The sequence below is a fragment of the Kitasatospora sp. NPDC001309 genome (assembly GCF_042896295.1).
GTDB lineage: Bacteria > Actinomycetota > Actinomycetes > Streptomycetales > Streptomycetaceae > Kitasatospora.
The window spans coordinates 1-57,671 of the sequence record NZ_JBIAXC010000058.1 but is presented as its reverse complement, the minus strand read 5'-3'; the positions used below and the strand labels follow the sequence as shown (position 1 = coordinate 57,671).

Below are 57,671 nucleotides of genomic sequence, written 5' to 3'. Positions count from 1 at the left end.
CTCCTCCGTCGAAGCCACGGGGAGTCGACGGTAGGGGCGCTACTGGCCGGTTGGCTAGTGGCGTGCATGCCATTTCGCCCGCGATGTGCCGGAGTTGGGGGTGTCGGGCGTCGGGGGTCGGGGGCCGGGCGAGGGGGCGGACGGCCTCCGGCGGGCCGGGGTGTCGGCGGGGTCGGTTAGGGTCGCTCGCGGTAGTGGGTGATCTTCCGGCGCGGGGCGGCGGGGCAAGGGGTGCGTGGTGGGGCGGGAGCTGCTGGCTGCTGGTGGGTCGTGCTGGGGGCGGGCGTACCTGGACCTCGGGGCCGCGGGGGAGGAGCCGCCGCGGGTGGTCGAGGGGTTCGCCCTGCTCGGGGAGGCGCGGTACGAGGGCTGGGAGGGGCCCGCGGCGGTGCTGCTGGACGGGGCGAGCGGGGAGGTGTTCCTCGGGCGGCCGGGGGACGACGGGGCGCTGCGGCGGGACCTGCTGGCCAGCAGCACGGCGTGTCTGCTGGCGCTGGCGCGGGTGGTCGAAGGGCTCGGCGGGGCAGCGGAGTACGGGCCCGCCGGAGTGGCCGAGGTCGTGGAGACCGGACGGCGGTTGCTGCGGGAGGCCGATCCGGAGCTGTACCGGCGGACGGGTGGCCGGCCCGCGCACTGGGAGGCGGCGGTGACGGTCCGTGCCCTGGCGTGGGGCGCCGGGCCGGGCGGGCCGGGGGGGTCGGCGTACGCCGTCACTCCGGCCCTGGTGGCGGACCTGGCGACGGCGGAGGGGGAGGGCGGCGTCCGTCGCTTCGGGGAGGACGAGCTGCCCGCGAACGTGACGCACGGTCCGACCCGGCGGCTGCTGACCGAGGTCGGCCTGCCGGTGTCCGGGCGGTGCGTGCTGGAGGTCGATGCCGAAGGGCCGCTGGAGGGTTACGAGCCCGAGGACGACGAGGAGGAGCCCTCGGAGCGGGCGTACCAGCGCGGGTTCCCGGTGCTCGGTGGGTGGATGTACGACTTCGACGTGCTGCTCGACGGCGCGACCGGGCGGGTCGAGCTCACCGATGTGTGGGGCGACGGCGGGACGGCCGCCTACCTGCACCGCGACCTCTCCGCGCTGCTGTACACGCTCTGGACGTTCCACCGGCTGCGCGCCGCGCGGGAGGAGGCGTACCGGGAGCGGAAGGAAGCCCCCTGGTCGGTCTTCGACCCGTGCGAGCTGTTCGACGGCGCGGCCGAGGAGGCGCTGCGGGCGATCGATCCGGAGGCGTTCGCGAGCGAGGAGCACTTCTGGCCGATCCGGATCGACGACGGGCACATGGGCAGTCTGCTGGAGTAGCCGAATTGGCAGGTGGGAACGTGAGTGAGGGTGGGTCGGTGCGGACGCTGGTGGGGGTGGTGTGGCGGCAGAAGAAGCTGCTGCTCCTGTCGGGGGTCACGGTGGCGGTGACGGTCGGGGCGGCCGCGCTGCTGGTGTGGGCGGAGGTGCTGCTCGGGGGGAGCGTGGTGGTCGGGGCGGCCGGGCTGGTGGTGCTGTTGTTCCTGGTGACCTTCGGCAATGCGGCGATGCTGATCGCGGTCGATGACGCTCTGCGGGGGCGGGCGGTCGGGGTGTGGTCCAGTTGTGCGCGGGCGGCGGGGCGGTTGCCGGTCATCGCGGGCTGGGCGGTCGGCGGGGCCCTGACCATCCTGGTGGGAGCGGTGCTGCTGGTCGGGGCCAGCTGGGTGATGGTGGGCTACCTGGTGCTGCCGGCGATGGTGCTCGACGGTGTCGGGATCCGCGAGGCGCTGCGGAGGTCCCGGGAGGTGCACCGGCGTGAGGGCTGGACGAGTGTGTGGGGTTCGAGCTGGGTGGCCCTGCCGGTGGTGCTGACCTTGCTCCCGTCGCTGGTGGCCCTGGTTCTGGGCTTCACCGTGAAGGACCGGGTGCTCGGTGCGCTGTTGGTCGCGGGCGCGGCGGTGTGTCTGGGCGGTGGGTTGGCGGTGACGGCGAGTCTGTCCGGGGTGTTCCGGGTCCGCTACTACCGGGAGGCCATGGGGGGACCGGTCGAGGCCGTGCCGGTGCAGCCGGTGTTGCACGTGTCGCCCGTGGAGTAGGACGCGTGCGGGCCGGCAGCCGCAGGGGCGGCTGCCGGCCCGGTGCCGTGCCCGGCTCAGTCGGGCAGGTGCGGGGGCGCCGGTCAGGGCTTGAGGACGAGGCGGATGGGGTTGCCTTCCTTGCGCTCCAGGGCCTGGACGGCGCGGGCGGCGTCGGCGAGCGAGAAGGTGCCGCTGACCGAGCGGGCGAAGTCGAGGCGGCCGCCGCGGACCAGGTCGACCAGGTCGATGACGTCCTGGCCGTCGGAGCCGTAGTGGCCGAGGATCTGCTGGCGCAGGTAGCTGACCATGGTGCCCTTGGTGATGGTCAGCGGCTTGTCGGTGAGGCCGACCAGGACCAGGCGGCCGCGTTCGCCGAGGGCGGCCACGGCCTGTTCGCGGACGGCGGCGACACCGGCGAAGTCGAAGGCGGCGGCGAGGGGACGGCCGGCGGTGGCCGTGCGCAGGCGGTCGGCGAACCGGGGGTCGGTGGGGTCGAGGGCGGCGTCGGCGCCGAAGGCGAGGGCGCGCTCGCGGGCGGCGGGGAGCGGGTCGACGGCGACGATCGGGAAGGCGCCGATGGCGCGCAGCAGTTGGACGCCGTGGGCGCCGAGTCCGCCGACGCCCCAGACGCCGACCGGCTCGGCGGGTCGGACGGCGCCGGTGCCGGTGATGGCGGCCCAGGGGGTGGAGACCGCGTCGGGGATGAAGCAGGCCTGCTCGAAGGGGAGTTCGTCGGGTATCGGGACGAGCGTGGTGGCGGTGGCGAGGGCGTACTCGGCCCAGCCGCCGTCGTAGTCCACGCCGCGGGTGTGCACCCGGCCGTTGCGGGTCTCGCCGGCCTGGAGCAGCACCCGGTCGCCGACGGCGGCGGTGGTGACGCCCTCGCCGAGGGTGTGCACGGTGCCCGCGACCTCGTGGCCGAGGGTGACCTTGTCCCCGTCGAGGAGGAAGGGCTTGAGGGTGCCGTCGATGAGGTGGACGTCGGAGAGGCAGACGCCCGCGGCCTCGACCTTGATCAGCACCTCGCCCGGGCCGGGGGTCGGGACGGGCACCTCCTCGACGGCGAACGCGCCCTTGGTGACGTCGAGGCGGCCGGCGAGCATCGTGGCGGTCATCGGGACTTCCCTTCTGCCGGGGGTAGCGGGGCCGGGGAGTGCTCCGTCATCCCAAACTTGCTTGTTAGCCAACAAGCAAGTTCAACCCTAGCATGGTGCCATGCCCACGCACGATGACCCGGCCACCCGCGCGACCGCTCCGCAGGGGCCCCCGCCCCGCCGCACCCAGGCCGAACGGCGCGCCCACGCCGAGGCGGCGCTGATCGCCGCCGCCGCCCGGCTGATCGCCGAGCACGGCAGCACCGGGGTCACCCTGGCCAGGGTGGGGGAGGAGGCGGGTTTCAGCCGGGGGCTGGCCACCCACTACTTCGGCTCCAAGGCCGCGCTGCTCGCCCGGCTGCAGGAGGAGGCGCTGGCCGAGGCGATGGCGGCGGCCGCGCCCGAGCGCAGTGGCGCCGGGGCGGCGGAGGAGCTGTGCCGCTTCGCCCGGGGCGTGCTGGAGGGCGTGCGGCACCCGACCGACCTGGGCCGGGCCTTCGTGGTGCTGGGGGCCGAGGCGCTGGCGGGCACCTCCGAACTGACGCCGGCGGTGGCGGAGCTGGACGCCCGGACGCGCGGCTGGGTGGCGGACGTGGTCGGCCAGGGCCTGGCGGACGGGGAGCTGCGGGCCGGGGCGGGCGCAGGGGTGGAGGTCGGAGCCGGGGTCGGTCCCGGCGCAGGGGTGGATGCCGGGGCCTTCGCGTTCGCCTTCGTGGGACTGCTCAAGGGGCTGGTGGTGCAGGCGGCGGCCGCGCCGGAGGCCTTCGACGTGGCGACGGCGACGGTGGAGGCGGAGCGCTGGATCCGCTTGGCGCTCGGCGCGGCCTGAGGGCCGGCGGGGCTTCCGACGGAACTGCCGGCGGAACGGACTACCGCCCGGAGCGGCTGCGGGCCGGGGGCGTCGCGATGCGGACCCGGGTGGTGGCAGGCGCCTGCTCCAGGTCGTCCAGCTGGGCGAGGATGGTGGCGCGCAGCTCGTCGTCGTCCTCGAACCGGTGGTCCTGGAAGAGGGTGTAGCCCGTCCACATCAGGTTGGCGCACACCCGGGCCGGCACCCGGCCGGTCTGCGCGCCCATGCCGACCAGGGCCACCGACCGGATGCTGTCCGGCACGAGCAGGTTCTGCCGGTGGACGGCCTGGAAGGCGGCGGCGCAGGCGAGGGCGACGTTCAAGGTCTCGCTCACGTTCTGCGAGGAGGTCTGCATCGTGGGCGCCGAGATCAGGAACTTCGGGTTGACCGCACCGGAGGGCACGCAGACCGCGCTGCCCACCGGCAGCGTGCCCGCGTGGGCGCTGCGTATCCTCCGCTGCACCTTCAGCTGGATGCCCGCCCCCAGGTGGCGCTTGATCGCGGCGTCCGCCCCGCCGTCCATCCGGCCCTTGGAATTGGTCGGGCTGACCCAGGCGTCGACCTGCTCGGTGAGGATCGAGCCCTGCCGGATCTCGATGCCGGGGGTGTCGGCGAAGGCGGCCCGCCAGGACTCGACCACCGAGGCGTTGAGGTCCGTCAGTACCACCCTGAGCGGGGACTGCGCGCGGTCCGTCGTCATGCGGCAACTCCTTTCGTACGGGGAGAGGTTCTCCCTGTCGTTCTCCGTGTCGTTCTCCCGGTCGAATCCGACGCTAGCGGGTGCCACTGACAATCCGTCCGGGGCCGTTCGGACTGGTGGAGCGCCGGGTGGACCGTCGGGTGGAGCGACGGGTCGGAATGTCGGTGCGGGCTGTTAGGAAGGTGTCGTCCGCCGGAGAGCTGACGGACCGTCATTCGACGCCTTTCCGTGACCCGACCAGCCCGGAGTACCACCATGAGCGCTGCCGACACCTCCGCCACCGACCAGCCCGGAACGAACGACCCGAACGACCCGTTGGCCCTCGCGGAGCTGTTCCGGGGCGGCGGCGAGCCGTGGCTCCCGGTGCTCAAGCCGGTGATCGAGGCGCAGCCCGGTGCGGCCTCGTTCATCGGCCCGGAGCGCGGGTCGGAGGTCGTGCCGGTCCGCGAACTGACCTTCCAGGCGCTCAAGCCGCACGCCCCGCACCGGTGGAAGGTGGTGGTCTTCGGGCAGAACCCGTACCCGCGCCCGGAGAGCGCCACCGGCATCGCGATGTTCGACAACGCCTTCCACGACTGGAAGGACAGCCAGTTCGGCCGGGTGATCAGCATTCGCTGCATCATCAAGGCCGCGGCGATGTGGAAGTACGGCATACCCAAGAAGACGCCGATCGCGGACATCCGCGCGCTGTTGAAGAAGGAGGAGACGGTCCAGCCGCCGGAGTGGTTCCAGGCGATGCTGACCCAGGGCGTGCTGCTGCTGAACGCGGCGCTGACCGCCAGCGCGGACGGCGCGATGGGCCCGGAGCAGCACACCGGGTTCTGGCGGCCGGTGGCCGAGCGGATCGTGGAGGAGATCCTGCGGGCCAAGCAGCAGGCGGGGGAGGAGGACCGGGGGGTGGTCTTCGCCTGGTGGGGTGCGCACGCGCGCAGCTTGAAGAGCGTGGTGCAGCGGTTGGAGAAGAAGTACCCGGGGGTCGAGGTCCGGCACATCGACCACGCCAACCCGGCGGCCCAGGGCGACATCTTCTGCGACAACGAGCACTTCGCCGCGGTGAACGCCGCGCTCGCCTCGCTCGGCGCGGACGGGATCGACTGGCTGCCGAGCAAGGGCTGGGACGCCGCCGCGGCCGCGGCCGGGGGCGCCGACGGCGGTGTCGCCGAGCGGATGGGCGCGTTCATCGCGTCCACCATGGAGCTGCACCAGCTGTACCTGGACCGGCTCGCCGGGGTGAAGGACGAGGGTCTCGATCTCCCGGCCATCAGCGGGGTGTTCGACACGCCGCTGATGGACTTCCGGGAGGCGGTGGCCCCGGTGGCCGAACTGCTGCGCGGGCTGGACCGGCACGTCACGTCGTCGCACGAGTTCGGCAGGCGGCGGGCGGACGAATGGGCGGCGGAGCGCGCGGCCGGGCAGGTGGCCGGTCGGGCGGACGGGCGCGGGGGCCCGGGGGTGCCCGACGGGCTGTCCGCGGACGCGATCGCCGCGCTGTACCTGTACACCTGCGAGTCGGCGTTCTACCGGGAGATCAACGCGGTGCTGCGCTCCCCGGACCGGGCCCGGCTGGTGCCGTACCTGCCGTACCTGCGGCTGCTGTTCGGGGCGGTGTCGCAGCTGCCGGTGCGGACGGAGCCGCTCTGGCGCGGGGTGGCCCTGGACCTGCGCAAGCAGTACCCGCTGGGGCGGACGGTGACGTGGTGGGGGGTGTCCTCCTGCACCTCCGAGCCGGGCGTGGCGAAGTCCTTCCTGGGCAGCCGGGGCAAGCGGACGCTGTTCGAGGTGCGGCCGCTGCGCGCCACGGGCATCCAGCGGTTCTCGGCGTTCACGGGGGAGGAGGAGTACATCCTGCTGCCCGGCACCCAGTTGGAGGTCACGGACGTGCAGGTTCAGCGCGGCGGGCTGTGCACCGTGACGCTGACCGAGGTCGCGGGGGCGCCGCTGGTGTCCTGAGCCCGTGGCCCGGACGCCCCGGACAACCCGGACGGCCCCGACACCCCGGCGCGCCAACGCCCCTTCGCCGGGCGGCCGTCCGGGCGGTCGGGTTCGTGGACCGACCGCCCGGGCGGCGGGGGCCCTCGCCCGGTCCGGTCCGGCCCCCGCCCGGTCGGCGCCCGCCTGCCGCCGGGCCGTGCCGTACGGGGCGCCGCCGGATAAGCCAATGGGAGTTCCCCGCGAGTTGCGCCCCGATTCCCGGGCGCGGTGGGCGGGTTGTCGAATCGACCCATTCGGGAGGGGGCGCTGCCGCCCGCTGGCCGGTTATCGCCAACTATTGAGCGTGCTCACTCAGCTGAGGTACAGTCATCAGCGGTTGATCGGCACACTATTCATCATCCTCGATGGCAGAACCGACCAGGCGGCACGACCGGCCTCCGCAGAGCGGCGATCCAGTGACGGATCGAATGAGTTCTGACATCTTTTCCAGAAAGGCCGCTTCGGAGACCATGGACTTTCCGGACGACCTCGGGCCAAAAGCCGGACTTCCTGGATGGCGCCCGTGAACGGCCAGATACTCCCCGACAAATGGTTCGTTTCCCGAGAATTGCGTCCGGAGGCGCCGGTCAGGCTCGTCTGCTTCCCCTATGCGGGCGGCGCCACGTCCATCTACGCCCGCTGGCCGGCCGCGCTCGGCCCCGAGGTCGAGGTCGCCGCGCTGGCCCTGCCGGGCCGGGAGCGCCGCCTCGGTGAGCCCGCGGCCGTCGACGTGGAGCGGATCGCCGAGGCCGTCGCGGCCACCGCCGACCGCCCGTACGCGCTGTTCGGCCACTCGATGGGCGGCCTGCTGGCCTTCGAGGTGGTCCGGTGGCTGCGCCGGTCAGGGGCCGAACTGCCCGTCCACCTCTTCGTGTCGGGCTGCCCGCGGCCCGACCTGCCGCGGGGCGACGACATCTTCGACGGCCTGTCGGCGCTGCCGGACGACGCCATGCTCCAGCGGCTGGTGCGCGGCGGTGGCCTGCCCGCCTTCGTGCTGGACGAGCCGGAACTGCTGGAACTCGTCCTGCCCGTCTGCCGGGCCGACTTCGGCTGGTTGGACGCCTACGACTGCGGTGACGAACCGCCGGTTCCGGTACCGATCACCGCCTTCGTCGGCAACGAGGACGCCTCGGCCCGGCCCGAGGACGCGGCCGGCTGGGCCGCGCACACCACCGGACCGTTCGCCCAACACGTCCTGCCGGGCGGTCACTTCTTCCTCGACGACAACCTGGACGCGATCAGCCGGGCCGTTCGTGCCGGGATCGGGAGCCCCGTGGCGTGATGCCGCGGGCCCCGGCAGGGGGCCCCGAGACAGGCAGGCCCCAGTCCGCGACGGTTGGAACGACGAGGTCAGGAACTGCGATGGCGGATGGAACCACCGGGTCGGCCGGGCCCGGGGCGGAGGGGGCGCGGATCGCCCGGGCGGCCCACGGCCAGGAACTGGTCTGGCGGACCGGCCGGCGCTCCGGGGGCCTGCTGCTCCAGCACGTGGCCGACACCTTCCGGTTGGACGCCGCGGTCGACGAGGAGCAGGTCCGTTCGGCGCTGGCCGCGCTGACCGCCCGGCACACCGCGCTGCGGACCTCGGTACGGGTGCTGGACGGCGAGCTGCGGCAGGTGGTCCACCCGGGGATCGACCTGCCGGTGGAGTTCACCGACCTCAGCGGTCCGGACGACGGCAAGCGCGCCGAGCGGCTCGCCGAGATCGCCGACCAGGCTGCCGTGCTGCCCTTCGACCCGGCCCGGGCGCCGCTGTGGCGGGCCGTCGCCGTCCGGCTCGGTGAGGCGGACTGGGCGGTGGTCCTGGTCGCCCACCAACTGGTCTGCGACCCGGCCTCGTTGTTCCTGCTGAACGCCGAACTCGCCGAACTGTGCGCCGCCGAGGAGCAGGGCCGGGCCCCGGTGCTGCCGGACCGGCTGCTGGACTTCGCCGACCACGCGGACCGGCAGCACGGGCGGGACCGGTACGAGCGGGCGCGCCGGCGCGGGCGGGACCGGCGGTACGAGCAGGACCGGCAGTACGAACGGGACCGGCTGGAACCCCACGCGGACACGGCCGAGTTCTGGCGCTCCCGGCTGGCCGGACGGCCGTCCGGGCACGGCCTCCCGCTGGACCGGCCCCGCCCGGCCGTCCGCGCCTTCGCGGGCGCCGAGGTCCGCGCCGAGTTCCCGTCCGGTCTGGCGGCCGCGCTGCGGGCGGGCGCCCGCCGGCTCGGCGGGTCGCCGGCCCCGGTGCTGCTGGCCGGTTACGCGGCGCTGCTGCACCACCGCTCCGGCCGGACCGACCATCTGATCGGCGTGCCCGTCTCGGGCCGGCGCGGCCCCGAGACGCTGTCGCTGGTCGGGGCGCTGGCCGGCCAGGTGGTGCTGCGGCTGGACACCTCCGGCGACCCGTCCTTCGCCGCGCTGGTGGAGCGCGTCCGGGACGTCGCCTCGGCCGCCTGGCAGCACCAGGAGCTGCCCGTCGCGGAGTTGGCGGATCTGGCGGACCTGGCGGACCTGCAGGACGTCGCGGACCAGGCGGAGCCGTCCGCCGGGCAGCCGCCGGGCGCGCCCGTCCACCAGCTGGCGTTCACCCTCGCCGAGGGCGAGCTCGGCGCCCCCTGCGGGTACGCCGAGGACGACCTGCTGCTCGAAGTGGCCGACCGCGCCGCCCGGTTGGTGTACGACACCGAGCTGTTCGCCCCCGCCACCGCGCGCGCCCTGCTCGACGACTACCTGGCGCTGCTCGCCGCCGGTCTCGCCGAGCCGGCCGCCCCGCTGTCCGGCCTGCCCGCGGCCGCCGCCGACCGGACACCTGCTGCCCGCCCGGCACCCGCCACCGGCCCGGCACCCGCCACCGGCCCGGCACCTGCCACCGGTCGGACCCCCGCCGCCCGCCCGGCACCCGGCGCGGGCGGGGACGGCCGGGCCGAGAGTTTCCCCACCGGCAGCCCCGGACCGGCCGGGCCGGAGGGTCCGGGCGAGGGCCGGTCCGCCCCATCGGTTCTTCTGAGGAGCACGCAATGACGGTGACCGGTCGGATCGTCGGCATCCCGAGCGAGGTGTGGCACGAGGAGGTGCTGGCACCCCAGTTCGCCTACGAGGCCGAGCACCTGCTGCGGCACTACGTGGCGATCGAGAAGGTGCTGCTGCTGGAGTACCGGCGGATGGAGCTGGTCGACGGCCCCGGCACCGCCGCGATCGCCGCCCGCCTGGACACCGTCGACCAGGACGGCATCCGGGCGAACCCGAGCGAGAACATGTCGGACATCTCCTTCGCCCTGGAACGGCACGTCGCGGCCGGCCCGGTCCCGCCGTTCGCCGCCTGGCACGCCGACCGCAGCCGCAACGACCTCCAGGTCTGCGCCCAGCTGCTCTCCGCCCGCGAGCAGGTCCGGGCGCTGGCCGCCGACCTGCTGGCCTTCGACGCGGCCGTCCGGGCGCTCGCCGCAGGCGCCGTCGAGGTGCCGATGCCCGGCTACACCCACGCCCAGGCCGCCCAGGTGATCAGCCCCGGCTTCTACCTGGCCGCGCTGTCCAGCGAGACGCTGACCGCCGTGCGCCGACTGCTGGCCGCGTACGACGAGATCGACGCCTGCCCGCTGGGCGCGGGCAGCATGGCCGGGCAGGAACTCGACTGGGACCGCTCCCGGATGGCCGGGCTGCTCGGCTTCGCCCGGCCCCAGCCGCACGCCCTGGTCGCCGTCGCCTCGCGCGGCTGGGCGCTGGCGATCGCGGCCGAGGCGGCGAACTTCGCCGTCGCGCTGAGCCGCTTCACCACCGACCTGATGGCCTGGGGCGGCAGCGCCCACGGCTTCCTCGACCTCCCGGACGAGCTGTCCGGGATCTCCGCCGCGATGCCGCAGAAGAAGAACTTCCCCGTGCTGGAGCGGATCCGCGGCCGCTGCGCGCTGGTCGCGGGCAGCGCGGCCGAACTGGCGGCGGCCCAGCGCAACACCCCGTACACCAACACCGTCGAGGTGTCCAAGGAGGCCGGCGCCCACCTGCGGGTGCAGACCGAGGCGCTGCGCTCGACCCTGCGGCTGGCGCATGCCGTGGTCACCGGGCTGGTGTTCCGCACCGACCGGATGCGGGCGGCCTGCGAGGGCGAGTTCCTCGGCGGCTTCACCCTGGCCAACCGGCTGACCCTGGACGAGGGCGTGCCCTGGCGGACGGCGCAGATCATCGCCGGGCGCTACATCAAGGCCGCGCTGGACAAGGGCCTGGCCCCGGCCGACGGGGACGCGGCGCTGCTGGCGGCGGTCGCGGAGGAGGCCGGGCACCGGCTGGCCGGGCCGCAGGCGCTGCTGGCGGCCTCGCTGAGCGTCGAGGCGGGCCTGCGCGCCAAGACCTCGGTCGGCTCGACCCACCCCGACCAGGTCCGCGCCACCCTCGCCGAACTCGATGCCGAGCAGGAGCGGTTGACCGAGTGCTGGGCGGAGCGGGCCGCGGTCGCGGGGGCGGCCGCGGACGAGGTCACGGCGCTGCTCGCGGCCCCGGCGGACTCCCCGGCGCAGCGGTGACCCCGCCCTCCGCCGCGCGCCCGGCCCCGGCGGCGGCCCCGTCCGCCGGCGCCGTCCCGCCGCCGCGCCGGCCGTCCTTCGCCTCCCCCCGCCCCGGCGTCGACCTGCGCACCGGCTCGGCCCGCGCCTTCGGCACCTTCGGCGAGCTGCTCCAGGGCGCCCTGCCCGGCGGCCAGGAGTTCCTGGTGACGCTGCCGGTGGACCGCTGGGCGCGGGCCCGCTTCCGGCTCGACCCGGGCGGCCCGCTGCGGGTGTTCCCCTCGCACAAGACCAAGACCCGGCGGGTGGCCGAGGCGATGCTCGCGGCCTGCGGGCGCCCGGCCGGCGGGGTGCTGCTGCTGGACGGCGACCTGCCGGTCGGCAAGGGCATGGCCAGCTCCTCGGCCGACCTGGTGGCCACCGTGCGGGCGGTCGGCGCCGCGGTGGGCCTGGACACCTCGCCCGCCGAGGTGGAGCGCTGGCTGCGCCCGATCGAGCCGACCGACGGGGTGATGCACCCCGAGGTGGTGGCCTTCGAGCACCGCGAGGTGCGGCTGCGCGAGCGCCTGGGCGGCCTGCCGGAGGCGACCGTGGTCGCGGTGGACGAGGGCGGGCTGCTGGACACGGTGGCGTTCAACCGGGTGCCGAAGGTGTTCTCCCCGGCGCAGCGCGCCGAGTACGCGGAGCTGCTGGCGGAGCTGGGTGCGGCGCTGCGGGCCGGGGACCTCGCGCGGGTGGGGGCGGTGACCACCCGCAGCGCGGTGCTGAACCAGCGCCTGGCGCCCAAGCGCAACCTGGACGCGGTGCTGGCGATCGCCGAACGGGTCGGCGCCGCCGGGGTGGTGTGCGCGCACAGCGGCACCCTGCTGGGCGTCCTGCTGGACGAGAACGACGCCGACCACGGGCCCCGGCTCGCCGCCGCCCTGGCGGCCTGTTCGACCCTGCCCGGCACCACCACCACGGTCCGGGCCCTCACCCTTCAGGACATGGAGCTTGCTGATGCGGCATGAATCGATCGTCGACGCCATCGGCCACACGCCACTGGTCCGGCTGCGGGTGCCCGCGCCGGAGGGCGTCGAGGTGTACGCGAAGCTGGAGCTGGCGAACACCTTCGCGATGAAGGACCGGGTGGCCCGGCAGGTCGTCACCGAGGCCCGCCGCTCCGGGGCCCTGCGGCCCGGGGCGCCGATCGTGGAGAGCTCCTCGGGGACGATGGCGCTCGGCCTGGCGCTGGTGGGCACCCACCTCGGGCACCCGGTGCACATCGTCACCGACCCGCGGATCGACCCGATCACCCTGGCCAAGCTGCGCACCCTGGGCTGCGAGGTGCACGTGGTGTCGGCGATGGGCGACCAGGGCTGGCAGTCGGCCCGGCTGGACCTGCTGGCCGAGCTGATGACCGGTCTGCCGGGCGCGTTCTGGCCGCAGCAGTACTCCAACCCGCAGAACCCGGCGGCCTACCGGGGCCTGGCCGAGGAGCTGGTGGCCGACCTCGGCACGGTGGACGTGGTGGTGGGCTCGGTGGGCAGCGGCGGTTCGCTGTGCGGGACGTCCCGGGCCCTGCTGGAACGTTTCCCCGAGCTGACGGTGGTCGGCGTGGACGCCGTCGGCAGCGTGCTGTTCGGCCAGCCCGACGTACCGACCCGGCGCCAGTCCGGCCTCGGCAACAGCCTCTACCCGGACAACATCGACTACCGGCTGATCGACGAGGTGCACTGGCTCTCCGACGACGAGGCCTTCGACGCGACCCGGGCGCTGGCCCGGGAGCAGAAGATCTTCGCCGGGAACACCTCCGGCTCGGTCTACCGGGTGCTGACCCACCTGGCGGCGCACGCCGCGCCCGGCACCAAGCTGGTCGGCATCATGCCGGACCGCGGCGACCGCTACGTGGAGACGGTGTACGCCGCCGATGCCGCGGTGTCCGGCACCGCCGCGGAGGCCGGCGCCGACCGGACCCCCGTGATCGCCACCGAGCCCACCCCCGTCCGCTACGGCGAGCTGGTCAGCACCTGGTCGTACGCGCGGATCTCCCGCCGGGAGCGCCCGCTGCTGTTCTTCGTGGAGTCCAACACCACCGGCACCGGCATGCTCGCGCTGACCACGGCCGTGCGGCTCGGCCTGGAGCCGGTGCTGTTCGTGGTGGACCCGGCCCGCTACCAGGGCCTGGCCGAGACCGGCGCCCGGGTGGTGGTCTGCGACACCGACGACCCGGAGGCGCTGCGCAAGGCCGCCGAGGTGGCCGCCGGCGACCGCGAGGTGGCGGGCGTGACCACGACCAGCGAGTACTACCTGGTCCAGTCGGCCGCACTGGCCGAGGGGCTGGGCGTGGCGGCCAACCCGGCGGCGGCGCTGGCCGCCTGCCGGGACAAGTCGGCGACCCGGCGCACCCTGCTGGCGCACGGGGTGCGCCAGCCCCGGTTCGCCGAGGTGCGCGACCCGGCCGAGGTCGAGGCGGCGGTCGCGGCGGTGGGCCTGCCCTGCGTGGTGAAGCCGGTGGACGAGTCCGGCTCGCACGAGGTGCTCTGGTGCGAGGACGTCGCCACCGTCGCCGAGCAGGCCCGCAAGCTGCTGGCCGTCACCCGCAACGTGCGCGGCCAGGCCAGCGCCGGGACGGTCCTGGTGGAGGAGTACCTGACCGGGCCGGAGTTCAGCGCCGAGATGTTCCGGGCGGACGGCGGGACCTCCTGCGTCGGCATCACCCAGCGCACCGTCAGCGAGCTGCCGTACTTCGTGGAGACCGGGCACCTGTTCCCGGCGGTGCTGCCCGAGGAGACGGCGGCGGCGATGGCCGACACCGCCCGGCGCGCCCTGGAGGCGGTCGGTCTGGAGCGCGGCCCGGCGCACGTCGAACTGCGGCTGACCGCCGACGGGCCGGCCGTGATCGAGATCAACGCCCGGCTGGCCGGCGGCATGATCCCGGAGCTGATCCGGCCCGCGACCGGCATCGACCTGCTGGACCAGCAGATCCGGGCCGCTGCCGGGCTGCCGCTGAACCTGACCCCGGAACGGTCCCGTTCGGCCGGGATCCGGTTCCTGATCGCCGCCGGGGAGGGCCGGCTGACGGCCGTCGAGGGCGTCGAGCGGGCGGCCGCGGTCGCCGGGGTGGAGCGGGTCACCGTGACGGCGGCCGCCGGGCGCGCGGTGCGGCCGGTCCGGGAGGCGTACGACCGGCTGGGGCACGTGATCGCGGTCGGGGACGGTCCCGAGGAGGTGGGCGAGGCGCTGGACGCCGCGCTGGCCGAGCTGACGGTCGTGGTCGAGGCCGAGTAGCCGGAGTACGAGTAGGCGGCGTACGAGGAATCGGCGTACGAGGCGTCGGAGTACGAGGCGTCGGAGTACGAGGAATCGGCGTACGAGGGAGGGCCGGCGGACCGCTCAGCGGCCGCCGGCCCTCCCGTCGTGGTTCAGGCCCCGGGCGTGGGCCGCGGGCCCGGGCGGCGCCGGCGCACCACGGCCGGCTCCTCGGCGGCGTCCGGCTTCGGCGTCCGGTCGACCAGGGCCGCCAGCGCCGCGATCGTCGGGTGCTCGAAGCAGGCGCTCAGCGGCAGTTCGACCCCGAGGTCGCGGTGGATCTCGGCGAGCATCCGGATCGCCGCCAGCGAGTGGCCGCCGAGGACGAAGAAGTCGTCCTCGATCCCGATCCGCCCGGTCTCGAACAGCTGCTGCCAGATCGCGGCCAGCGCCCGTTCGGTGGCGGTGCCCGGCGGGGTGCGGTGGCCCTCGGCGCCCTCCTCCGGCGGGACCCGCAGCGCCTTGCGGTCGGTCTTGCCGGAGGGCAGCGTGGGCATCGCGCCGAGCACCACGAACCGGGCCGGCGTCAGGGCCCGGGGCAGCGAGCGGGTGCAGTGCGCCCGCAGTTCGGCCGGGGTGGGCCGGGCGGCCGGGTCGGCCGGGTCCGCCGGGGAGACGAAGGCGACCAGACGCGGCCCGGAGACCGCCGAACGGTCCACCACCACGGCCGCGTTGGCGACCTTGCGGTGCCCCCCGAGGACGGACTCGATCTCGCCGAGCTCGATCCGCACCCCGCGGATCTTCACCTGCCCGTCGCCGCGGCCCAGGTAGTGCAGCTCGCCGTCGGCCGTCCACCGGGCCAGGTCGCCGGTGCGGTACATCCGCTCGCCGGGCGCGCCGTACGGGCAGGGCAGGAAGCGGTCCGCGGTGAGGTCGGGGCGGCCCAGGTAGCCGCGGGCCAGGCTCGCCCCGGCGAGGTACAGCTCGCCGGTGACGCCCGGCGGGACGGGGCGCAGCGCCGCGTCCAGGACGAACAGCCGGGAGTCGGTGATCGGTTCGCCGAGCGGCGGCGCGGCCTGCGGGCGCAGCGGGCCGGACAGGGTGCCGAGCACGGTGGTCTCGGTCGGCCCGTAGGCGTTGTGCAGCCGGTGCTCGCGCCCCCACTGGGCCACCAGCTCGGGGCCGATCGCCTCGCCGCCGCTGACGATCGCGCGCAGCGCGGGGTAGTCGCGGGCGGGCAGGGCGGCCAGCGCCGTCGGGGTCAGCACGGCGTGGCTGATCCGCCGCTGTCCGAGCAGGACGGCCAGCTCCTCGCCGAGCACCGGGTGCGGGGGCGCCACCACCAGGACGGCCCGGGACCGGAAGGCCATCAGGAGTTCCATCACGTACATGTCGAAGGTGGGGGACACCTGCTGGAGCATCCGGGGCTGCTCGCCGCCCGCCGCCGCGGCGGCCGTCTCGGGCAGCAGGACGGCGCGGTGCAGCTGCTCGGCGAGCGGGGCCAGCCCGGCGTGGGTGACCACGACGCCCTTGGGCTGCCCGGTGGACCCGGAGGTGTACAGCACGTACGCGGCGTTCGCCGGGTGCACCGGGGCGGTGGCCGGGCGCTCGCCGGAGCGCTCGCCGAGCGCGTCCAGCAGGTCGGGGTCGTCCAGCAGCAGGGCCGGCGGGGCGTCGGCCGGCAGTGCGGCGGCGCCGTCCTCGTCGGTGACCACCAGCGCGGCCCCGGCGTTCGCGAGGATGAAGGACAGCCGCTCGACCGGGAACCGGACGTCCAGCGGCAGGAAGGCGCCGCCCGCCTTGGCGACCGCCAGCACGGCGAGCACCAGCTCCCCGCTGCGGGGCAGCGCGAGGGCGACGGAGCTCTCCGGTCCGACGCCGCGGGCGAGCAGTTCGGCGGCCAGCCGGTTGGCCTGCTCGTCCAGCTCGGCGTAGCTCAGGGTGAGGTCGTCGGTCTCCAGCGCGGGGGCGTCCGGCGCGGCCGCCACCGCCTGCTCGAACAGCTCGGCGAAGGTGGCCGCGCCGGGCCCGGGCAGGCCGGTGCTCCAGCTGCCGAGGACGGCCTCGCGCTCGCCGGGGAGCAGCAGCTCCCAGTGCGAGAGCGGCAGGTCGGGCTGCGCGGTGGCGGTCTCCAGGGCGAGCAGCAGCCGCTGGGCCAGGGCGGCCCCGGCGGCCTCGTCGAAGAGGTCGGCGCTGACCGTGAGCACGCCGCCGATGGTCGCGCGGGCGCGGTCCTCCGTCAGTTCCACGGTGATGTCGAACGGGGTGGCGGGGGTGCCGAGGTCGAAGGGCTCGGTGGGCAGTCCGCCGAGCGCCGGGACCGGCTCGGGCTCGCCGTTGAGGCTGGCCATCACCTGGAACAGCGGGTTGCGGCCGTGCCGGCGGGGCGGGTTGAGGGCGGTGACGATCTCGTCGAAGGGCAGGTCCATGTGGTCGTGCGCGGCCAGGTTGGTCTCCCGCACCCGGGCGATCAGGGTGCGGAAGCTCGGGTCGCCGGAGGTGTCGGCACGCAGTACGGCGGTGTTGATGAAGCAGCCGATCAGGTCGTCCAGCGCCTGGTCGGAGCGCCCCGCGGTGGGGGTGCCGAGCGGGATGTCGGTGCCGGCGCCGAGGCGGGTGAGCATCGCGGCGAGCGCGGCCTGGAGCACGATGAAGACGCTGGCGCCGTGCTCGTGGGCGGCGGCGGTGATCCGCCGGTACAGCTCGGGGCCGGCCTCCACCCGGGTGGGCAGGCCGCGGAAGGTCGGCGCGGCCGGGCGCGGGCGCGCCCCGGGCAGGGCGAGCTCCTCGGGGAGCCCGGCCAGGGTCTTGGTCCAGAACTCCAGGCTCCGGCCGAAGGGGCTGCCCGGATCCTCGGCCCGGCCCAGCTGCTGCGCCTGCCAGAGCGCGAAGTCCGCGTACTGGATGGGGAGTTCGTGCCACCCGGGGGCCCGGCCGGCGGCCCGGGCGGTGTAGGCGGTGGCCAGGTCGCGGCAGAGCGGGGCGAGCGAGAGGCCGTCGCAGGCGATGTGGTGGACGTCCACCAGCAGTACGTGGGAGCGCGGGCCGGTGCTGAACACGTGCAGCCGCAGCGGGACTTCGGTGGTCAGGTCGAACGGGGTCTCCAGGGCGTCCCGCAGGGCCTGCTGGAGGCCGTTGGGGTGGATGGCGCTCGCCCGGACCACCTCGGCGACGGCCTCGGGCGGCTGCACCGACTGGCGCGGCGCGCCCGCGTCGGCGGGGAAGACCGTCCGCAGGATCTCGTGCCGGCGGCCGAGGTCCGCGGCGGCGGCGGCGAGCACGGCGAGGTCCAGCTCGCCCTCGATCCGCACCGCCAACGGCATGTGGTAGAAGGCCTGTTGCTGCCCCAGCCGGTTGACGATCCAGATCCCGCGCTGGGCCATCGACAGCGGCAGCAGCTCGGGCCGGGGCCCGGTGGCGGCCGGGATCGCACTGCGGGCGGAGGTCTCGGCGGGGGCGGCGGCGGCCTCGTCCAGCAGCTTGGCCAGGTCGGCGAGGACCGGGGTCTTGAGGACGTGGCGGACGGACAGCTTGACCGACCACTGCCGGCGGATCCGGGCGACCAGCCGGGTGGCCAGCAGCGAGTCCCCGCCGTCGCGCAGGAAGTCGGTGTCCCGGCCGACCTGCTCGGTGCCCAGCAGCCGGGACCAGATCGCGGCCAGTGCCCGCTCGGTGGCGGTCGCGGGGGCGGCGGAGCCGTCGGTGGCCGGCCGGGCGCCCGCGGCCCGCTGCGGCGCCTCGACGGCGTCCTCGATCCGGCCGTCGGCCAGCACCCGGGCCCGGCGCCCGCTCGGCTCACCGGCCAGCAGCAGCTCGCCGTACACCCCGGTGGGCGCCCGGTTGCCGTAGCGGTCGCGGACCTCCGCTTCGGCGCCGTCCGCCTCGGCGGGGCCGTGGGCGCCCAGCGCCACCGCGCCGACGCTCGCCGCGCCCTCGGCCAGGAAGGCCTCCAGCAGGACCAGGTAGTCGGCGGCGAGCCGCTCCACCGTCTCCCGCTCGAACAGGTCGGTGGCGTAGTCGAAGGCGAAGCCGACCTCGTCCGCGGTGTAGCTCACCGCGAGCTCCAGGTCGAACTTGGCGGAGTCGTTGCGCATCTCGACGATCTCCACCGCCAGGCCCGGCAGCTGCGGCGGCGGCACCACCTGGTTGACGCTGCACATCACCTGGAACACCGGGTTGCGGGACGGGTCCCGGACCACGCCGAGCGCCTCCACCACCCGGTCGAACGGCACGTTCTGGTTCGACAGCGCCTCCGCCGCCACCGTCCGCACCTGGCCGAGCAGTTGGCGCAGGGTCGGATCGCCGGCGAGGTCCACCGGCACGGCCAGGGTGTTGGCGAAGTAGCCGATCACCGGCTCCCACTCGGCCTGCGGCCGGTTGGCCACCGGCACCCCGACGACCACCCGCTCCTCGCCGTTGTAGCGGTGCAGCAGCGCGGCGAGCACCGTCACCGCGGTGGCGAACAGCGAGGCCTCGTGCCCGGCGCCCCAGGCGGCCAGCCGCCGCTGGAGGTCGACCGGGACGGGCACCGTGACGCTGGCGCCCTCGCCGCTGAGCAGCACCGGCCTCGGCAGGTCGGCCGGGATCCCGGCCTCCTCCGGCAGCCGGGCCAACTGCTCGCGCCAGAAGGCCAGCTGGCCGCGGTAGAGCTCCACCGTGGCCGGCTCGGCCTCCCAGGCCGAGTAGTCGGCGTAGCGCACCGGCAGCGGCGCCAGGCCGGCCGCCGGGCCGCCGACCCGTTCGGTGTAGCAGGCGCCCAGCTCCTGGAAGAACAGCCCCTCCGACCAGCCGTCGGTGATCGCGTGGTGCATGGTGACGGCGAGGTGGTGGACCGGCGCCGCCCCTTCCGTACCGGAGCGGATCAGCTTCGCCCGGAACAGCGGCCGGCCGGCCAGGGCGAACGGGAGCCGGCTCTCCTCCTCGATCAGCGCGACCACGGCCGGTTCGCCGAGCTCGGTCAGGTCCCGCTGCTCCCACGGCAGTTCGTCCGGATCGAGGAGCAGCTGGAAGACCTCGTCCTCGTCGCCGGCGAAGGTGGTGCGCAGCCCCTCGTGCCGGGCCACCAGGTCGCCGACGGCCAGCCGCAGCGCCCCGGTGTCGAGCTCGCCGACCAGCCGGAGCCGGAACGGGACGTTGTAGGTGCTGTTGGGGCCGTTCAGCTGCTCCAGGAACCAGAGCCGCTTCTGCGCCAGCGACGCGGGCTCCCGCCCGTCGCCCTGGCGGGGGGCCGGGACGGCGGCGGTCGCGGGGGCGGCGGCCGCGGAGCCCGCCTCCTCCGCCAGCGCCTGGGCGAAGACGGCGTCCAGCGTGGCGCGGCCGACCGCGTCGGTGTCGTTCAAGAGACCTTCCTGGCCTTCCTGGTCGTGGGGGCGTACGGGTGCCGGGCACTGCGGTCCGACGGGGGGTCAGGCGGCGGCGGGGGCCGGGGCGGGGAGCTCGGTGGGGATGCCGGTGGCCCTGCGGACCGGGGAGAGCGCCAGCAGGACGGCGGCGATGCCGATGCCGCCGGCGCAGACCACGATCGCCCACTGGGTGCCCAGCCAGGTGCCGAGCCCGCCGCCGGCCATGGCGCCGAACGGCGTGCCGGCCATCACGATCATCCGGGTGGAGGCGTTCATCCGGCCCTGCATGGCGTCCGGGGTGATCGCCGAGCGGTAGCTGCGGATGTTGACGGCGCTGGCGATCACCAGCACGGCGTAGGCGACCTGGACGAACATCAGCATCGCGAAGGCGACGGCGGTGGGCATCACCGTCGCGGCGGGGATGACCAGTTCGACGCCGGTCATCGCCACGGTGCACCAGACCACCATCCGGCCGAAGGGCAGCAGCTTGCCCAGCCGGGCCGCGAACAGGGCGCCCATCAGCGAGCCCACGCCGGTGCCGGCCAGCAGTGCGCCGACCAGGATGCCGGGCAGGTCCAGGGTGCGGGTGATGAACACCAGGAACACCGGGTCGATCGCGATGGCGGAGAAGTTGATCAGGAAGGTGACCAGCACCAGGGTGCGCAGGGTCGCGTTGCCGAAGATGAAGGAGAGGCCCTCGCCGATCTCCTTCCACATCGAGGACGGCGGGCCGTCGGCCGGGCGCTCCGGCACCGGCTCCTTCTTGCGGATGCGCAGGGTGCAGGCCGCCGCCAGCCCGAAGGCGAAGACGTTGACCATGATGACCACCGGGCCGGTGAGCAGCTGCACCAGCAGGCCGCCGAAGGTCCGGCCGCCGATGTTGGAGACCGAACTGCTCATCTCCAGCTTGCTGTTGCCCTCGACCAGGTCCTCGCGCTCGACCAGGGCGGGCAGGATGGAGGCGTTGCCGATGTCCGAGACGGTGCTGCAGGCGCCGGTGCCGAACACCACCACCAGCAGCAGCGGGACGCTCAGCAGGTCCGCCCAGGACAGCAGCGGGACGGAGAGCAGGATCAGCGAGCGGACGGCGTCCGCCGCCACGATGATCATCTTCTTCGGCCGCCGGTCCAGCCAGACCCCGACGAACAGGCTGATCAGCAGGTAGGGCAGGAACTCGGTGGCCAGCAGCAGGCCCATCTGGAACACCGAGGCGCCCAGGCTGACCGCGGCGATCAGCGGGACGGCCACCGCCACCATGTTGGTGCCCAGCATGGAGAGCGTCTGGCCGGCCCAGAGTCTGCGGAAGTCCGCGTGGTCCCACAGTCCGTTGAGCTTCATGCCGCGGGTCCTTCCGAGGTCATCGCGCGGCCCATCAGGTCCAGCAGCGGTTGCGGGGCGGCGAGGAAGGCGTGGTGGCCGCCGTCCAGGAGGTGTGCGTGGTGCCGGGCCGCCGGGACGTACCGGCTCCAGCCGCCGAGCTGGTCCGGGCGGATCTCCACGTCGTGCTGCCAGCCGACCGCGTGCACGGCGCAGCCGAGCGGCTCGGGGGCGTCCAGCCGGTAGCGGCGCTGGGCGGCGAGGTCCTCCTCCAGCACGTCCAGGGCCACGTCGAGGAAGTCCGGGTCCATCCTGGTCCCGGCCGCCTCGGCGAGGACGTTCAACTCGACCGCGAGGTCGTCCCGCTCCAGCCACAGCCAGCGGCCGAACGGGGCCTCGTCGGGGGCGAGTTGGGAGGACATGAAGAGCGCGGTCAGCTCCTTGCCGTGGACCCGCTCCAGTTCGAGCGCGGTGGCGAAGGCGGAGAGCGCGCCGCCGCAGTGCCCGAAGAAGCCGGTCGGGCGGTCCACCAGCGGGGCCAGCGCCGCGGCGGCGGCGGTGGCCATGTTCTGGTAGGTGACCGGGTGCGGCTCGCGCAGGCGGTTCTCCCGCGCGGGCAGCTGCACCAGGCACACCTCGACCTCGCCGATCCGCTCGGGCCAGGCGCGGTACATCGACGCGCCGGTGCCCGAGTACGGGAAGAGGAAGATCCGTGCCGGGGCGTCCTCGGATGGGGGGCGGAACAGCCATTTGCCCGCGTCGGTCTGCATGGCGCCGTGAACTCCTTGTTCCCGTCGATTCGGTGGTGGGGCGGTGGTGCCGGGGGTGGTGCCGGTCAGCCGCCGAGCGCGGCGGCGCCGAGGACGTCCGCGACGGCCCGTACGTGCGGCTGCCGGACCAGGCCGTAGTGGTCGGTGTCGAGGCGGTGCAGCCGGAACCCGCCGGCCACCACCGCGCGCCAGGCCTCGGCGCTGCCCAGGGCCCGGCCGTCCCGGCTCTCCAGGTAGACCACGTCGCCGGGGTGGCGGCGCGGCCGGTAGGCGTGGTGCGCCCGCAGGTTGGCGGCGAAGACGCGGTGGCGCGCCTGCCAGGCCTCGCTGCCGGACTCGTCCGGCGGGGCGCCGGTGAGGGCCAGGGTGTCCTGGAGCAGCGCCTCGGTGGTCCGGTCGTCGTCCAGTGCGTCGAGCTGTCCGGGCGCGGGGAAGGCGGCGTCGACCATGCAGAGCGTCACCTCCCGCCCGGCCGCGGTCAGCAGGCCCGCGGCCTCGAAGGCCAGCACCGCGCCGAAGGACCAGCCCGCCAGGTGGACCGGCCCGGCCGGGTGGTCCCGGACGATCCGGGCCACGGCGGCCGCGGCCATCTCCTCGACGGTGCTCCCGACCGGCTCGGCGCAGTCCAGCCCGGACACGGCCAGCCGCGGGTCGAGGGCGCCGGCCAGGGCCAGGTAGCCCAGCGCGCTGCCGCCGACCGGGGGGAACAGCCACAGCGGCTCGGCGGGGCCGGGGCGCAGCGCCAGCACCTCCCAGCCGTTCCCGGCCGCGGCCGGTGCGGGCGCGGTCAGCAGGGCCGCCAGGCGTTCCACCGTGTCGTGGGTGAACAGCTCGGCGACGCCCAGCCGGCGGTCGAAGTCCCGGCGCAGCCGCCCGATCAGCCGGACGGCGGCCAGCGAGTGCCCGCCGACCTGGAAGAAGCCCTCGTCGGCGCCGAAGTCCGCGGTGCCCAGCACGTCCGTCCAGGCGGCCGCGACCAGGGCCTCGGCCGGGTCGAGCGGACGGGCGGGCGCGGCGCTGCGGGCGGCCCGGCCGGGGGCCGGCAGCCGCTTGCGGTCGACCTTGCCGCTGACGGTCAGCGGCAGCTCGGCGAGCGGCTCCCAGAGCGCGGGCACCATGTGCCCGGGCAGCAGGCGCTCGGCGTGCCGGCGCAGCTCCCCGGCCGGCAGCTCGGCGCCGGGCCGGGCGGTGTAGTAGCCGATCAGCCGCTCGCCGTCGAAGGTCACCGCGGCCGAGCCGCAGTCCGGGTGCGCGGACAGCACGGCCTCGACCTCGCCGGGCTCGACCCGCATGCCGCGGACCTTCACCTGGGCGTCGCCGCGCCCCAGGTACTCGATCGCGCCGTCCGGGCGGCGCCGGGCGAGGTCCCCGGTGCGGTAGAGGCGTTCGGTGCCGCCGTCCGGCCAGGTGTGCTCGACGAAGCGCTCGGCGGTGAGGTCCGGGCGGCCGTGGTAGCCGTCGGCCAGGCCGACACCGCCGATGTGCAGCTCGCCGGTGACGCCGACCGGGACGGGGTGGCCGGCCGGGTCGAGCAGGTGGATCCGGGTGTTGGCGATCGGCCGGCCGATCGGCACGGTGTCCGCGTCCTCGCGCACGCAGTGCCAGTACGTCACGTCGACGGCCGCCTCGGTGGGGCCGTACAGGTTCGCCAGGGCGGCCTTGGAGCGGTCCAGGAAGTCCCGCTGGAGTTCGGCCGGCAGCGCCTCGCCGCTGCACACGACCTGGCGCAGTGCGGTGGCGGCGGACAGGTCGGCGGCGTCCAGGAAGGCCCGCAGCATCGAGGGGACGAAGTGCGCCACAGTGACGGACTGCCGGGCCAGCACCTGTTCGAGGTAGCCCGGGTCCCAGTGGCCGCCGGGCTCGGCGACGACCAGCGCGGCGCCCTCGCGCAGCGGCCAGAAGAACTCCCAGACCGAGACGTCGAAGGTGTACGGCGTCTTCTGCAGCACCCGGTCCTCGGCGGTGAGCCGGAACTCCTCCTGCATCCAGTCCAGCCGGTTGGCGATCGCCCGGTGGGAGACCACCACGGCCTTGGGGCGGCCGGTGGAGCCGGAGGTGTGGATGACGTACGCCGGGTCGCCGGGCCGCACCTCGACCTCGGGGGGCGCGGCGCCGGGCGCGAGGTCGTCCGGGACGAACTCGACCCGGACGTCGGGCAGTTCGAAGCCCTCGGTGCCGGCGGCGGTGAGCACCACCCGGCAGCCGGACTCGGCCAGCAGGGCGGCGGTGCGCCCGGCCGGGTCGGCCGGGTCCAGCGGGACGTACGCGCCGCCGGCCTTGAGCACGGCGAGCAGCGAGACCACCAGCTCCGGGGAGCGCTCCTGGACGATCCCGACGTGGTCGCCGGGCCGGACGCCGAGGGCGGCCAGCCGGTGCGCCAGGGCGTCGGCCCGGCCGTCCAGTTCGGCGTAGTCCAGCACCCGGTCGCGGAACAGCACAGCGGGGGCCTCGGGCCGCTCGGCGGCCCGGCGGGTGATCGCCTCGTGCAGCAGGTGCGGGCCGGGGCGGTCGCGCTCCGTCCGGTTCCACCCGTCCAGTTCGGCGAGTTCGGCCGGGGCCAGCAGCGGGGTGGCGGTGGGGGAGGCGGCCGGGTCGGCCAGCATGGCCCGGAGCACGGCCACGTGGTAGCCGAAGTACCGGTCGGCGTCGGCCGCGGCGATCCGGTCGGCGTCGTAGCGCAGGCCGAGGCCGATCAGGTCGGTCGAGGTGTCGCGGTAGAACTCCGAGCCGAGCAGGAAGTCGGTGGGGGTGTGGCTGTACTCGTCCAGCACCTCCACCCCGTCGGTCGGGACGTCCGACTCGTTGCGGAAGTGGGTGTAGTTGAAGAAGGTCTCGAAGGAGGCCGCGCCGGCCACCCGGCCGCGCAGCTCCGGCATCGGGAAGCGGCGGTGCGGCTGGATCGCGAGGTCCGTGGCGGCGACCTGCCGGATCAGCGCGGACCAGCTCTCGGCGGCCACCCGGCAGCGCACCGGGAGGGTGTTCAGGAACAGCCCGACCACCCGGTCCCCGTCCGGCTCGGCGATCCGGCCGTTGTAGACCGCGCCGGAGACCACGTCCTCGGAGCCGGTCAGCAGTGCGATCACCCGCAGGTGCGCGGTGAGCAGCACGATCCGCACCGGGACCTGCAGGCGGGCGGCCAGCACGCCGAGCCCGGCGGACAGTTCGGCGGGCAGCTCGCGCGGCACCACCGTCATGTCCGGCACGCCGGTGCCCGGGGCGGCCGGCACGGAGCCGAGCGCCAGGCCGTCCAGCTGCGCCTGCCAGAAGGCGAGTTGCTGCGGGTCGCGGACGGCGGCGCGCTCCAGGGCGACGAAGGAGCGGTAGTGGGCGCGGGGCGGCGGCGGCAGGGCGGCCGGGCCGTCGGCGAGCGCGGCGAGGTAGAGCGAGAGCAGCTCGCCGAACAGGATCCGCTCGCTCCAGCCGTCGATCACGGCGTGGTGGACCACCGTCCACAGCTGGACCTCGTCCTCGGCCAGCCGGGCGAGGTGGTAGCGGATCAGCGGCGGGCGCTCCCAGTCGAAGAGGTCGCGGCCCTCCCAGTCGGTGCGCTGGTCGATCAGGGCCCGTTGCTCCGCCTCCGGCAGCCCGCGCAGGTCCTCGAAGCTGACCGGCGGGTGGGCGATCCGGGCGTGCACCACCTGGAGCGGTTCGGTGAAGCCGCCGGGCGCGAAGGAGGTGCGCAACAGTTCGTGGCGCTCCAGCAGTCGGGCGACGGCGGTGCGCCAGGCCGCGGCGGAGAAGGCCACCCGCAGCCGGCTCACCAGCACGTCGTGGTACATCGCGGTGTGCGCCTGCTGGCCGCTGCGGTAGAGCATGCCGGACTGCAGGGCGGTCAGCGGGTACGCGGCGACGGCGTCGGCGGGCAGCCGGGGCCGGTCCTCGGCCGCCACCAGGTCGAACGGTCCGGTGGCGGGCGTGCCGGCGCCGGCGGGCTCGGTGGCCCGCACCAGCGGGGCCAGCTCGCGCACGGTCTGGTTGCGGAGCAGGTCGCGGACCCGGAAGCCGAGGCCGCGGGCGCCGGCCCGGGCGACGATCTGCACGCTGCTGATGGAGTCGCCGCCGAGCTCGAAGAAGTTGTCGTCGATGCCGACGGCGGGGCGGCCCAGCACCTCGGCCCAGACCTCGGTGAGCACCCGCTCGGTCTCGTCGCGCGGGGCGGTGTCGGCGGGGGCGGCCTCGGGCTGAGCGGAGGCGGCCTCGGTCTCGGGGTTGATCTCGGTGAAATCGCTTGCGGGAGAGGTCAGTTCGGCGGCTGCCGACGCGGTGTCGGAGCCGAGGAAGTCGGTCAGCGGGCGGTCCGGCTGCTCGGCGGCCAGCTCCAGCACCCGGGCGTAGCGGGCGCCGAAGTCGGCGATCCACCCGGGCGAGAAGCGGTCGGCCCGGTACTCGAACTCGGCGACCGCGCCGTCCGGGGTGCGGTTGACCTGGAGGGCGAGCTGGTACTTGGCGGTGACCGACGGCACCTCGACCGGCCGGAACTCCAACTCCCCGGCCCGGACCGGCTCGAAGAAGTCCTCGCCGACGGTGAAGGCGACCTGGAAGACCGGCGAGTGGTCCTGGTGCCGGGTCGGCCGGACGTCCTTGACCACCGTCTCGAAGGGCACCGCCTGGAGGTCCTGGGCGCGCAGCACGGCGGTGCGCACCCGTTCCACCAACTCGCGGAAGGTGCGCGGGCCGTCGAGGTCGGTGCGGACCGCGACCATGTTGACGAAGCAGCCGACGGTCCGCTGGAACTCGGTCCGGCTGCGGTTGAGCGCGGGGGTGCCCACGATGACGTCGCGCAGGCCGGTGCGGTCGGCGAGCAGCAGGTCGTAGGCCGCCAGCAGGACGGTGAACAGCGTGGTGCGCTGCTCGGTCGCGAGCGCGGCGAGCCGTTCGACGGCCGGGCCGGGCAGCGGGAGGTCGGCGGTGCCGCCGGGGGCGGTGGCGGCGGCCTCCCGGTCGGCGGCGGTGGTGCGGCCGGTGGTGCGGCCGGTGGCGCGGTGGGTCGGCCGGACGTCCCCCGGCAGTTCCAGCACGGGGAGTTCGCCGGCGAGCAGTTCGACCCAGGCGCGCCGGGCGCGTTCGCCGGCCGGGCTCTCCAGCCACTCGTCGTGCCAGAGCGAGTAGTCGCCGTACTGGTACTCGACCTCGGGCAGGTCGGGCTCGGTGCCGGTGGTGAACGCCCGGTAGTGGGCGATCAGTTCGTCGCGCACCAGCTTGGCCGACCAGCCGTCGAAGACGGCGTGGTGGCAGCAGAGCGCCACCACGTGGCTGCCGTCGGCGCAGCTGAGCACACCGGCCCGGACCAGCGGGCCGCGTTCCAGGTCGAAGGGGGCGCGGGCGGCGTGCGCCATCCGCTGTTCGCGCTCCTCCGCGTCCCGGCAGGTGGCCAGGCGCCATTCCAGCCTGGGTTCCGGATGGACGACCTGGAGGAGTCCCTGTTCGTGAATGCGGAAAGTGGTGCGCAGTGCCTCGTGCCGTGCGAGCACGGCGGTCACGGCATTCCGGAGTGCACGGATGTCGACCGGTCCCCGGACTTCCCAGAAGCACGGGATGTGAAAGGTCGGTGCGTCACCCACGGTCTGCTGTGCGAGGAAGAGTTGCTCCTGGACCTTCGACGCCGGGAACGGATCCTCGTCCGCGGCGTCCGATTGGGCGGGGAACTCGCTGTCCACGGCTCGTAGACGCCCTTTCCTCCTGGGTATGGAGACACCTCCGCGTCCCCCAGGAACGTCAGCATACAGGCGGGAAATGGCTCGGCAAGGGGCAAGATCTTGCCTCGCCCGTAAGGGATTTGACCTCTGTCATGATCGCATCGAGTAGGGTAGTCTCGCGGCATCTTGCAGTGATGAGAGCGGGGGATCAACCCATGCCCGAGCGTGTCGTTCCGATCTCGCCGCAACAGCGCAGGCTGTGGCTCCTGCACAGCCTGCATCCGCGGCTCCCGCTCTACAACGGCCCGGTGGCGCACGAGATCAGGGGGGGACTCGATGTCCCCGCACTGGAACAGTCAATCCGTGCACTGATATCCCGGCACGCCGCGCTGCGGACCGGATTTTCCGTGGTCGACGACCAGCCCGTGCAAGTGGTCGTGGACCACCTGGAGTTCAGCCTTCCCGTGCACGACCTGAGGGGGGACCCCGATTCCCTCCGGGCCCGGGTGCGGGAGGCCGCCGCGGAGCCGTTCGACCTGGAGCGCCCCGGAGTCTTCGACTTCCGACTGTTCCGGTCGGCGGACGCGGAGTGGACGCTGCTCCTGAACCTGCACCACATCGTCACCGACGGCTGGTCGAACGCGGTGATCGCCGCCGAGATCGGCCGCGGCTACGCGGAGGTGCTGGCCGGGCGCCCGCCGGTCGCGGGGGAGGCCGGGCACGACTACGCCGAGTACGGCGCCGCGCTGGCCCGGCGGCTCGCCGACGGCCTGGCGGAGCGCCAACTCTCCTACTGGGCCGAGCACCTGGCCGGCGCCCCCGACCTGCTGCGACTCCCGCTGGACCGGCCCCGGCCGGCCCGCCAGCGGTTCCGCGGCGAGCTGCTGGACTTCGCGCTGGACGCCGGCCTCGCCGAGCGGGTGCGGCAGACCGCGGCCCGGCACCGCACCACCGACTACGTGGTGCTGCTGGCCGCCTTCACCCTGCTGATGCACGCCTACAGCGGGGAGCGCGACGTGGTGGTGGGCGCGCCCGTCACCAACCGGGACGACTCCGCCCTCGACGAGACGATCGGATTCTTCGTCAACATCCTTCCGCTGCGCAGCCGGAGCCGTCGCGGGGAGAGCTTCTCGGAGTATCTCCAGCGCTGCCGTGCCACCTTCATCGGGGGATTCCGCAACCAGTCGGTGCCTTTCGATGAAATCGTCAAGGTGACGGACAGTCAGGGTGCGGTCAGCCACTCGCCGCTGGTTCAGGCGGTATTCGGATACCACCAGGAGTCCCCGGCCCCCCTCCCGCTGGAGGGCCTGCGGACGAGCCGCTGGAACGTCCCGACCGGATTCGTCCAGACCGACCTGGAGTTCGACCTCGCACGAGCCGCGGACGGTTCCGTGGCCGGTGTCATCGCCTATGACAGCGACCTGTTCGACGAAGCCACCGTCGCCCGGCTCGGTGCGAATTACCGCGCCCTGCTGGAGGGGGCGTTGGCCGATCCGCAGGCACCGCTGGCCCGTATCGAACTGCGTTCCGCGGCGGAAATCCGGCTCGACCGGGAGGTGAACGGAACCACCGCCGAGTTCCCGGCCGACGCCTGCCTGCACGAGCTGTTCGAGGCGCAGGCGGCGCGCACCCCGGACGACGTCGCGGTGGTCTCCGAAACGGCCCGGCTCAGCTACCGCGAGCTGGACGAGCGGGCCGAGGCGCTCGCCCGGGAGCTGCGGGTGCGCGGCGTCGGCCCCGAGCACGCGGTCGGCATCTGCCTGGAGCGCTCGGCGGAGATGGTGGTGGGGCTGCTCGGCATCCTCAAGGCCGGCGGCGCCTACCTGCCGCTGGACCCGGCCAGCCCGCCGGCCCGGATCCGGCAGATCCTGGCCGACGCGGGCGCTCCGGTGCTGCTGGCGGCGCGGGCCCTGGCCGAGGAGGTCGACGCGGCCTCGGTCGGCGCGGTGACCGTCGACCCGGTGGACCTCGACCTCGCAGACCTCGACCTCGCGGCGGTGCCCGGCGCCCCGGCCGGAGGCCCCCGTCCGCACCCCGAGAACCTGGTCTCCGTCTACTACACCTCCGGCTCCACCGGCATGCCCAAGGGCGTGGCCAGCCGGCACCGCGGCTGGGTCAACCGGATGGTCTGGATGCAGCGCAAGCACCGGCTGGCCCGGGGCGAGACGGTGCTCCACAAGACCACGCTGACCTTCGACGACGCCGCCCTGGAGATCTTCTGGCCGCTCTCGGTCGGCGGCCGGGTGGCCGTGCTCGAACCGGGCCGCCACCGGGACCCGGTGGCGGTGCTGGAGGCCGCCACCCGGTACGAGTCGGTGTACCTCCAGGTCGTCCCGAGCATGCTGAACGCGGTGCTCGACCTGGTGGAGCAGGTGCCCGAGCGGGTGCCGACGCTGCTGCGCAACACCACCTCCAGCGGGGAGGCGCTCACCCCGTCGACGGTCGAGCGCTTCCACCGGCTGATGCCGGGCGCGCTGCACAACACCTGGGGCGCCACCGAGGTGTCCATCGACTCGACCTGCCACACCTGCGGCCCGGCCGACGGCAGCGCCACCGGAGCGGTCAACCTGGGCCGCCCGTTCGACAACAACACCGTGCACGTGCTGGACGACGAACTGCGGCCGGTACCGGTCGGCGTGGTCGGCGACCTCTACATCGGCGGCCTCGGCCTGGCCCGCGGCTACCTCAACGACCCGGCCCGCACCGCCGGTGCCTTCCTGCCCGACCCGTTCCGCCCCGGAGAGCGGCTCTACCGCACCGGCGACCAGGGCCTGCTGCACCCCGACGGCGGCTTCCGCTTCGTCGGGCGCAGCGACCACCAGGTCAAGATCCGCGGCATGCGGGTCGAACTCGGCGAGATCGAGACGGCGCTGCTCGGCCACCCGCAGGTGAAGGAGGCCGTGGTGGTGATCGCGGCGCAGGGCCCGGCGCAGCGGCTGGTGGCCTTCGTCACCGCCGTCGACCCGGCCGACCCGCCGACCCTCGACGCGGTCCGCGAACACGCCAAGGAGTGGCTGCCGCAGTACATGATCCCCGCCCAGCTGGTGGTCGAGCGGGCCTTCCCGCTGAACGCCAACGGCAAGGTGGACCGCAAGGCGCTCACGGTGCCCGAGCCGCCGGCCGGTTCGCAGGCCGCCGGCGGCGAGGCGCCGCGCACGCCCTCCGAGCAGTTCGTCGCCGGGGTGTGGCGGGAACTGCTCGGGGTGGAGCGGATCGGCGCCGAGGACGGCTTCTTCATGCTCGGCGGGCACTCGCTGATCGCCACCCGGTTCACCGCGCGGGTGCGCCAACGGCTCGGTGTGGAGTTCCCGCTGGTCACGCTCTACTCGGAGCCGACGGTCCGGGCCACGGCGCGGACGCTGGAGGAACTGGTCGCGGAGAAGCTGGCCGCCGGTGCGAAGTCCGCCGACGCGCAGCCGCCCACGGAGGCGCAGGCCCAGCCCGCCGGGGCCGAGCGGTGAGCGGCGGCTGGGACGCCGTGGTGGTGGGCGCCCGGGTCGCGGGCGCCGCCACCGCCCTGCTGCTGGCCCGGGCCGGCCGCAAGGTGCTGCTGATCGACCGGGCCGCCTTCCCCTCGGACACCATGTCCACCCTGTTCATCCACCAGCCGGGCGTGGCCAAGCTCTCCGAGTGGGGCGTCCTCCCGGCACTGCTGGACTCCGGCTGCCCGGTGCTGGACACCATCAGCTACGAGGTCGGCGGCGTCCGGCTGGCCGCCCCGGCGCCGGTGATGCCGGGTGCCCCGGCCGCCTTCGCCCCGCGCCGCCAGGTGCTGGACCAGCTGCTGGTCGACGCGGCCGTCAAGGCGGGCGTCGAGTTCGTCGACCGGGCCAACCTCCAGGAGCTGGTGCACTCCGACGGCCGGGTCACCGGCGTCCGCTTCCGTACCGCCACCGGTGTGCGCACCGAGTACGCCCGGCTGGTGGTCGGGGCCGACGGGATGCGCTCCCGGGTGGCCCAACTCGTGGACGCGCCAATGGAGGTGAGCGACCCGCGGGCCAGCTGCGTCTACTACACCGCCTGGACGGGCATCAGCACCGGCTTCGGCTTCCACGAGAGCCCCGGCAACTGGATCGTCCGGATCCCCACCCACGACGACATCACCCTGATCTCCACCTACTTCCCGCAGGACCGCTTCGCCGAGGTCAAGCAGGACCCGTTCCGCCACCACCTGGCGGCCGTCCGCTCCACCGCGCCGGAGCTGTACCAGCAGGTCGCCGAGGCCGACCAGGTCGAGGCGATCATCGGCACCGGCGACCAGCAGAACTACTTCCGCCGCGGGCACGGCCCCGGCTGGGTGCTGGTCGGCGACGCCGGGCACCACCTGGACACCATCAGCGCCCGCGGCATCACCAACGCCCTGCTCCAGGCCGCCTTCCTGGCCGAGGAGCTGGCGGTGGGGACGGCCGACCCGGTCCGGCTGGACGCCGCGCTCGCCCGGTTCACCCGCCGCCGGGACGAGGAGCTGACCGAGCCGTACCAGAGCACCCTGGAGCTGGCCAGGCTCACCGTGACGCCGTCCCGGCTGGAGATGCTGCGCACCATCGCGGCCTCGCCCGAGCTGACCGGCCGCTACTTCGCCGTCGTCGCGGGCATGCTCGGCATCGACGAACTCTTCGACGACGACGCGCTGTTCGACGACTTCGACGACTTCGACGACCTCGACGACTTCGACGACGAAGACCAGTTCTGACCCCCTTTATCAGGAGGAACCGCATGAGTCCCGCTCCACTCTCGCTCTGGGGCGGCGAGTCCCACCCGCCCTGCCTGCTGGCCGCGTTCGAGGAGCAGGCCCTCGCCACGCCCGGCGCGACCGCCGTGGTCGACGGCGAGCTCAGCCTCACCTACGGCGAGCTGCTGGCCCGGGTCAAGGGCATCGCCGACGGCCTGGCCGCCGCCGGGATCGGCCCGGAGGACCGGGTCGCCGTCACCGGCCGGCGCAGCGCCGCCGTGGTGGCCGCGCTGCTGGGCACGATGTGGGCGGGCGCCACCTACCTCCCGCTGGACAGCGAGTACCCGGCGGCGCGGCTGGCCCACATGCTCAAGGACAGCGGCGCCGGCCTGGTGCTGTACGCGGACGCGCCGCCGGAGTTCGAGGTGCCGGTGCCCGCCCTGCCGATCGCCGGCCTGCCGACCGCCGGCACGGCCGCGAAGGTGGACTGCCGCCCCGAGCTGTGGACGTACATCATCTACACCTCCGGCTCCACCGGCCTGCCCAAGGGCGTGTCCGTGCCGCACAGCTGCCTGGACGTGATGGCCGACTGGCAGCGCAGCCACTCCGTCCGCCGGGACCTGCGCACCGGCCAGTTCGCCCCGCTCAACTTCGACGTCTCCTTCCAGGAGGTGCTCGGCACCCTGTGCGGCGGCGGCACGCTCGTGGTGGTGCCGGAGGAGCTGCGGCAGGACCCCTTCGAACTGCTGGAGTGGCTGGGGGAGAACCGGATCGAGCGGCTCTTCCTGCCGTACGTCGCCCTGCAGATGCTCGCCGTGGCGGCGGCCGAGGAGGAGTCGCTGGAGCACCTGGCGCTCGCCGAGGTCAACGCGGCCGGCGAGCAGCTGGTCTGCACCCCGGACATCCGCGAGCTGTTCGCCCGGCTGCCGGGGTGTCGGCTGAACAACCACTACGGGCAGAGCGAGTCGGCGATGGTGACGGCCCACACCCTGACCGGCCCCAGCGCCTCCTGGCCCGCGCTGCCGCCGATCGGCGTGCCGCTGCCGGGCTGCGAGCTGCTGATCGACCCGCTGGACGCGGCCGAGCCGAACGTGGGCGAACTGCTGGTGGCCGGCGCGCCCTTGTCGCCCGGCTACCTCAACCAGCCGGAGCTGAACGCCAAGCGCTTCGTCACCGTCGACCCGACCCCGCAGGGGCACACCGCGGCCTTCCGCACCGGCGACCTGGTCCGGCTGGAGGACGGCGCCGTGACCTTCCTGGCCCGCCGGGACAAGGACGTCAAGATCCGCGGCTACCGGGTCAACCTGCTGGAGATCGAGGTACGGCTGCTGGACCTGCCGACCGTCTCCGCCGCGGTCTGCGTCGCCCTCGACGACGGCCAGGGCTCCCGCTCCCTGCACTGCGCGGTGACTGTCGACGCGGGCGCCGCCCCGCTGGACCCGGCCCTGGCGGCGGACGAACTCCGCCGCCACCTCCCGGACCCGTACATCCCCCGCACCTTCACCACCGTCGCCACCCTGCCCCGCACCCACAGCGGCAAGGTCGACCGCGACGCGGTGGCCCGCACGCTCGCCGAGCGGCACTGAACGTCCGACCGAGAGGAGGGGCCGTCCTGCGCTGGACGGCTCCTCCCCGGTGCCGTGACACGAGTTCCCTCAGCGGCCGGTCTCAGCCCGCGCACCTCGGCCACGTGATGGCCTGGCCCTCCGGCGTGACGAGGATCCCGAAGGCCTCCAGCCCCGGGGACCCGTCGGTCAGCCACCGTGTCAGGTGCTCCTCGATGTCGTCCCAGAGCCGGGCCGGCCCGCCCTGGCGGACGGTCCACCGGTTCCCCTCCCGGGTGAGAGCGGCCCATGCACCGGCCTCGACATCGATGATGACGGGCCGCTCCTGGCCGCCGCCGACGCCGAGCATGACCCTCTGAGCTCGGGGAGCCGCGATCTGGGAGACGAAGCGGGCCGTCCAGTCGCGCAGGACGTCGGGCCCGTGGACGGCGGCGCGCTCGTCCCCGGCGTCCAGGTCGGGCAGCATGCCGAGTCGCGGCGGCAGTTGGGGGCGGGCGAGCATGAACGAGATCTGCCCCCCGAGGAAGCCGCCGTGTGCGGTGCCGTCCTCGCTCACCGTGAGCCGGGCGAGCTCCGAGGAGTACATCCAGCCGCACACGGTGGCCAGGATGATCCCGCCCGGTCGGGTCTGCTCGATCCAGGCGGGCGGGATCGTGAGGACACCGCAGGTGGAGATGACCCGGTCGAACCGATGGCCTCCGGCGACGCCGGCCAGGGCGTCGCCGACGACGAGCTCGGGGAAGAACCCGCAAGCTCCCAACGACACGCCGGCCCGTGCGGACACCTCCGGATCGACCTCGACGGAGACGATCTTCTCCTCGCCCAGCCGGTGGCAGCCCAGCGCGGTCGAGTAGCCGGTGCCGGTGCCCGCTTCGAGAACCCGGTGGCCGTCCTCGACCCGGAGCTCCTCCCACATGCGCACCACCAGGTTCGGCATGGTGCTGGAGGACGTCGGGGTCCGCATGATCTCGCCCCGCAGGTCGCCGGGCACGATCGTCCCGGCGACCTGGGTGACCAGGGACTCGTCCCGGTAGCACTGTTCGAGCCAGCCCGGTGCGTCCGGCATGACGGGACGCCAGGCGGTCGGCGCGGAGCCGGGGACGGCGTCGAACCATCCGCCGCGCAGGAACGCCTCACGGGGCACGGCCTCCACGGCCTCGCGCCACGGCCCGGTCCTCAGGGCTCCGAGCTCGGCCAGGCTGTCGGCGAGCGCCCGGCGCAAGGGGGCGCTGTCGCCGGCGGTCCGGGTCATCCGGTCCTCCTCTCCAACAGGTCGGCCATCGCCGCGAGCATCGGCAGGCCGGTCTCGGGCTCCAGCCAGTACCACTGGCCGGACGGATTGCACTCCAGGAACCACCATCGACCCTGCCGGTCCACCGCGAAGTCGAAAGCACCGAAGACCAGCCCGAAGCGAGCGAGGTAGGTGTGCAGGGCCTCGCTGATACCGGAAGGCAGCGCGACGACGGAGTAGGTGAGCTTGCTGTAGTCGGTCCGCCAGTCCAGCAGGTCACAGTCGATCCGCACGGGAAAGACCTGGTCGCCGATGACGGTGACGCGGACGTCCGCCTGCTTGTCGATGCGCTGCTGGAACAGATGGGCGGTGCCGGCCACCGAGCCGTCGATCTCGTCCGCGGCGACCTCCGCCACCTCGACGGTGCACGAGACACCACCGACGCGGTAGAGCGGCGCGGACAACGGCTTGTGGATCACCGCACCGTGGCGCCTGATGAACTCCCTCGCGGCATCGGGCTCCGAGGTGACCAGCGTCGGTGGGACCCGGAAGCCGGCGGCGGCTGCTGCGGCGAGCCCGGAGGGCTTGAACTCGGCGTCGCCGATCCGGTGCGGGTGGTTGACGTACAGACAGCCGGGCAGGGACGCCAGGACACCGCCAAGGCCGTATCGGGCCTGGGCGACGGCGAAGCGGGCGTCCTGCCCGTCCAGCGGGAACGTGAATCCGGACGGACGCCTGTAGTACAGCGACCGGACCGCCGACAGGTCGGCGGTCCGGGAGGGCGTCGTGATCGAGCCCTCGACGCTGGCGGAGGTGATCGTGGCCGCGACCGACAAGGCATGGGGGAAGTCCCCGGAGTCGAGCCGCACGACCGGGACACCCCGGTCGTGCAGCTCGACGATCACCAAGTCGGCCGTGGGGTCGTCCTTGACGGTGACGACCAACACCGGGCCGACGGCGGTCACTGGTCTCCGTCGTTCCCCGTGTCCTGGTCGCCACCACCGGCCCCGCCACCGCTGGAACCGTCGGACGGGTTGCCGGTGTTGGTGGGCGGGTTGGTGCCGGTGCTGGTGCCGTGGCCGGGCATCTCCATCACGGCCCCGGTGGCGTCGAAGTAGCGGCCGGCCTGGGTGGCCGGGTCGATCTCCACCCGGGCGTACCCGGGCGAGAACGCCGGGTACGGTGCCATCCTGCGCACGCCCCACGGCACGGGGGTGGCGACGCCGACAGGCAGCGGACTTCCGGTGGGAAGCCGGTCGGAGTGAGCGAACATCAGGCTGTACCTCCTCGTAGATGATGCTGATGGCCGTGCTGGTGGCGCCGGGCCTCCCGACCGGCTCCGGAACGATCACCTCGGCGGGCTCCGTCGTCATGGTCACAGTCCCGGTCGGTATCGAAGTGGTGACGTTGTGTCATTTCGACTGTAGGGCGGACCAGACGGAGGTAGGACTGACCGGCAGTACGTATTGGGTGCCGTCCGGAAGGAGTGCACGCTGTGACCGGAACCCTCGCCGGGTTCGTGCTGCGCCTCTGCCGGGAGTCCGCCGGGCACACGCAGAGTGGGATGGCTGAGATTCTGGTCGTGGATCTGGCGACAGTTCAGGGCTGGGAGTCGGGCCGTCGGCCGCTGGCGAACATGAAGGCGGGGGCCCTTCTGGAACTGCGGCGCAAACTGCCCGTACTCGGTGCGGATACCGTGCTGGTGGCGCTGCTGGACCCGGCGATGGACGCGGACCGGATCATCGCCGCTGCGCTCGATCCCCCGCGTGACGCTCTGCTTCACCCGCTCGCCGGGTGGGTGCACGATCGGGCCGTGGCACACATGATCGGCTGGGCGATACAGGGAACACCACCTCCGGTGGTTTCTGCTCGGCCGCTTGCTTCTCGGCGCGGCGCGGCACCGAAGTCCCCGATGCTGACGGCCGTGGATCGGCAGCAGCTTTTCGCTCACCTGCGTCAGGTTGCCGAGGAGTCACATCGGGCCGGGACGGCAGCGCCCCTGTTGCGGCGCCAGGCCCTCTACCTCACCAGCTACGACCGGACGCCGGAGGCCCGGGCCTGGACCGCGCACACCCTCTACCGGGGTCGGGGAGTGCTGGGACTGCGGGGTTGGTCGGAACGGTGGGCGGAGGCCCGGTCCATGGCGACCGCGCTGGCGAGGCAGGGCGACCAGCAACCACTGATCGACTTCATCGAACGAGCGCTCGTCGACGACGACGAGGGCGAGGTCGCGAACCTCAACTACTGGGCGCACTGGCTCGGCGCGGGCAGCGGACAGCAGGCGGACGACCGGTTCATGGCCGATCGCAACCTGTCCGGTCTGGACCCGGTGCGCCTGTTCCGGCTGCTGGTGCGCGGCGTTGACGAGGCCCCGACCTACGCCGAGCTGTATGCGCACACCCTGTGGGCGCTGCTGCGCCTCCATCCGTGGCTGCCTCTGGCGGCTCCGGACACCGCCGGTTTGCTGGCCTCGCAGTCGGAAAGGCTGCTCGATGGCGCCGGCCCGGTCCTATCCTCAAGATCTCGGCGTGAGTTCGCCGCTGTGCACGAGCAATCCGTACGAAGGAGTACCTGATGGCAGAGGACATCACCGCCGAGGCCGCGGCCGGTACGGCGACCTTCGTGGCGGAGATGGGGGTGCTCAAGCGGGTGCGCCGTACTGGCTGGTGGCACGCCGGGGTGCGGGATCCGGAGTCGATCGCTGAGCACTCCTGGCGCACGTCGGTGATCGCGGCGGTGCTGGCGATGATGGAGGGCGCCGACCCGGCGAAGGCATCACTCCTTGCGACGTTCCACGACAGCCAGGAGACCCGGATCGGGGACATTCCGCACATCGGTCGGCGGTACCTCTCGGCGTCCCCCAACGAGACGGTCACCGCGGACCAGGTGGCGACCGCGCACCCGGCGGTGCGGGCAGGTGTGCAGCGGATCGTGGAGGAGTACGAGCAGGGTGACAGCCTGGAGGTGATCTGCGCCCACGACGCGGACAAGCTGGAGTGCCTGGTGCAGGCCGTGGAGTACCAGGAGTCCGGGTACCCCCATGTTCAGCCGTGGATCGACTCCAGCCTGGCCAAGTTGAAGACGGCGTCCGCGCAGGCCTTGGCGGAGGCGGCGTTGACCATGACGACGCTGGAGTGGCGGGAGACCTATCTGCGCTGATTCAGACAGGACGGAGGCCCGCCCCGGCGAGGCGGGCCTCTGTCGTCAGCGCAGGGAGGGGCGCTTGCTGGTGCCGCGGCGTTGGGTGACGATGGCGGCGACTGCGGCTACGGTGTCCGCCGTGATCAGGTCGGCGACCTTCAGTGCGGTGCCGAAGCGGCGGTTCAACCGGCCGACGATCTGGATGGCGGCGAGGGAGTTGCCGCCGAGGTCGATGAACGAATCTGCGGCGCCGGGGAGTTCGGGCAGGCCCAGCACCTCGTGCCAGGTTTCGCCGACGGCGGTGCGGACGGCCGGGTCGGAGTCGGGTACCGGCGCTGCGGCCTCGGCGGCGAGGCGTTCGAGCTCCGGGCGGGCGATCTTGCCGTTCTGGTTGACCGGGAGCTCGGCGAGGGCGAACACCCGGGCCGGGACCATGCTTTCCGGCAGCCGCTCGCGCAGGTGGGCGCGGAGGTCCTCGACGGAGGCCTGGCCCGCTACGGACACGTAGGCGGCCAGCGACTGGGCGATGCCCGCCGAGTCGCGCACCGGCACCACGACGGCGTCCGCCACCGCCGGGTGCTCGCGCAGGCAGGACTGGATCTCGCCGAGCTCGATCCGCACCCCGCCGATCTTCACCTGGTGGTCGACCCGGCCGATCAGCTCCAGTTCGCCGTCCGCGCGCAGCCGGGCCAGGTCGCCGGTGCGGTAGAGCCGGGCGCCGGGGACGGCGGAGAACGGGTCGGGCAGGAAGCGCTCGGCGGTGAAGGCGGGCCGGTCCTGGTAGCCCCAGCCGACGCCGAGCCCGCCGAGGAACAGCTCGCCGAGCTGGTCCACGGCCGCCGGTGCGCCGAAGGCGTCCAGCACGTGGGCGCTCTGGTTGGTCATCGGCCGCCCGTACGGGACGGAGCGCCAGCGCGGGTCGACGGCGGCCACGTCGTAGTAGGTGCTGTCCACGGAGACCTCGGTGGCGCCGCCCAGGCTGATGAACCGGGCCTGCGGGAAGGCCGCGCGGACGGCGTCGGGCTGGGCCAGCGGGATCCAGTCCCCGCCCAGCAGGAAGGCCCGCAGCGCGCCGGTGCGGCCGGTGCCCCAGGTGCGCAGGAACTGGGCCAGCGAGGACGGGACGGAGTGCCAGACGGTGATCCCGGCGTGCTCGACCAGCTCGGCCCAGTGCTCGACGTCGTTCTCCCGGCCGCGCTCCGGCAGGACGAGCGTGGCGCCGGTCATCAGCGCGGCGAACACGTCGTACACCGTCATGTCGAAGCTCGGCGAGGAGACGCCGAGGATCCGGTCGCCGGGGCCCAGCTCGTAGCGGGCGCTGAGGTCCAGGATCATGCTGGTCCGGCCGACGTGGTCGAGCAGGGCGCCCTTGGGCTCGCCGGAGGAGCCGGAGGTGAAGATCACGTAGGCGAGGTCGCGGCCGGTCACCGGCACCGACGGCAGCGAACCGGCCGGGGCGGCCGGCAGCTCCTCGACCGGGCCGAGGACGATCAGCGGCACCCCCGTGCTGCTGTCGGCGCCGTTCGCGGCGCCCAGGGCGTCGGCGACCACCACGTCGACCCGGCCGAGGCGGTGCAGCACCTCGCGGCGGTGGGCGGGCAGCATCGGGTCCAGCGGGACGAAGGCGGCTCCGGTCTTCAAGGCCGCGTACGCCGCCACCACCAGCTCCGCGCTGCGGGTCGCGGCCACCCCGACCCGCCCGCCGACCCCCACGCCGAGGGCGGCGATCCGGGCGGCCAGGGCCTCGGCCTTGGCGTCCAGTTCGCCGTAGGTCAGGCTGAGCCCGCCCTGCACCACGGCGATCCGCTCGGGGGCCTCGGCGGCCCGCCGGGCCACCCGCTGGTGCAGGCAGACCGGTTCGGTCAGCGGCGGCCCGGGCCGGTTGACCTCGGCGACCAGCTCGCGCTCGGCGGGGGTGAGGTGGTCGACCAGGTCGATCCGCTGCCCGTCGGGGGCGGTCAGGAAGGCGGCCAGGTGCGCGGCGACCCGGTCCAGGGCGTGCGCGTCGTCCGGCCGGGCGGTGGCCCGCACGCGCAGCGTCCAGCCGCCGTCAGCGGCCGGGGTGAGGGCGAACACGGCGGGGGAGGAGTCCGGGTGGACGGACAGCTCCAGCGGGCGCCCCTCGGGGAACCCCTCGCAGTGCCGGGCCAGGGCGGCCCGGTAGGCCGCCAGGGTGGGCGCGGATGATCCGGTTCCGGCCAGTTCGGCGGGCTCGATCCGCCAGGCCGTCCACTCCTGCTGCCCCTCGGCGCGGCCCCACACGGTGACCGGCCGCAGGCCGCCGTAGCGCAGCACCAGCGCGCCCAGTCCGGCGGCGAGGTCCGCGGGCGCGGCGGCCGGCAGGCCGGTCAGCGGCCCGGACTCGACGGCCTCGGGCCGGTCACCCCACAGCACCGGGAGGACGGGGTCGGCGTGCTCGGTCATGAGGAGGCTCCCTGGTGGGGTTCGTGACGGGTGTACGGGGCCGCGGCCAGCAGGTCGGAGCCGCGGGCGCCCGGGCGCTCCAGCGCGGCCCGGAGCAGGGCCTGCAGTTGTTCGGCCAGGCCGGCCGCCCAGGCCGGGTCGAAGGCCTCGGTGGAGTACTCGATGCTGAGCAGGAAGTCCGGGCCGTCCTCGATGAAGGTCACCGTGGCGTCGAAGGCGTGCCGCCCGGGGTAGAGGTCGACGTCCTCGCAGCTGACACCGGGCAGCTCCGGGCGGCCGGGGGCGCTGCCGCCGGTGCGCAGCTGGAGGGTGACCTGCGCGAGCGGGTTGCGGCCCGGGCGGCGGGCCGGGGCGAGCCGGCGCACCACGGCGCCGAACGGCACCTCGTGGTCGATGGCGGCCAGGGTCGCGGCGTTCAGCCGGGCGGCGAGCTGCTCGACGGTGGGGTCGTCGGCGAGGTCCGCCCGCAGCACCACCATGTTGACGAAGTAGCCGATCAGCGGTTCGAGTTCCGGCTCGCCGCGGCCGGCGAACAGGGTGGCGAAGGCGGTGTCGGGGCGGCCGGTGCGCTCGGTCAGGGCGAGCGAGAACGCCGCGCCGAGCAGCGGGAACAGCGAGAGCCGGGCGGCCCGGGCCCGTTCGGTCAGCGCCCGGTGCAGCTCAGGGTCGAGCCGGACCACCAGCCGGTCGGCGGCGAAGGACGGGCGCCGGGGGCGGCTGCGCCCCGCCGCCAGGTCGACGGCCGGGAGGTCGCGCAGGGCGGCCTCCCAGTGGCCGAGCAGCTCCTCCAGCTCCGGCCCCTGGAAGCACTCCCGCTGCCACCGGGCGTACCGCCGGTACGGCACCGGCAGTTCGGGCAGCACCGCCTCCGGGTCCTTGCCGGCCAGCAGTGCCGCGTACCCGGCGGACAGTTCGTCGGTGAGCACCCGCAAGGACCAGCCGTCGGTGGCGATGTGATGCATCACCAGGCTGAGCACATGCTCCTCGGGGCCGAGCCGGAACAGCCGGAGCCGGAACGGCCGACCCGCCGCCAGGTCGAAGGGCTCACGCGCCTCCCGGTGCAGGGCGTCCGCCAGCTCGACCCCGTCGGCGACCTCGCACAGCGGCAACTCGGCCTCGCCGGGCGGCAGCACCAGCTGGTACGGGTCGCCCTCGTCCGCGCGGAAGGCGGTGCGCAGCACCTCCTGCCGGCGCACCACCAGGGTCAGCGCCCCCCGCAGCAGTTCGGGCCGCAGCGGGCCGCGCAGCCGGAAGGCCAGCGGGACGTGGTAGGCGGCGGTGCCGGGCACCAGTTGCTCGAACATCCACAGCGCCTCCTGGCCGGAGGACAGTTCGTACCGCTCGGCCGGGTCGGCCGCGCCGACGGAACCGGGCATCGTGCTCCCATCGAAGTGTCGGAACGTCGGGGGCGAGATCGGAAGGTGGCGAGATCGGAAGGCGGCGAGGTCGGAAGGCGGCGAGGTCGGAAGGGGGCGGGGGTGGCGCGGAGCCGCCCGCAATGCCTCGGCCGCGCCGGGAGGGAGTGCGCCGGCGGGCGGGCGATCATCGGTCCAGTCTGTCAGCCGTACGCACTCTGCGGAAGATCCTCCCCGGGGGTGGGCCGGAAAGTCCCCGGAAAAGTCCAACGGGAAAGGCAGTTGGTTGTCATACCTCGGCCGGTGCGGTATCCCTTGATCTCGAACCTGTCCGGTGCATGCTCACTTCCGGGAGTCGCGAATGACCGGCACACACGTGGCCGGCGGCCTCGTCACGACGGCGGCCGTGGGCCTGGTGCGGTTGCCGTGCGACCGGTGGCTCGCCAATCATCCGACCGAACGCGGCAGTTCGCGTACGCATCCGGTTCCGGAACCGGTCCTGGAGCGATTCCTGGGCCTGGCGGAGGAACCCGGCAGCGGCGCGGACGCGGTGCTCGCGGCCGTGCTCGCGGTCCTGCTGCACCACTACGCGGGCCAGCAGGACGTCGAGTTGACGTTGGACGGGCCCGGGTCGGTGCGGATCTCGGTCGACGAGGACGCCGACCTGCGCGGGATCCGGCGGCAGGTGGAGCGTCAAGTCGCCGGAGTGAGCGGCCCGGTGGACGGGGCCGAGGCCCCGCTGACCGTCAGGCTGGGCCAGGCCGGCCCCGGTGCCCTGCTGGAGGCCGCGTACGACCCGGCGCTGCTCGACGAGGCCACCGCCGCCCGGGTGCTGGAGCACACGGCCCGGCTGCTGGCCGCGCTGGTCGCCGACCCCGACGGAGCGGCCCGCCGGGCCCGGTTCGGCTCGCCGCAGGAGCGCGAGCGGATCCTCACCGAGTGGAACGGCGACGGCACCCGGACGCCGTACCCGGACTCGACCGTGGTGGCGGCCTTCGAGGAGCAGGCGCGGGCGACCCCGGCCGCGCCCGCGGTGGAGTTCGAGGACGAGGTGCTCAGCTACGCCGAACTCGACCGGCGCGCCGCCCTGGTGAGCCGCCGGCTGACCGCAGGCGCGGGCTCCGGCTTCGTCGGGATCCACCTGGAGCGCTCGGTCGAGCTGGTGGTGGCGATCCTCGGGGTGCTCAAGGCCGGGCTCGCCTACGTGCCGCTCGATCCCGAACTCCCCGCCGACCGGGTGCGGTACATGGTCGAGGACTCCGGCGCCGCCGCCGTGCTCTGCCGCCCCGAGGACGTCGAGGCGCTCGCCGGGCCCGGTGTCACCGCCCTGACCGTCCAGGAGGCCGTCCGGGAGGGCGCGCAGGCGCCGGAGGCCGGACGCCCGGAGATCACCGGCGACACCCCCGTCTACCTGATCTACACCTCGGGCTCCACCGGCCGCCCCAAGGGCGTGCTGAACCGCCACGCGGGCGTGTTCAACACCGTCCACTGGCGGCGCCGGCGCTTCCCGCTCGGCCCGGACGACCGGGTGCTGCAGAAGACCCCGTTCGGATTCGACGTCTCGGCCTGGGAGTTCCTCTGGCCGCTGGTCTCCGGCGCCTGCCTGGTGGTCGCCCGCCCGGGCGGGCACCGGGACACCCGCTACCTCAAGCGGACCGTCCGGGACCGGGGCGTCACCGTGATCCACTTCGTGCCCTCCATGCTGGACGCCTTCCTGGAGGAGGACGACCTGGCCGGGCACTGCGCCGGCCTGCGGCTGGTCTTCGCCAGCGGCGAGGCGCTCACCCCGACCACCGTCCGGGCCTTCTTCCGGCAGCTGGACTGCGAACTGCACAACCTCTACGGGCCCACCGAGGCCTCCATCGAGGTCTCGCACTGGCAGGCCGCGCCGGACTTCGCCGGGCGGGACGTGCCGATCGGCCGCCCGATCGCCAACACCGGCCTGTACGTCGTGGACGAGCGGCTCGAACCGGTGCCGGTCGGCGTGGCGGGCGAGCTGTGCATCGGCGGCGTCCAGGTCGCGCTCGGCTACCACCGGCAGCCGGAACTGACCCGGGAGCGGTTCGTCGCCGACCCCTTCGCCCCGGGCGGGCGGCTGTACCGCACCGGCGACCTCGCCCGGTACCGCACCGACGGGCAGATCGAGTACCTCGGGCGGCTGGACGACCAGGTCAAGATCAGCGGCTTCCGGATCGAACTCGGCGAGATCGAGACCGTGTTGCGCGCCCAGCCGGGTGTAGGGCAGGCCGCGGTGCTCCCGGTCGGGGAGGACGATGCCCGGCGGCTGGCCGCCTTCGTGGTGCCCGCCGGGCCGGGCGCCTTCGACCCGGAGAAGTGCCGCTCCGCGCTGTCCGAGGTGCTGCCCGCCTACATGGTGCCCAAGCAGTTCACCGAGCTGGCGGCACTGCCCACCTCGACGAACGGCAAGCTCGACCGCCGTGCGCTGGCCGGCCCGGCCCAGGCCGCCCCCGCTGCCGCCGTTCCCGCCCCCGCCCCCGCCGCCGTCCCCGCTCTCACCCCCGCCCCCGCCGACGGCGCCGGGGACGCGAAGGGCGCCGAGGACACCGGGTCCGACCTGGAGAGCACCCTGCGCGCGCTGTTCGCCCAGTCGCTGGGCATCGCCGAGGTCGGCCCGCACGAGGACTACTTCGAGCTGGGCGGCCACTCGCTGGCCGCCGTCAAGCTGGCGACCCGGATCCGGGCCGCCCTCGGGGTGGACCTCGACGTCTGGACCCTGTTCGACTTTCCCACCGTGGCCGAGTTGGCACGCGAACTCGCCCGGCCGCTCTGACGAAGGACGGTCCCATGTCAGTTTCACCCGCCCCCGGCCGCGCCCCGGAGGACGCGGACGAGACCGAGGACACCGTGCGCGACCTGCTGGTCGCCGGTGCCGAGAAGCTCGCCGCCGACGACCCGGAGCTCCACCGGGTGCTGGCCCGTGAGCAGGCCCGGCAGAACGCCACCCTGTCGCTGGTGGCCTCCTCCAGCGTGGTCGACCCCTCGGTGCTGGCCGCCCAGGCCTCGACCGCGGTCAACGTGACCGCGGAGGGCTACCCGGGCCGCCGCTACCACGCCGGCTGCGGCGTCATCGACGACATCGAGAGCCTGGCGATCGAGCGCGCCAAGAGCGTCTTCGGCGCCCGCTACGCCAACGTCCAGGCGCACTCGGCGACCACCGCCAACTACGCGGTGCTGTCCGCCCTGTTGAACCCCGGGGACACCCTGCTGGGGATGAACCTGGCCGAGGGCGGCCACCTCACCCACGGCAGCCCCGCCGCGTACGCCGGACAGTACTTCGACGCCGTCGGGTACGGGCTGGACGCGGACGGGCTGATCGACTACGGCCAGGTGGCCGAGCTTGCCCGGGAGCACCGGCCCCGGGTGATCATCTGCGGGGCCACCGCCTACAGCCGGATCGTCGACTTCGCCCGCTTCCGGGCCATCGCCGACGAGGTCGGCGCCTACCTGATGGCCGACATCTCGCACGTCGCCGGACTGGTCGCGACCGGCCTGCACCCGAGCCCGGTCGACCACGCCCACATCACCACCGCCTGCACCCACAAGCAGCTGTTCGGCCCGCGCGGCGGCCTGATCCTGGTCGGCCGGGACCACGACGCCCCGGCGCCCAAGGGCAACGGCGACCTCGGCACCTTCCTGAACCGCGCGATCTTCCCGTACTACCAGGGCGCGCCCGCGCTCAACAGCATCGCGGCCAAGGCCCGCGCCCTCGCGATCGTGGCGACCCCGGCCTTCGCGGCCACCACCGAGCGGATCGTCTCCTTCTCCCGCGGCATGGCGGCCGAACTCGGCCGGCGCGGCTACCCGATCGTCTCCGGCGGGACGGACAACCACACCGTCCTGGTCGACCTGCGGACCCGCGGCCTCAGCGGCCTGGTGGCCGAGGAGGCGCTGGAGGAGTGCGGGATGGTGGTCAACAAGAACCGGGTGCCCGGCGACACCACCCCGCCGCTGGTCGGCGGCGGCGTGCGGCTGGGCTCCAACAGCGCCGCGCACCGCGGGATGTCCGGGGCGGAGGCGGGGCGCTGCGCCGAGCTGATCGACACCGTGCTGTCCGCCGTCACGCCGCTCGGGCCGCGCAGCTACGAACTGCCCGACGACGTCCGCTACTCGGTCGCCTCCCAGGTCGCCGAACTGGCGGCCAAGTTCCCCCTGCCCGGCTACGCCACCGCCTAGGCCCCGCCTAGGCCCCGCCCAGGCTCTGCCCAGGCCCGGCCCAGGTCCCACCCAGGCCCCAACGGAAGGACGAACATGAGCGAGCCCGACGACGACCGCCGGTACCTGGTGGTCCTCAACGACGAGGAGCAGTACTCCGTCTGGCCGGCCGACCGGGAGGTCCCGGCCGGCTGGCGGGCGGAGGGCTTCGAGGGGACCCGCCAGGCGTGCCTGGAGCACGTCTCCGAGGTGTGGACCGACATGCGCCCGCGCAGCCTGCGGCGGGCCATGGAGGGCAGCCAGGGCAGCAAGGGCTGACCTGCGGCCCGGCCGCGAACGCCGGAGGCCCGGGGTGGTGGTTCACCACCCCGGGCCTCCGGCGTTCCCGTTCCCGGCGCGTCAGCGCTCGTCGGAGCCCAGCCGCAGCGCCCGCATGGTGTCGGCCACCTCGCGGTGCAGCCCGGAGCCGCTGCCGGCGAAGCGGTCGAGCACCCGCTGCTGGACCTCCGGGTCCTTCTCCTGGCTCAGCTTGAACATCACCTCGACCTTGGTCACGGTGAAGTGGATGCCGCCGACCGCGCCGACGATCTGCCGGTGGTACTCCAGCGAGGGGGCGAGCGGCATGCCGTCCCCGAACCGGTCCTCCAGCGTCTGGGCGGTGGTGTGGACGATCGTCAGGGTCTCGTCGTCCGCGGCCAGTTCGATCGTGCCCTCCAGGTGGACGGCCACGTAGTTCCAGGTCGGCGCGACCATCGGGGCGGAGTAGAGGGTCGGGGTGACGTAGCCGTTCGGCCCGTGGAAGACGAGCTTCGCCGGGCCGCCGCCGTCGGCGACGAGCTGCTGCCAGTGCGGGTTCACCCGGGTCATGTGGGTCCACAGGCGCATGCCCTGCAGCGGGTCGCCCGGGGCGGCGTCGGGCGGCACGATCACCGGCACGTGGGTGGCGTTGGGCGTCGGGTTCCCGTTGCCGGTCAGCACGGCGAGCGGGTGCCGCTCGATGACCCGCAGCGGCCAGTCGTCCCCGTCCACCTGGTAGAGCTTCGGCGTGAACACTCGTACTCCTCGGTCTCAGTGTTTCGGCGCTGCCGGATCCGCCCCGGGCGGCCGGCCGACCGGCCCACCCGGTCGGTGCGGGGGCCAGCCGGTCGGTGCGAGGGTCAGCCGGACAGTGCCTTGACGAGCATGTCGCCGATCTCCCCGGCGCGGACGGCGGAGAGGGACAGCAGGGTCTCGGAGAGCCCGTGGCTGTGCTCGCCGAAGCCCTGGACGTAGATGCCGCAGTGCACGCTCTCGTCGGTCACCACCCGGTGCTCCCGGTCGAGCCGCAGCCGGCCCTGGTCGTCCAGCCCGCAGTGCGGCAGCAGGCCGTCCAGGAAGACCGCCGGGTCGGTGCGGGTGTAGCCGGTGGCGCAGACCAGCGCCTCGGCCTCCAGGATGGTGCTGGTGCCGGAGGACAGCGATTCCACGTCGATCCGCAGGCCGTCCGGAGTTTCCGTCACTTCGCTTACCCGGGAGACGTTGTGGAAATTCAGCCGGGGATTTCCGGCCACCTTTTCCAGGTACGCCTGCTGGAACAGCGACTGCAGCAGATCGGCGTCCACCACCGAGTAGTTGGTGCCGGCGTGATATTCGATGAGGCGCTGCCGGACGTCGTCCGGGGCGGTGTGGAAACGGTCCACCGCCTCGGGGTTGAACACCTGGTTGGCGAACGGGCTGTCGTCGGCGACGCTGAACCCGTACCGGGAGTGCACCGAGTGCACCTGCGCCCGCGGGAAGCGCGCGTGCAGGTGCTCGATCGCCTCCGCCGCGCTCTGGCCCGAGCCCAGGACCACGAAGGAGCGCGGGTCCTGCGGTGCGATCCGCTCCACCTCCGGCAGGAACCGGGAGGTGTGCCAGATCCGCGGGGAGTGCGGCAGGTCGGCGGGCAGCTTGGGCTCGATCCCGGCGGCGATCACCAGGTTGCGGGCGCGCTGCACCTGGCGGGTGCCGTCGGCCGCGACGAAGACCACGTCGAGGAACTCGACGCCCTGTTCGCCGGCGACCGGTTCGACCGCCACCACCCGCGAGCCGTAGGAGACGAGGTCCGCGAAGCCCTCCGCGACCCACTCCAGGTAGTCGTGGAACTCCACCCGCAGCGGGTAGAAGGACTTGGTGTTGATGAAGTCCGCCAGCCGGCCCTTGGCCTGCAGGTAGCACAGGAACGAGTACGGACTGGTCGGATTGCGCATGGTCACGAGGTCCTTGAGGTACGAGACCTGCATGGTGGCGCCCTCGATCAGCATGCCCCGGTGCCAGCCGAAGCGCTGCTGCGCCTCGAAGAAGCGCGCGGTGACCGGGGCCCCGTCGGCGATCTCCGAAATGGCGGCCGCGAGGGCCAGGTTCGAGGGGCCGAAGCCGATTCCGGCCACGTCGACGATGTCGGTTCCGGCGACCACGCCGGAACGTTGCCGCTCACCCACGGACTTCCCTGCTCTCTCCCTTTTGGGGATGGCCTGTCTGGGTCGACGTCGAGTCCGGTCGACCGATGACGGTGCTCAGGGCAGCACACTGCCGCGACTCCTGATCACTCCATGACAGTAGGAGCTGCCCCACGTGCTGTGCAAGCAAAAGGGGAAAATCCCGATCACCCGTGGTGAGTTGGCGTTGCGGGGGCGGAGAGATCCGGTCCGCTCTTGACGGCGCATCGTCACGCTGAATAGCATCCGAAGCGTTCGAGGTGGGGGCATAGCCGGACCCCAAGTCCACGACTCGGCAAAAGAGTTCGTTACCCACTATCCGAACTCCATTCACTGACTTCTCGTCAAGAACTGACAGGGCAAGGGTTTCGCGCGAAGGGATCCGCGACCGCACCATGTTGGAATCACCGGGCACGACCGAGTCAGTTCCCCAGCAGGGGTGGACCCTTGCGAGCCGCTTCGCCGCCGTCGCGGCGGCCGCGCCGACCGCCACCGCGGTCCGCAGCGAGGCCGGCGACCTCGACTACGGCGCCCTCGACGCCGCCGCCGGGGCGCTCGCCGCCCGGCTGCGCGACCGGGGCGTACGCCGCGGCGACCGGGTCGGCGTCCTGCTGGAGCGCTCGCCCCGGCTGGTCGTCGCCCTGCTCGGCATCCTCAAGGCGGGCGCCGCCTACGTCGCCGTCGACCCGGGTGACCCGCCCGCCCGGCTGCACACCATCCTGGGCGACGCCGAGGTGTCGCTGGTGGTCACCGACGCGGACCGACGGGCGAAGCTCGACGGCGCGTTCGAGCACCTCGACGTGGCCGCCGAACACCTCGACGTGACGGCCGCACCGGCGACGGACGACCCCGGCACCCACAGCGGACAGACCCCCGAGGACCTCGCCTACGTCGCCTACACCTCCGGCTCCACCGGCCGCCCCAAGGGCGTCTGCGTGCCGCACCGCGCCGTGCTGCGCCTGGTGCTGGACGCCGGCTACCTCGACGCCCGGCCCGACGACGTCTTCCTCCAGCTCGCCCCGGTCGCCTTCGACGCCTCCACCCTGGAGATCTGGGGCCCGCTGCTGAACGGCGGCTGCCTGGCGCTCGCCCCGGCCGGCCGGCTCGGCCCGGCGGAGGTGGTCAAGGCCGCCCGGGACACCGGCACCACCGTGCTGTTCCTCACCACCGCCCTGTTCCACCAGGCGGTCGAGGCGGGCCTGACCGACCTGCCCGCCCTGCGCCGGCTGTTCACCGGCGGCGAGGTGCTCTCCGCCGAACACGTCGACCGGGCCGCCGCCGCCCTGCCCGACACCCTCGTCTCGGCCGCCTACGGCCCCACCGAGAACACCACCTTCACCAGCACCCACCCCGTCCGCGCACCGCTCGGCGACCGCGGCGTCCCGATCGGCGGACCGATCGACGGCACCGGCATGGTCGTCCTCGACGAGCGGCTGGACCCGGTGCCCGACGGCACCGTCGGCCGGCTCTTCGTCAACGGCGCCGGCCTCGCCCACGGCTACCTCGGACTGCCCGGCCTCACCGCCGACCGCTTCCTCCCCGACCCGTACGCGAGCGCCCCCGGCACCCGGATGTACGACACCGGCGACCTCGCCCGGCGCGGCCCCGACGGCGCCTACGAGTTCGCCGGCCGGGCCGACGGCCAGCTCAAGGTCAACGGCATCCGGATCGAGTCCGACGACATCGAGGCCCGGCTGCGCCGCCACCCCGACGTCCAGGACGCCGCCGTCGTCCTCCAGGACCACGGCCCCGGCGACCGCCGGCTGGTCGGCTTCTACAGCGGCCCCTACGCCGTCTCCTCGGTGGAACTGCGCCGCACCCTGGCCGAGGAGCTCCCGGCCGGCATGATCCCCACCGCCCTGGTCTGGGTGGACCGGCTGCCGCTCAAGCCCAACGGCAAGGTCGACCGGGACGCCCTGGCCGCCCGGCGCGGCCGGACCCGCCCGGACGGCGACGTGCCATACCGGGCGCCCGCCGACCCGGTCGAGCACCGGCTCACCGTGCTCTGGCAGGAGGTCCTCGACGTCGAACCGGTCGGTGTCGACGACGACTTCTTCGACCTCGGCGGGCACTCGCTGACCGCCAGCCGGATCACCCGGGAGATCACCGCCGAGTTCGAGGCGGTGATCCGGGCCCGGGCCTTCTACCTCAACCCCACCGTGGCCGGACTGGCGGACCACATCAGGACCCAGCGGCCGGAACTCGCCTCCGACGCCCCGACCGGGGCCGACCGGTGAGGATCACCGGCCCCGGCGACGACGGGCAGCGGGACGGGGCACCGGACCCGGAACTCGTCGACCTGAGCGACCCGCACTTCTACGCCACCGGCGACCCCCACGCGGTCTGGCGCCACTACCGCCACAAGGCCCCCGTCACCCGGCTCACCGTCCCGAGCGGCCGCGGCTACGTCTCCGTCACCGCCCACGCCGAGACCAGCACCGTGCTGCGCGACCACGCGCTCTACACCTCGCGGCGCGGCAACATGCTCTCCGTCCTCGGCGAACAGGACCCGGCGGCCGACCGGATGATGGTCGCCAGCGACCCGCCGATCCACGGCTACCTGCGCCGCCCCGTCGCCCAGGCGCTCTCCGCCCGCGAACTCGCCGCCCGCCGCCCGGCCATCCGCCGGATGGCCCGGCAGCTGCTGGCACCGCTGGCGAGCGGCGAACCCTGGGACCTGGCGGCCGCGATGACCGCCTTCCCGATGATGTTCACCGGCGCCCTGATGGGCCTGCCCGAGGCCGACTGGCCCGAACTGACCAGGCTCACCACCGTCGCGATCGCCCCCGCCGACCCCGCCTCCCGGGACGACTCCGGCGGCCACCAGCTGGTCTCCGCGCACCACGAACTCTTCGACTACTTCGCCGAGGTGGCCGCCGACCGCACCCCGCGCGAGGACCTGGTCGGGCTGCTCCAGCAGCTCACCGTCGGCGACCGCACGATCCGGCTCGACGAGGTCATCTACAACTGCTACAACGTGCTGCTCGGCGCCAACGTCACCGCGCCGCACGTCATCGCGACCACCGTCAACGCCCTGCTGGAGCACCCGGACCAGTACCGGCGGCTGCTCGACGGCGGGGCCACCGTCGCCTCCGCCGTCGAGGAGGGCCTGCGCTGGGCCTCCCCGGCCACCCACGCCATGCGCTACGCCACCGAGGACACCGTCCTCGGCGGCGAACCGGTGCGGGCCGGCGAGGCCGTGGTCGCCTGGCTGGGCTCGGCCAACCGCGACGAGACGGTCTTCGACGACCCGTACGTCTTCGACGTGGCGCGCACCCCCAACCGGCACGTCGCCTTCGGGTTCGGCGCGCACTACTGCGTCGGCGCCCCGCTCGCCCGGATCGCCCTCGGCGAGTTCTTCACCGAGGTCACCGAACTGGTCGAGCGCTTCGAACCGGCCGGCCCGGTCGCCCACCTGGCCTCCAACTTCATCGCCGGGATCAAGCACCTCCCGGTGACCGCCAGGCTGCGCCCCGGCGCCGCCCGGCAGCTCGCCGAGCCCGTCCCGGCGAGCTGATCCACCCCGCACCGTGCCGGAACGAGAGGACCTTCCCGCCGTGATCGAGATGCGCAGTGACACCTTCACACTGCCGACGCCCGAGATGCTCACCGCGATCACCGAGGCGGAGCTCGGCGACGACGTCTACGGCGAGGACCCGACGGTCAACGAGCTCGAACGCCGCACCGCCGAGCTGACCGGCAAGGAGGCCGCCTGCTTCTTCCCGAGCGGCACCATGGCCAACCTCGCCTCGATCATGGCCCACGCCCCGCGCGGCACCAAGGCCGTGGTCGGCGCCGAGAGCGACATCTGGCTGTACGAGGCGGGCGGCGCCGCGGTCTGCGGCGGGGTCGTCTACGAGCCGGTGCCCAACCAGGCCGACGGCACCATCGCGCTGGCCGACCTGGCCGCCGCCTTCCCGAAGGACCCGGACGACCCGCAGTTCGCGCTGCCCTCGCTGATCTGCCTGGAGAACACCCACAACCGCTGCGGCGGCGTGGTGCTGCCGCTCGACTACCTGGCCGAGGTGCGCCGGTTCGCCGACGAGCGCGGCGTCGCCGTGCACCTGGACGGCGCCCGGGTGGTCAACGCGGCGATCGCCGCCGGGGTGGAGGTCGCGGACATCACCGCGCACGTCGACTCGGTGCAGTTCTGCCTCTCCAAGGGCCTGGGCGCGCCGGTCGGTTCGATGGTGGCCGGCAGCGCGGAGTTCGTGGAGCGGGTCCGCCGGCTGCGCAAGATGCTCGGCGGCGGGATGCGCCAGGTCGGGCTGCTGGCGGCGGCCGCGCTGGTGGCACTGGACACCCGGGGCCGGCTGGCCGAGGACCACGCCAACGCCCGGCGGCTGGCCGAGGGCCTGGCGCTGCTGCCCGGCGTGGAGCTGGACGTGGACACCGTCGAGACCAACATCGTGATCTTCAAGGTCACCGACGAGCGCTTCGACTGGCGCAGCTTCGTCACCTCGGTGGCCCGGCACGGCCTGGCGGTCACCGAGTTCGGCCACGGCCGGATCCGCGCGGTCGTCCACAACGGGGTGAGCGCCGAGGACGTCACCGCCGCCGTCGCCGTGGTGGCCCGGGTCCTCAAGGACGGCCCGACGACCGACTGACCGCGCACGGCCCCGCTGGACGACGATGGCACCGCCCCGGAACGGGGGCGGTGCCATCGTGCAACCGGTCAAGGAACCAAAGGCGTTGCTGGGAACTCGACGCGGGAACCGGTCCGGTTGGCGGAAGGTGTTCGATCGTCGGTTGTCCGGTCGTGGTCCTACGGTTCTCGCGGAGGCGTCGAAGGAGTTCGTTCTCGGAATTCACGCCGCACCCCGTGTCGACGGCACTGTGTCGATCGACGTGCCCGGCCTCATGGTTGTGGAAGCCCGTAGGGGGTCGGGAGATTGTGTCCGCAGCCCGCGGATCACGTCTTCTTGAGCACCTGCGCCACGAAGGCGTCGAGGTTGGTCATCGTGCGGGCGATCTGCTCCTCCAGCGAGAGCGACTCCTCGGGGCGGCTGACCGAGGCCGACCTGCGCTTGCCGCGCACATACAGCGAACAGGCCAGGTCGGCGCAGATGTACGTGCCGACGGTGTTCCCCTCGCGCCCGGCCGGGCCGGCCAGCCGGGCGGAGAGCAGGGCGACCCCGCTGCCGCCGTGGATGGTGATGCACAGCGAGCAGACGTTGGTCTTCGTCAGGCTGCGCCGGACGTTCGGCGACCGCAGGGTGATCCCCACCAGGCCGTCGCCCCGCTCCACCACCAGGTAGCCGCGGTCGGGCGCGCCCGGATCCCGCCAGCCCAGGAAGTCCAGGTCGTCCCAGGGGAGTTCGGAGAGGTTGCGGGGAAGGCTGAGCCTGCGCGCCTCTCCCTTGGTGCAGTTGACGAAGGATTCACGGACTTCGTTGTCGTCGAGTGCGCGCATTTGACAGATCCTAGCAGCGGGCTTGTGCGACACGGTCGGGAATATGGCGGGTCGTTCATTCAGGAAAGGACGGAAGGGGTCTCGGCGGCAAGGGAATTCGGTGCCACCAGGGCATCCCGGTCGACCTTTCCGTCGGGGGCCGGCGGGATCTCCGGGAGGACGGTCAGGAGGGTCGGCGCCATGAACTCGGGTAACTGGTCGACCAGATGGGCGCGAAGCCCGCCGCAGCCGCCGCAGGCGCTCGGTGTCCCGCATCGGGGCGGCGCTGCGGTCGGCCGGGGCGAGCCCGGTCGCGGCGGAGTCCGGTCGGTCGTTCGTGGCATGAACACCCGGGACAATGGGCAGGTCGACTGCTAGGGTCGGGTGACTGTGGGCTTGCCGATGACATGTCAGGATCGTTGCGGTGACGGCGTTTCGTGACCTGGGCCTCGTGAACCCCCACCGGCGCCGCGGTCCGCACGGTGACCCGGCACCCTTTCCCTCTCCTGAAACCACCAACGCAGAGGAGATCCCTGTGTCCAGTGGCGGTACTCAGTCCGAGCCGATACGGCCGACGGCCCGGAGGGCCACCCCGCGCCGACTCCTGATGTGTCGTCCGCAGCACTTCGACGTGACGTACTCCATCAACCCGTGGATGCACCCCGAGAAGCCGGTGGACCGCGAGTCGGCGCTGCTCCAGTGGGAGCGGCTGCGCGAGGTGTACCTGTCGCTGGGCCACACCGTCGAGGTGATCGAGCCGGTGCCCGGCCTGCCGGACATGGTCTTCGCCGCCAACGGCGCGACGGTGGTGGACGGCAAGGTCCTCGGGGCCCGGTTCCGGCATGTCGAACGGACCGCCGAGGGGCCGGCCTACCTGGCCTGGTTCGTCCAGCAGGGCTACCGCGAGGTGCTGTGGCCCGAGTTCGTCAACGAGGGCGAGGGCGACTACCTGCCGGTCGGGCGGCGGATCCTGGCCGGCACCGGCTTCCGCACCGACCAGCGCTCGCACTACGAGGCGCAGGAGTTCTTCGGGCTGCCGGTCACCTCGCTGACCCTGGTCAACCCCGAGCACTACCACCTGGACACCGCGCTCTCGGTGCTCTCCGACACCGAGGTGATGTACTTCCCGGCGGCCTTCACCCCCGGCAGCCGCTCCGTCCTGGAGACCCTCTTCCCGGACGCGATCCTCGCCGACGCCCAGGACGCCGCGGTGTTCGGCCTCAACGCCTTCTCGGACGGCCTCAACGTGGTGCTGCCGCAGGCGGCGGCCGGCCTGATCGAGCAGCTCCGGGAGCGCGGCTTCAATCCGGTCGGGGTGGACACCACCGAGCTCCTCAAGGCGGGCGGCGCCGCGAAGTGTTGCACCCTCGAACTGCGGCCCGAGCCGCGGGGCTGAGCCGCCGGGTCGCTGTCGCCATGGCCGAGCCGCCGAGCCGCCGAGCCGCTGAGCGGTTGAGCGGTTGAGCGGCCGGGGCGTCGGAGCGGTCCGGCGGGCCGCCGCCCGCGGTCAGTGCAGCAGGGGCAGGAAGAGGGTGTCGACGATCTCCTCCAGGACGTCGTCGGGCGCGGGCGCGAACGTGGTGAGGATCTGGAGGCGCAGCAGGTCGAAGGGGAGCGACTTGAGCCGGGGGGTGAGCCGGGCCGGGTCGACCTCGCCGCGGGCGGCGGCGCGTGCGAAGAGCAGGTCGAGTGCTTCGGCGCGGCCGGTGACCAGGGGGTCGACGAGGTCGGCGGGGCTGGTGCCGGACTCCTGGCGGTAGCCGGCCAGGTGCATCTGCACCACGGTGATGAGTTCGACCCGGGTGGTGTTGATCTCCCGCATCAGGGTGAGGACGTCCCCGCGCAGGCTCCCGGTGTCGGGGGTGTCGATCCGGGCCCCCCGGACGGCGTGCCCGATGGCGGCGCGGGCCAGTTCGTCGCGGTTGGGCCAGCGCCGGTAGAGGACCGGCGGGCTGGTGCCGGCGCGCTTGACGACGGCGTCCATGGTGAACCGGGCGTAGCCGTGGTCGGCGAGTTCCGCCCAGGCCGCGTCGAGCAGTGCCTTCTCCAGTGCCGGCCCGCGGCGTCGCTCGGCCATCGCCGACCCCTCCGTTAGGAAGACTTGTCTTTCTTATCCTAGCGCCCTACTCTGGCCGCCGTAAGATAGACCTCTGTATCTAAAGGAGCCGTCGTGGGCACCCCCCACCGCACCGACCCCGCCGTCGCACCCGCGCCCGCCGCCACGCCGTCCGGCCCCGACCGGGTGGACCCCGCCGTGTGGCGGCTGGCCGTCACCCTGATCACCGGCGCCCTCGCCGTCGTCTTCGACACCACCATCGTCAGCGTCGCCCTCGACGACCTCGCCGAGCGGCTGCACGCCCCGCTCTCCACCGTCCAGTGGGTGGGCACCGGCTACCTGCTCGCCGTGTTCGTCACCATCCCGCTGGCCGGCTGGGCCCAGGCGCGGTTCGGCGGCCGCCGGCTCTGGATCGCCGCCCTCCTCGGCTTCCTGCTGGGCTCCGTGCTCAGCGCCCTGGCCTGGGACGCGGCCTCCCTGATCGCCTTCCGGATCGTCCAGGGCGTCGCCGGCGGGCTGATGATGCCGCTGGTCAGCACCCTGCTGATGCAGGCCGCCAAGGGGCGCAACACCGGCAAGGTGATGGCGATCATCACCGTGCCCACCGCGCTCGGCCCGATCCTCGGCCCGGTGCTGGGCGGACTGATCCTGCACGTCGCCGACTGGCGCTGGCTGTTCCTCGTCAACATCCCGTTCTGCGTCGTCGGCGTGCTGCTCGCCCGCCGCGACCTGCCCGACGACCGCCCCGGCCCGGACCGGCCGCGCGCCCGGCCGGACGTGCTCGGCATGCTGCTGCTCTCCCCGGGCTGCGCCGCCGTGATCTACGGCCTCTCCCGGGTCGACGGCCGGGGCGGCTTCGCCACCGCCGAGGTGCTCGTCCCGCTGCTCGGCGGGCTCGCCCTGGTCGCCGGCTTCACCGCCCGGGCGCTGGCCCGCCCCGAGGGCGCCCTGGTCGGCGTGCGACTGTTCCGCCACCGTTCGGTGGCCTCCTCCGCCACCCTGCTCTTCCTGGGCGGCGTCGCGCTGTACGGGCCGATGCTGCTGCTGCCGCTGTACTTCCAGCAGCTGCGCGGGCAGGACGCGCTCGGCGCCGGCCTGCTGCTCATCCCGCAGGGCGTCGGAGCGCTGCTGGCCCGCGGCCTGGCCGGCCGCTACACCGACCGCTTCGGCCCCCGCCGGGTCTCGCTCGCGGCCTTCGCCCTGGTCGCCGCCGCCACCGTGCCGTTCGCCTTCGTCGGCGCCGACACCGGTCTGCTCCCGCTGGCGGCGGCCCTGTTCGTCCGCGGCCTCGCGCTGGGCGCCGCCATGATCGCCCCGGCCGGTGCCGCCTTCGCCGGTCTGGAGCGCGCCGAGATCCCCGACGCCAGCATCATCACCAGGGTCGCCCAGCAGATCGGCGGCTCGGTGGGCATCGCGCTGCTCACCGTGGTGCTCCAGCACGGCACCGGCGGCATCCGCACCCCGACCGCCCTGGCCCAGGGCTTCGACCAGGCCTTCTGGTGGTCGGTGGCGCTCACCGCCGCCGCCGTGCCGCTCTGCCTGCTGCTGCCCGGCCGCCCCGCGACCGACCGTCCAGCGACCGGCCGCCCCGCCGCCGAGGGCGCCGCTCCGGCCGGTGCCGGGGACTGACGCACCGAGGGCCGAAGCGCCGTGGGGCCCCCCCCCCCCGGGGGGCGGGGGGGGCCCCCCCGCCCCCCGCCCCGGGGGGGCGGGGGGGGCGGCGCCCCCCCCCCCCCCCCGGCACCCCCCCCCGGGCCCCCCACGGGGTACA

37 protein-coding genes are annotated in these 57,671 nt (G+C 74.0%); 22 read left to right on the top strand and 15 right to left on the bottom strand.

The window, feature by feature from the left end:
* The first annotated feature begins 238 nt into the window (after positions 1-238).
* Both ACFY2K_RS38175 and ACFY2K_RS38170 read left to right on the top strand, forming a co-directional pair.
* Positions 239-1,300 carry an SUKH-4 family immunity protein gene (locus ACFY2K_RS38175; protein ID WP_387717252.1) on the top strand — a complete coding sequence of 354 codons (1,062 nt, stop codon included), beginning with the start codon at positions 239-241 and terminating at the stop codon, positions 1,298-1,300.
* Between the two features lie 20 nt (positions 1,301-1,320).
* Positions 1,321-2,058 carry a hypothetical protein gene (locus ACFY2K_RS38170; protein ID WP_387717250.1) on the top strand — a complete coding sequence of 246 codons (738 nt, stop codon included), beginning with the start codon at positions 1,321-1,323 and terminating at the stop codon, positions 2,056-2,058.
* An 83-nt stretch (positions 2,059-2,141) separates the two neighbouring features.
* Here the strand turns inward: ACFY2K_RS38170 and ACFY2K_RS38165 are convergent, their stop codons facing one another.
* A complete protein-coding gene (locus tag ACFY2K_RS38165; protein WP_387717248.1) occupies positions 2,142-3,155 on the bottom strand; it encodes a zinc-binding dehydrogenase in 1,014 nt (337 codons plus the stop codon).
* Between the two features lie 100 nt (positions 3,156-3,255).
* On the opposite strand from ACFY2K_RS38165, the gene ACFY2K_RS38160 reads away from it, so the two are divergent.
* On the top strand, positions 3,256-3,963 hold the full coding sequence (locus tag ACFY2K_RS38160; protein ID WP_380531839.1) for a TetR/AcrR family transcriptional regulator: 708 nt from the start codon (positions 3,256-3,258) through the stop codon (positions 3,961-3,963).
* Between the two features lie 40 nt (positions 3,964-4,003).
* Here ACFY2K_RS38160 and ACFY2K_RS38155 read toward each other — a convergent pair whose 3' ends face one another.
* Positions 4,004-4,684 carry a macro domain-containing protein gene (locus ACFY2K_RS38155; RefSeq protein WP_375890546.1) on the bottom strand — a complete coding sequence of 227 codons (681 nt, stop codon included), beginning with the start codon at positions 4,682-4,684 and terminating at the stop codon, positions 4,004-4,006.
* Between the two features lie 255 nt (positions 4,685-4,939).
* Between ACFY2K_RS38155 and ACFY2K_RS38150 the strand changes: the two genes are divergently transcribed.
* The 6 genes from ACFY2K_RS38150 (at position 4,940) to ACFY2K_RS38125 (ending at position 14,409) form a co-directional block, all read left to right on the top strand.
* On the top strand, positions 4,940-6,634 hold the full coding sequence (locus tag ACFY2K_RS38150) for an ADP-ribosyltransferase domain-containing protein (protein WP_380593317.1): 1,695 nt from the start codon (positions 4,940-4,942) through the stop codon (positions 6,632-6,634).
* Positions 6,635-7,223: 589 nt separating this feature from the next.
* Positions 7,224-7,937 (top strand): thioesterase II family protein, encoded by a 714-nt coding sequence (locus tag ACFY2K_RS38145; protein ID WP_375890542.1) that lies wholly within the window; start codon positions 7,224-7,226, stop codon positions 7,935-7,937.
* Between the two features lie 80 nt (positions 7,938-8,017).
* Complete coding sequence (locus ACFY2K_RS38140; RefSeq protein WP_387717245.1) at positions 8,018-9,664, top strand: condensation domain-containing protein; 1,647 nt, start codon at positions 8,018-8,020, stop codon at positions 9,662-9,664.
* Complete coding sequence (locus ACFY2K_RS38135; protein ID WP_380531851.1) at positions 9,661-11,160, top strand: lyase family protein; 1,500 nt, start codon at positions 9,661-9,663, stop codon at positions 11,158-11,160. Before ACFY2K_RS38140 ends, ACFY2K_RS38135 begins: the two co-directional genes overlap by 4 nt.
* The gene (locus ACFY2K_RS38130) at positions 11,157-12,149 is read left to right on the top strand and encodes a kinase (RefSeq protein WP_380643781.1); all 993 of its coding nucleotides are present in this window, start codon (positions 11,157-11,159) and stop codon (positions 12,147-12,149) included. Before ACFY2K_RS38135 ends, ACFY2K_RS38130 begins: the two co-directional genes overlap by 4 nt.
* The gene (locus tag ACFY2K_RS38125) at positions 12,139-14,409 is read left to right on the top strand and encodes a pyridoxal-phosphate dependent enzyme (RefSeq protein WP_387717242.1); all 2,271 of its coding nucleotides are present in this window, start codon (positions 12,139-12,141) and stop codon (positions 14,407-14,409) included. The genes ACFY2K_RS38130 and ACFY2K_RS38125 overlap by 11 nt, the downstream gene beginning before the upstream one ends.
* Positions 14,410-14,543: 134 nt before the next feature.
* Here ACFY2K_RS38125 and ACFY2K_RS38120 read toward each other — a convergent pair whose 3' ends face one another.
* From ACFY2K_RS38120 to ACFY2K_RS38105, 4 genes are all read right to left on the bottom strand, one after another.
* The gene (locus tag ACFY2K_RS38120; protein WP_387717240.1) at positions 14,544-19,709 is read right to left on the bottom strand and encodes an amino acid adenylation domain-containing protein; all 5,166 of its coding nucleotides are present in this window, start codon (positions 19,707-19,709) and stop codon (positions 14,544-14,546) included.
* A 66-nt stretch (positions 19,710-19,775) separates the two neighbouring features.
* The gene (locus ACFY2K_RS38115; protein ID WP_375890533.1) at positions 19,776-21,050 is read right to left on the bottom strand and encodes an MFS transporter; all 1,275 of its coding nucleotides are present in this window, start codon (positions 21,048-21,050) and stop codon (positions 19,776-19,778) included.
* Positions 21,047-21,799: a thioesterase II family protein gene (locus ACFY2K_RS38110; protein ID WP_387717238.1), complete on the bottom strand. Its 753-nt coding sequence runs from the start codon at positions 21,797-21,799 to the stop codon at positions 21,047-21,049. The genes ACFY2K_RS38115 and ACFY2K_RS38110 overlap by 4 nt, the downstream gene beginning before the upstream one ends.
* A 65-nt stretch (positions 21,800-21,864) precedes the next feature.
* Positions 21,865-27,456, bottom strand: coding sequence for an amino acid adenylation domain-containing protein (locus ACFY2K_RS38105; protein ID WP_387717236.1), 5,592 nt, complete (start codon positions 27,454-27,456; stop codon positions 21,865-21,867).
* A 131-nt stretch (positions 27,457-27,587) separates the two neighbouring features.
* Here ACFY2K_RS38105 and ACFY2K_RS38100 point away from each other — a divergent pair, with 131 nt between their 5' ends.
* Genes ACFY2K_RS38100 through ACFY2K_RS38090 form a run of 3 tightly spaced genes read left to right on the top strand, consistent with a single transcriptional unit; the run spans position 27,588 to position 33,693 of the window.
* Positions 27,588-30,896, top strand: coding sequence for an amino acid adenylation domain-containing protein (locus tag ACFY2K_RS38100; RefSeq protein WP_387717234.1), 3,309 nt, complete (start codon positions 27,588-27,590; stop codon positions 30,894-30,896).
* Positions 30,893-32,128: an NAD(P)/FAD-dependent oxidoreductase gene (locus ACFY2K_RS38095; RefSeq protein ID WP_387717232.1), complete on the top strand. Its 1,236-nt coding sequence runs from the start codon at positions 30,893-30,895 to the stop codon at positions 32,126-32,128. The genes ACFY2K_RS38100 and ACFY2K_RS38095 overlap by 4 nt, the downstream gene beginning before the upstream one ends.
* A 23-nt stretch (positions 32,129-32,151) precedes the next feature.
* Positions 32,152-33,693, top strand: coding sequence for an AMP-binding protein (locus tag ACFY2K_RS38090; RefSeq protein ID WP_375890524.1), 1,542 nt, complete (start codon positions 32,152-32,154; stop codon positions 33,691-33,693).
* Between the two features lie 82 nt (positions 33,694-33,775).
* Here the strand turns inward: ACFY2K_RS38090 and tgmC are convergent, their stop codons facing one another.
* Genes tgmC through tgmA form a run of 3 tightly spaced genes read right to left on the bottom strand, consistent with a single transcriptional unit; the run spans position 33,776 to position 36,176 of the window.
* Complete coding sequence (gene tgmC / locus ACFY2K_RS38085; protein ID WP_380593327.1) at positions 33,776-34,924, bottom strand: ATP-grasp peptide maturase system methyltransferase; 1,149 nt, start codon at positions 34,922-34,924, stop codon at positions 33,776-33,778.
* On the bottom strand, positions 34,921-35,868 hold the full coding sequence (gene tgmB, locus ACFY2K_RS38080; protein ID WP_387717230.1) for an ATP-grasp ribosomal peptide maturase: 948 nt from the start codon (positions 35,866-35,868) through the stop codon (positions 34,921-34,923). The genes tgmC and tgmB overlap by 4 nt, the downstream gene beginning before the upstream one ends.
* A complete protein-coding gene (gene tgmA, locus ACFY2K_RS38075; protein WP_387717228.1) occupies positions 35,865-36,176 on the bottom strand; it encodes a putative ATP-grasp-modified RiPP in 312 nt (103 codons plus the stop codon). The genes tgmB and tgmA overlap by 4 nt, the downstream gene beginning before the upstream one ends.
* Before the next feature lie 222 nt (positions 36,177-36,398).
* On the opposite strand from tgmA, the gene ACFY2K_RS38070 reads away from it, so the two are divergent.
* A complete protein-coding gene (locus ACFY2K_RS38070; protein WP_380593330.1) occupies positions 36,399-37,478 on the top strand; it encodes an XRE family transcriptional regulator in 1,080 nt (359 codons plus the stop codon).
* Entirely contained in the window at positions 37,478-38,062 is a 585-nt protein-coding gene (locus tag ACFY2K_RS38065) for an HD family hydrolase (RefSeq protein WP_387717226.1), read from the top strand. Before ACFY2K_RS38070 ends, ACFY2K_RS38065 begins: the two co-directional genes overlap by 1 nt.
* 45 nt (positions 38,063-38,107) lie before the next feature.
* On the opposite strand, the gene ACFY2K_RS38060 is transcribed toward ACFY2K_RS38065, so the two are convergent.
* Together ACFY2K_RS38060 and ACFY2K_RS38055 are read right to left on the bottom strand one after the other, a co-directional pair.
* Positions 38,108-40,468 carry a non-ribosomal peptide synthetase gene (locus ACFY2K_RS38060; protein WP_387717224.1) on the bottom strand — a complete coding sequence of 787 codons (2,361 nt, stop codon included), beginning with the start codon at positions 40,466-40,468 and terminating at the stop codon, positions 38,108-38,110.
* On the bottom strand, positions 40,465-41,844 hold the full coding sequence (locus ACFY2K_RS38055) for a condensation domain-containing protein (RefSeq protein ID WP_387717222.1): 1,380 nt from the start codon (positions 41,842-41,844) through the stop codon (positions 40,465-40,467). The genes ACFY2K_RS38060 and ACFY2K_RS38055 overlap by 4 nt, the downstream gene beginning before the upstream one ends.
* Before the next feature lie 340 nt (positions 41,845-42,184).
* Here ACFY2K_RS38055 and ACFY2K_RS38050 point away from each other — a divergent pair, with 340 nt between their 5' ends.
* The 3 genes from ACFY2K_RS38050 (at position 42,185) to ACFY2K_RS38040 (ending at position 46,314) form a co-directional block, all read left to right on the top strand.
* Positions 42,185-44,614 (top strand): amino acid adenylation domain-containing protein, encoded by a 2,430-nt coding sequence (locus tag ACFY2K_RS38050; protein ID WP_387717220.1) that lies wholly within the window; start codon positions 42,185-42,187, stop codon positions 44,612-44,614.
* A 14-nt stretch (positions 44,615-44,628) separates the two neighbouring features.
* Positions 44,629-46,017, top strand: coding sequence for a serine hydroxymethyltransferase (gene glyA / locus ACFY2K_RS38045; RefSeq protein WP_380527725.1), 1,389 nt, complete (start codon positions 44,629-44,631; stop codon positions 46,015-46,017).
* Between the two features lie 75 nt (positions 46,018-46,092).
* Positions 46,093-46,314, top strand: coding sequence for an MbtH family protein (locus ACFY2K_RS38040; RefSeq protein WP_375890505.1), 222 nt, complete (start codon positions 46,093-46,095; stop codon positions 46,312-46,314).
* A gap of 81 nt (positions 46,315-46,395) precedes the next feature.
* On the opposite strand, the gene ACFY2K_RS38035 is transcribed toward ACFY2K_RS38040, so the two are convergent.
* The gene (locus ACFY2K_RS38035; protein ID WP_380530046.1) at positions 46,396-47,049 is read right to left on the bottom strand and encodes an FMN-binding negative transcriptional regulator; all 654 of its coding nucleotides are present in this window, start codon (positions 47,047-47,049) and stop codon (positions 46,396-46,398) included.
* A gap of 104 nt (positions 47,050-47,153) precedes the next feature.
* Positions 47,154-48,431: a lysine N(6)-hydroxylase/L-ornithine N(5)-oxygenase family protein gene (locus tag ACFY2K_RS38030; RefSeq protein ID WP_380530048.1), complete on the bottom strand. Its 1,278-nt coding sequence runs from the start codon at positions 48,429-48,431 to the stop codon at positions 47,154-47,156.
* Between the two features lie 416 nt (positions 48,432-48,847).
* Between ACFY2K_RS38030 and ACFY2K_RS38025 the strand changes: the two genes are divergently transcribed.
* From ACFY2K_RS38025 to ACFY2K_RS38015, 3 genes are read left to right on the top strand one after another with little or no spacing between them, the layout of a single operon-like run.
* The gene (locus tag ACFY2K_RS38025) at positions 48,848-50,689 is read left to right on the top strand and encodes an amino acid adenylation domain-containing protein (RefSeq protein ID WP_387717217.1); all 1,842 of its coding nucleotides are present in this window, start codon (positions 48,848-48,850) and stop codon (positions 50,687-50,689) included.
* A complete protein-coding gene (locus ACFY2K_RS38020; RefSeq protein ID WP_375890498.1) occupies positions 50,686-51,969 on the top strand; it encodes a cytochrome P450 in 1,284 nt (427 codons plus the stop codon). Before ACFY2K_RS38025 ends, ACFY2K_RS38020 begins: the two co-directional genes overlap by 4 nt.
* Positions 51,970-52,018: 49 nt before the next feature.
* Positions 52,019-53,059, top strand: coding sequence for a GntG family PLP-dependent aldolase (locus ACFY2K_RS38015; RefSeq protein WP_375890557.1), 1,041 nt, complete (start codon positions 52,019-52,021; stop codon positions 53,057-53,059).
* 305 nt (positions 53,060-53,364) lie between these two features.
* Here ACFY2K_RS38015 and ACFY2K_RS38010 read toward each other — a convergent pair whose 3' ends face one another.
* On the bottom strand, positions 53,365-53,865 hold the full coding sequence (locus tag ACFY2K_RS38010; protein WP_387717215.1) for an FBP domain-containing protein: 501 nt from the start codon (positions 53,863-53,865) through the stop codon (positions 53,365-53,367).
* Positions 53,866-54,379: 514 nt separating this feature from the next.
* Here ACFY2K_RS38010 and ddaH point away from each other — a divergent pair.
* A complete protein-coding gene (ddaH, locus tag ACFY2K_RS38005; protein WP_387717213.1) occupies positions 54,380-55,240 on the top strand; it encodes a dimethylargininase in 861 nt (286 codons plus the stop codon).
* 111 nt (positions 55,241-55,351) lie between these two features.
* Here the strand turns inward: ddaH and ACFY2K_RS38000 are convergent, their stop codons facing one another.
* Positions 55,352-55,921 carry a TetR/AcrR family transcriptional regulator gene (locus ACFY2K_RS38000; protein ID WP_380528422.1) on the bottom strand — a complete coding sequence of 190 codons (570 nt, stop codon included), beginning with the start codon at positions 55,919-55,921 and terminating at the stop codon, positions 55,352-55,354.
* A gap of 93 nt (positions 55,922-56,014) precedes the next feature.
* On the opposite strand from ACFY2K_RS38000, the gene ACFY2K_RS37995 reads away from it, so the two are divergent.
* The gene (locus ACFY2K_RS37995) at positions 56,015-57,529 is read left to right on the top strand and encodes an MDR family MFS transporter (RefSeq protein ID WP_387717211.1); all 1,515 of its coding nucleotides are present in this window, start codon (positions 56,015-56,017) and stop codon (positions 57,527-57,529) included.
* The last annotated feature ends 142 nt before the right edge of the window (positions 57,530-57,671 follow it).

Bases quoted from the DNA above. Each gene is read 5' to 3' on its own strand.
- ACFY2K_RS38015 (WP_375890557.1), top strand. From the start codon at position 52,019: ATGCGCAGTGACACCTTCACACTGCCGACGCCCGAGATGCTCACCGCG.
- ACFY2K_RS38065 (WP_387717226.1), top strand. From the start codon at position 37,478: ATGGCAGAGGACATCACCGCCGAGGCCGCGGCCGGTACGGCGACCTTC.
- ACFY2K_RS38060 (WP_387717224.1), bottom strand. From the start codon at position 40,468: ATGACCGAGCACGCCGACCCCGTCCTCCCGGTGCTGTGGGGTGACCGG.
- ACFY2K_RS38100 (WP_387717234.1), top strand. From the start codon at position 27,588: ATGATCGCATCGAGTAGGGTAGTCTCGCGGCATCTTGCAGTGATGAGA.
- tgmC (WP_380593327.1), bottom strand. From the start codon at position 34,924: ATGACCCGGACCGCCGGCGACAGCGCCCCCTTGCGCCGGGCGCTCGCC.
- ACFY2K_RS38140 (WP_387717245.1), top strand. From the start codon at position 8,018: ATGGCGGATGGAACCACCGGGTCGGCCGGGCCCGGGGCGGAGGGGGCG.
- ACFY2K_RS38090 (WP_375890524.1), top strand. From the start codon at position 32,152: ATGAGTCCCGCTCCACTCTCGCTCTGGGGCGGCGAGTCCCACCCGCCC.
- ACFY2K_RS38040 (WP_375890505.1), top strand. From the start codon at position 46,093: ATGAGCGAGCCCGACGACGACCGCCGGTACCTGGTGGTCCTCAACGAC.
- ACFY2K_RS38125 (WP_387717242.1), top strand. From the start codon at position 12,139: ATGCGGCATGAATCGATCGTCGACGCCATCGGCCACACGCCACTGGTC.
- ACFY2K_RS38150 (WP_380593317.1), top strand. From the start codon at position 4,940: ATGAGCGCTGCCGACACCTCCGCCACCGACCAGCCCGGAACGAACGAC.
- ACFY2K_RS38165 (WP_387717248.1), bottom strand. From the start codon at position 3,155: ATGACCGCCACGATGCTCGCCGGCCGCCTCGACGTCACCAAGGGCGCG.
- ACFY2K_RS38155 (WP_375890546.1), bottom strand. From the start codon at position 4,684: ATGACGACGGACCGCGCGCAGTCCCCGCTCAGGGTGGTACTGACGGAC.
- ACFY2K_RS38050 (WP_387717220.1), top strand. From the start codon at position 42,185: ATGACCGGCACACACGTGGCCGGCGGCCTCGTCACGACGGCGGCCGTG.
- ACFY2K_RS38135 (WP_380531851.1), top strand. From the start codon at position 9,661: ATGACGGTGACCGGTCGGATCGTCGGCATCCCGAGCGAGGTGTGGCAC.
- ACFY2K_RS38160 (WP_380531839.1), top strand. From the start codon at position 3,256: ATGCCCACGCACGATGACCCGGCCACCCGCGCGACCGCTCCGCAGGGG.
- ACFY2K_RS38055 (WP_387717222.1), bottom strand. From the start codon at position 41,844: ATGCCCGGTTCCGTCGGCGCGGCCGACCCGGCCGAGCGGTACGAACTG.
- ACFY2K_RS38025 (WP_387717217.1), top strand. From the start codon at position 48,848: ATGTTGGAATCACCGGGCACGACCGAGTCAGTTCCCCAGCAGGGGTGG.
- ACFY2K_RS38115 (WP_375890533.1), bottom strand. From the start codon at position 21,050: ATGAAGCTCAACGGACTGTGGGACCACGCGGACTTCCGCAGACTCTGG.
- ACFY2K_RS38000 (WP_380528422.1), bottom strand. From the start codon at position 55,921: ATGGCCGAGCGACGCCGCGGGCCGGCACTGGAGAAGGCACTGCTCGAC.
- ACFY2K_RS38110 (WP_387717238.1), bottom strand. From the start codon at position 21,799: ATGCAGACCGACGCGGGCAAATGGCTGTTCCGCCCCCCATCCGAGGAC.
- glyA (WP_380527725.1), top strand. From the start codon at position 44,629: ATGTCAGTTTCACCCGCCCCCGGCCGCGCCCCGGAGGACGCGGACGAG.
- ACFY2K_RS38010 (WP_387717215.1), bottom strand. From the start codon at position 53,865: ATGCGCGCACTCGACGACAACGAAGTCCGTGAATCCTTCGTCAACTGC.
- tgmA (WP_387717228.1), bottom strand. From the start codon at position 36,176: ATGTTCGCTCACTCCGACCGGCTTCCCACCGGAAGTCCGCTGCCTGTC.